Origin of the sequence: Sphingobacterium sp. CZ-UAM, assembly GCF_002000245.1 — a bacterium.
GTDB lineage: Bacteria > Bacteroidota > Bacteroidia > Sphingobacteriales > Sphingobacteriaceae > Sphingobacterium.
Window position 1 is genome coordinate 288,358 of sequence record NZ_MTCM01000005.1, and the last position, 57,671, is coordinate 346,028.

Below are 57,671 nucleotides of genomic sequence, written 5' to 3' on the forward strand. Positions count from 1 at the left end.
CCGATGGTACTGTCCCTTACGAAAGTGTCAGCCGTCTGCACGATGTCGGCTCCTGGCTGAATACCTACGGCCAAGGCATCTATGGTGGCACTGGCCTTGCGCTAAAAAACAACCATTTTGACTGGGGTTACCTGACCACAAAGACAGAACAAAACAAAACCGTTGTCTATGCGCATGTGTTCAACTGGCCTCTAGACCACAAACTTCGTATTACAGGTATAAAATCCAAACCGTCCAATATCGCGCTGATGAAGGGAAACAATTTAACGACCCTGAACTACGAACAGAAATTAAGCGCAATACATATTGACTTACCAGGAGACCAGCCTGACCATTATGTCTCGGAAGTAAAATTGACCTTCGATGGCCCCTTGGAACTGGACAAAAATACCGTCCCGGAATCGACTTTTGGTGGCTTTTCCCTAAAATCAACCAATAGTCTGAACAATGAACTGAAAATAGTACGCTACAATGGGAAAAATCCAACCCACGCCATCCTCACCGGAAATACGAAGATCGACTGGGAAGTAACGGTTACAGAGGCCGGAACTTATGCGATAGATTTCTCTGCGCACAATCCCAATAAAGAAAATATTCCCTTCGAAATTAGCGTCGCCAGCCAACAATTGAACGGAAGTTTTGAACCAACTAACAAAATGGTTGTCGAACCAAATGAAAACAACTACACCGAAGAATTTGTGGAAAAACGTATCGGAACATTAAAATTTGACAAACCAGGTAAATATATTCTAACGTACAAAAGTCAACAGCAGCTTCCACTATGGTTTAATTGGTTATGGCTGGAAAAAACAAAAAATTAACCGATTTAGTATAAACGTCCCTCATAAGAATCATCAAAAACCTTTGACCTAAAGTCAGAGGTTTTTGACTTTTCAACCTATTCAATCTAATAAATTGCTTCACAGCCTATTAAACAAAAGTTACCTATTTTAATATTTTTTTTATTATTTTGGATTAAAAGTTACCAATTTTGTAAATCGAGACAGGATCAGTCTCTTCACTTATAAATGAGTAAATTAATCCTAAAAATTGTCGGACAATGCATCTGCAACGGGACTCTTTATCTACACCTTCCGCTCAAACAGAATGTTCGGGGTTAGAAGGATTGATTACAATTTTGGAAGATGGAAGCATTCTACATCTCAACGCACGCGCATGTGAGCTTTTAGGTTTAGGCAAGACGGAGACTAAAGGCAAAAAACTACATGAATTAATCACATTCTATTCATCGGATGATACTTCTGCCCCCGTAGCAGAGCTGACTCCCTTCCAGATCCGTCCTGACGACAATCGGATCCATGAAGAAAAAATTCTGGGTATCGCAATTGAAGACAAATTTAAATGGTTTGTATTTCATATCAACCCGTTCAGGGAAGAGGATAAGACCGGCCTGCAGCTGTCTTTCTTCGATGTCTCCAAGCTGGTCAATCAAAACCAGAGCTTAAAAGACAAACAACATCAGCTGCAATTACTCGTTGCTTCGCTCAACGATCTTGTATTTGAAGTCACCGACACGGGGGTGTTTAAAAATTATTGGACCAACGACACAAAACAGCTATTTTACCCACCCGAAGAATTCCTGAATAAAAGCCTGACCGAACTTTTTCCGGCAGACCTGGCCATACCAACGATCCAACTGATCCAGAACTCACTCAAGCTTGACCGTGAGTTTAAAATGGAGTTTCAGTCTCCTTCCGAACAACATAAGGGCAAATGGTATAGTCTACAGATAAAACCTATCCACCGGACACAAAATCGGGTTGCTTTGGTCATCTCGGATATTACAAAACAGATCGAATCAACGGAAAAAATACGTTTTAACGAGCATAAATTCAATCAGGCTTTTCATTTCTCAGGGTTGGGTATTGCCTTGACGGACCTTGATGGCTACTGTATTGAATCAAACCAAACGCTGACGAAAATCCTCGGCTATTCACAGGAAGAAATGTCAACAACGAGGTTCTCCACCAATACACACCCGGACGACGTCGAACGCGAGATTGAACTCCGTAAAAAACTTATCCGGGGTGAAATTGAAAGCTTTACCATACAAAAACGCTATCGACACAAACTGGGTCATTATGTATGGTGCTCTGTCACCATCGCCGCAGTTTTTGACAATGCCGATATGCCCTTATTTCTGATTGTTCAGGTGCAGGATATTTCAGAGTCAAAGAAAAATATCGAAATATTAAAACGGCAAAAATTAGAATCTGATCTGGTTAAAATGGACCTTGAAACCAAAGTCAGACAACTGGAAGAATTTGCGCATATCCTTGCCCATAACCTAAAGGGCCCCTTGAGCAATATGCCGATGCTCATCGATGAACTGCAAGTAACGAAAGATGAAGAGGTAAAGACTGAATTCCTGAATCTTCTGAAAATCAGCACCGGGCAACTTACCGAAACCCTGCAGGAACTGGGGGATATCCTCGAATTACGTTCAAATAAATCCCTTGTATTTGAAAACTGTGATTTTCTCCAGGTATATCATAAAGTAAAACAACAATATATAGAGGAAATACAGCAAAAGAATGCAACGATTTCCGTCGAATTTAATGTGGCAAATATCCATTACCCCAAAATCTACCTCGAAAGCATTCTCAGTAACCTCATCAGCAATTCCCTTCGGTTTACAGCCAAGGATAAAGCACCTTACATCGAGATCAGGACTACGCTGGAGGAAGACGGTACCTTATTGACTGTCAGGGACAATGGACTAGGTATTAATTTACCCAAATATAAATCCCAGCTCTTCATGTTCAAGAAGGTTTTCCATCGTGGCTTTGAGAGTAAAGGAGTCGGATTATTTCTCACACGCTATCAGGTGGAGTCACTGGGCGGCAAAATAGATGTGCAAAGTGAACCCAACGAAGGCAGTGTCTTTTCCGTCAAATTTTTAGAACGAAAGCAATGAATCAGGAAAATAAAAGAAAAGTCATCCTCATAGACGACAATGCGATCTTACGTACCATTTTTGGCTACATGCTTCAGGGATTTGCGGATTACCCCATTGAATTCTTTCCCTTCAAAAATGCACTGGATGCTTTGGATTTTCTGGAGTCGCATGATATCAGCACATCGTCTGAGCCGGCCATATTGTTTGTCGATATCAGTATGCCTTTTATGACAGGTTGGGAACTGATGGACATCCTAGAGGATAGAACCGATTTTATCGAGCAGACTCAGATCTTTATTATCAGCTCCTCCACGAGCCAAAGCGACCAGGAACAATTGGCAAATTATCCTTTTATCAGCGGTTTTATTTTAAAACCTTTCGGCAAGGAACAACTGTATGAAATTTTAAGGGTACGCATTTAAAAAACTCCTTTCTACAGGGGGATTACAATGCCGGCTATCGACCTACACCCGCATACTGCCGGAATGCTGGTTTGACCTACCCATCTTGGCCGGATAAAAGAAGAAAGCGTTGAATAGCTGAAATGATGCTTTAGGGAGCTGGCTGTAAATCGCAAAAAAAGGGGCTATCCAACCTTTTGGATAGACCCTTCATTTACGTTAAATGGCCTTACATTTTTCAGCAAGCCAATTCTTTTCTTCACTTGAAAGATGCGTTGACAGTTGATCAAACACCCATTGGTTATAATTATTCAACCAGGAAACATGTCTTTCTTCCAACACGGATTTCTCCACGAGCGCTGTATCGATATAACATATTGTCAGGGTCTCAAAATCCAGAAATTCGCCAAATTCAGAGGAACCGGCCTTACGGGTCAGGACCAAATTCTCGATACGGATACCATGTTTACCGACCCGGTAGAGCCCAGGTTCAATGGAGGTAATCATACCCGGTTCAACCGCAACGTCTATCGCCGCGGCATTAAATACCTGCGGTCCTTCGTGTACATTCAGGAAAAACCCGACACCATGTCCTGTACCATGACCATAGTTACGCAATGTCTCCCACAGTGGACGGCGGGTAATGGCATCAATCTGATAACCCCGGGTACCTACAGGGAAAATAGCCTGCGAGCCCTCAATTGTGCCTTTCAGCACCAAGGTATAGTCCTCTTTTTCCTCTTGGGTAAGTCCCCCTAGCGAAACGACCCTTGTAATATCCGTAGTACCTGTTTTGTATTGGCCACCGGAGTCTACCAACAGTAATCCTTTCGGACGCAACGTATAATTGGATTTTTCGTTTGCCGAATAGTGTGGCAATGCGCCGTGATCCAGATAACCTGCAATTGTCGTAAAAGAAACATCCACAAATCCATCTTGCTCCTCCCGGAATCCACGTAACTTCGCTGCGATCGACAGCTCCGAAAGTTCTTCACTGGCCACATTTTCTTCCAACCATTTAAAAAACTTCGTAAGTGCGACACCGTCTTTTACAAAAGTATGCCTGTTATTTTCAATTTCTACTTTATTCTTAATCGCTTTTAAAGTCGTCGAAGGATTTATTTTTTCGACGATTTTAACACTTTCTGGAACGCTATCAAACATCGCAAAGCAGGTGCGTTTTGGGTCAATTAAGATCGCCTTTGCCTGCAATGTCTCTATCGACTGATAGATATTGTCGTATGCAGCGATTTCAACGCCATAGCTTCCTAATTCAGCAACGGTTTCGGCGCTCAATTTCGAGGGTTCGATGTAAAGTGTCGCCGAATCAGCAGTGATCAATACGAACCCCAAAACAACTGGGTTGCAAGGTACATCCTGACCACGGATATTCAATAGCCAAGCAAGATCATCTAAAGATGATATTAAATGTGCATCGGTCCGATTTTTCTTCATTTCAGCCCTTACAGCTTCAATCTTCGCCACGGTAGATTGTCCTGTTGTACTTTCCGGCAACAAGTAGGCCCGCGCTTTTGGCAGCTCTGGTCTACCGGCCCATAAATCAGCTAGTAAATCAACATGCCCATCCACCTTAATATCCAAGGGTTCCAAAACTCCTTTGACAGATTGAGCAACCAAGAGTGACGCCAGATTCCCGTCAAAAGCAACTTTCGCTCCTGCATTCAATTTCTCTCCTAACCAATCCGCATACTCCGCCGCTGCCTGGACTTTCAGTTTAACCAATTCAAAACCGGTTCCTTCCAATTGCTCTGCTGCCTGGACGAAATAACGGGAATCTGTCCAGAGGCCTGCAAAATCCTGTGTAATTGCCAGCGTACCTGCAGATCCGGTAAAACCTGATGCCCAAGCAATACATTTGTAACGTTCTGGTAAATATTCACTGATATGAGGATCTGATGATGGGATAATATATCCATCGATTCCTTGAATCTTCATCGCCTCACGAATAGCAGCTAATTTTTCGATATGCTTCATGTCGTCTATACAATTTTATGCAAGTTAGGATTTTTTAGGGTCGAATGCCTAACTTTAAGCCAAATAAAACAAACTGAGTCTACGCGTATGCACATAGTGAAGTAATACGCCCATCACAGCAGAAGTAAAATATCAATTACCCGGACCGAATAAAGTCCGACGAAATAACATGTTAATGAAAAAATTTGCGCTCTATTCCATTGCACTATCGACCTATGCATTTACTGGCCTCACAGGTTCGTTATTTGCACAGGATCTACGAACCAAAATCCAGTCTGCATTCAATCAGTTTCAAAGTCAGGAAAACGTAACAAACGCGATCAGTTCGCTGACCGTGTTTGATGGAAAGACCGGACAGACTATCTATGCGGCCAATGAAAATATCGGGCTAGCCACAGCTTCCACCATGAAAGTGATTACTGCAGCTACGGCATTGGATTTTCTGGGCAAGAATTATCAATTTAAAACCACCCTATACTATACAGGTACCATAGATGAAACCGGCGTGCTGAATGGCAACATCATTGTAACAGGAACTGGAGACCCTACCTTGGGCAGTAGCCGTTACCCAGAGACCAAAGCGGATGTCGTGCTGAACAAATGGATCGCAGCTATTCAAAACGCTGGGATACGAAGCATCAACGGAGCAGTTATTGCCGATGACCGTCTATATAATGGCAACCAACTACCGGGCGGTTGGATCTGGACAGACATGGGCAATTACTATGGCGCAGGCATTTCATCGCTCAACTGGCGCGAAAATGCTTTTGGTATAAATTTCAGCCCGAGCAATAAAGTGGGGGCAAAAGCCGAAATTGTCCAAGACACGACCCGGGCTCCTTACCTGAACATTATCAACGAAACCACCACTGGTAAAGCTGGCACTGGGGACAATGTGTATGCCTATGCTGCACCTTATTCGACCAAAATATTTGTCCGCGGAACCTATGGTCAGGATTTAAAGAAGACCATCGAACTCGCCTCCCCCGACCCCGCCTATGACCTTGCTTTCCAACTAAACGAAGGCCTCAGCAAACAGGGGATTATTGCAACCCACCCACCTGAAACCGGCGCTAAAATGGATTCTGTAGATGTCTCGCAGAAAAAGACGCTAGATGTGCACCTATCCCCTACCATGGATAAAATTGTCTATTGGTTTAACCAAAAAAGCATCAACCTCTATGGCGAAGCTTTATTGAAGGCAATCGCCTATACCACGGCCGGAAAGACCGGTACGGATGATGGGGCCAATTACATCCAGAAATATTGGCAAGCTAAATTAGGTATTAAGCCCAGTGAACTCAACAGTATGGACGGTTCGGGACTTTCACCACAAAATAGGGTCACCACGCTTGCTATGAACAAAATCATGCAGTATGCCCAAAAGCAAAATTGGTATCCTGTATTCTATGAAAGTCTGCCCACCTACAATGACATGAAGATGAAAAGCGGAACAATCGGTGGCGTACTGGGCTATACCGGTGTACACGCCAATAAAAATGGACAATCCTTTACCTATACACTATTGGTCAATAATTATTCCGGATCAGTGTCCAATATGCGTAGGCAAATGTTTAAATTACTGGATGTTTTGAAATAACATATTATTGTCTATTTATAATAAGATATTGGCAAATATTTCCAAATATCAAAAAGAATGATAGATTTGTAGCCTTAAATTAATAAAATCGTAATGAGTAACACTAATCGTAAACAGGCAGCGTTAACTTACCACTCAATGGGTAGACCTGGAAAAATAGCTGTTGTTCCGACAAAACCAACAAATTCGCAAAGAGACTTATCATTAGCATATTCTCCTGGCGTAGCGGAGCCATGTTTGGCTATTGCCGAGAATAAGGAAGATGCTTATAAATATACCGCAAAAGGGAACCTTGTTGCTGTTATCAGTAACGGGACAGCTGTCTTGGGCCTAGGTGATATCGGCGCTCAAGCAGGTAAACCTGTCATGGAAGGAAAAGGTTTATTGTTCAAAATTTTCGCCGACATCGATGTATTTGACATCGAAGTGGACACCAAAAATGTCGACGAGTTCGTTAAAATCGTAAAAGCATTGGAACCAACTTTCGGTGGTATCAACCTGGAAGACATCAAAGCTCCTGAATGTTTTGAAATTGAGCGTCGCCTGAAAGAGGAAATGAATATTCCGGTCATGCACGATGACCAACATGGTACAGCAATCATTTCCGGTGCGGCCCTGATCAATGCCTGTGAAATTCTCGGAAAAGATATTTCTAAAGTTAAAATCGTCGTGAATGGTGCCGGTGCGGCAGCGATGTCCTGTACAGCAATGTATATTTCTGTAGGCGCAAGCAAAGAAAACATCGTAATGCTGGACAGTAAAGGTGTTATCCGTACGGATAGAGAAAATCTGGATAGCATGAAAGCACAATATGCTACAGATCGCGATATCCATACCCTAGCAGATGCCGTAAAAGACTCCGATGTATTTATCGGATTATCAGCTGCGGATGTCATGTCAGCAGAGATGTTGCTATCAATGGCTCCTAATCCTATTGTTCTGGCAATGGCTAATCCAAACCCGGAGATTGCTTACGATTTAGCGATGGCTACCCGTAATGATATTATCATGGGTACCGGTCGTTCGGATTATCCAAATCAGGTAAACAATGTATTGGGCTTCCCTTACATCTTCCGCGGTGCGTTGGATGTGCGTGCGACAGCAATTAATGAGGAAATGAAAATTGCCGCTGTACGTGCTATTGCTGATCTGGCAAAACAACCAGTTCCAGAAGAGGTCAATCAGGCTTATAATACCAGCAATTTAAAATTCTCGGAAGAATATATCATTCCTAAACCTACCGATCCACGTTTGATCACGGAGGTTTCTATGGCTGTGGCAAAAGCAGCGATCGAATCCGGCGTAGCGAAAACAGCAATCGAAGACTGGGATAAATACCGCGATGCATTACGTAAACGCCTAGGTAAAGATGATGCGATCATGCGCAACTTAACGATGGCTGCTAAAAGAGATCCAAAACGTGTTGTTTTTGCTGAGGCAGATAATTACAAAACCTTACGTGCTGCTCAGATCGTAAAAGAGGAAGGTATCGCAATTCCGATTCTTTTAGGTAAAAAAGAGAAAATCGAACGTTTGATCCATGAATACGCTTTTGAACTGGACGGTGTAGAGATTATTGACCCTGTTGCAGAGGTTGATGGTGAAACAGAGCGTTCAAAAAAATTCATCGAACACCTTTATAACAAAAGACAACGTCGCGGAATCTCCCGCTACGACGCACGCAAACTGATGTTTGACCGTAACTATTTCGGGGCTTCATTAGTGGAGTTTGGCGAGGCAGATACCTTGATTTCCGGGATGACCAAAAATTATGCAAACACCATCCGCCCAGCATTGCACGTTATAGGTGCTAAACCCGGCAGCCGTGTAGCAGGTATGTATATGATGTTAACAAAAAAAGGTCCTATTTTCATGGGTGATACAACCGTGAATGAGGATCCTACGGCGCAAGAGCTTGTGGATATCACCTTGCTTTTGGACAAAGCTGTTAAACGCATGAATATCCAACCGCGTATTGCCTTATTGTCTTACTCTAATTTTGGTTCTAGCGAAGGAAAAACACCAACCAAAGTAAGAGCGGCAGCTCAGATCTTACACGATCAACATCCGGATATTATTGCTGACGGTGACCTGCAGGCTAACTTTGCTTTAAACAGTGATATGTTGACTGACAACTTCCCATTCAGCTGTTTAAACGGACAGTCAGCAAATACACTTGTTTTCCCTAATCTGGAATCAGGCAATATCGCCTATAAATTATTGCAGGAAGTCGGTGAAGCGGAAGCTGTAGGTCCAATTCTTTTGGGTATGAACAAACCGATCCATGTACTGCAATTGGATAGCTCAGTCCGTGAAATCGTCAACATGGTGACTATTGCCGTGGTTGATGTTCAGGCTCATCTCAAAAATTTATAGAATAGCTTAAAATCTTCCTATATTCGTAGTACTATGTACGAATATTTCAATGGAAAATTAGCATATAAAGCCCCCACTCATGTTATTATCGACGTGAGTGGGATTGGCTATTATGTCCACATCTCTCTTTATACCTTTTCCCAAATCAAGGATCAGGAAAACTGCAAATTATTTATTTCACTGCAAGTCCGGGAGGATTCTCATACGCTTTATGGCTTTGCTACCGAAGGTGAGAAAAAACTGTTCGAGAATCTGATCTCGGTTTCAGGTATCGGTCCCAATACGGGGCGGATGATCCTGTCGTCCAATACCCCGGATGAAATCCAATCGGCCATTGCCAATGGTCAGGTTGCTTTAATTCAAAAAATTAAAGGGATCGGCCCGAAAACAGCACAACGTCTGATCCTGGAGCTTCAGGATAAATTGAAAAAACAGGGTGTGGAAGCGCTTTCACCAACCATTCAGTCGCAATCCGTACCGGACGAAGCTTTGTCTGCACTGGTTATGTTGGGCTTTAATAAAGTAGCGGCAGAAAAGGTATTGAATACCATTCTAAAGACAGAAAGCAATCTTTCTGTAGAGGATATGATCAAACTTGCCCTAAAGAGACTATAGTATATGCCGACTGATCTATTGATTTGGCCACGAACATGTAGCTGAGCAACAGATCCGTTGAATAGCGCCAACATCAAATAGCTAGCTTATACTACGAAACAGAAAAGGAACCGAAGTTCCTTTTTCTATTTTCCCACCGGCAGTCTTCATTCGAATCCCGCATAGCGATATGCGATCTCAAACAGCGAATATCTAGGTAACAATTTAAGAATTGAAAGTAGACTAACAGGGACTTTATGCGGACCTTATACGGACCTCATTCGGACTTCATTCGGATAAACACGTATGAAGTCCGTCTTATTCCCGGCTATGATTAGTGCTAAAAACCTAGAAAATATGAAGAAGATTCCCACTTGTCCCCTCCCTGCCACAGATTTATTTGCCTCAATAACCGAGGGATCTGCCTGGTCGGTGTGTAACCGCGGGATGATAGCAGTTGAAATGAGTTATCGAATGACAAGTACGGCTGTGGATCTACATGAATCACCGTATGTCTTCAAGAAATAACACAAACGATTGCCCTAACAAAAACAAACACATAATCAATCACTTACAAAAACACACAAGCCCTTCCTTCACGTCGCTAAAGCCTATTTGTTACAATCTAGCGTTGCTAAAACGTATTTATTCCCTTATTTTTAGCGTTTGTATTTCAGTTATAATCTCACACATGAAAAAATTATTTTCACTTGCGCTCGCTTTCAGTTTAGGAGCAGCAGTATTTGCGCAGGAAAAGAAAGACATCACGTTGAACATTGTGCCTCTACCGCAACATGTTCAGATCAAAAACGGATCATTTAAAGTCAACGCAAACACTAAAATTGCATTTGACAGTGATGAGGATAAAAAAATTGCCACCTTATTCCAGGATTTTCTAAAAAGCAATTACAACCTCAATCTAGCATTGGTTAAGTCACCGGGGAAGAATAGTATCTATTTTTCGTCCAAAAATGCAAAATCCGCAAACACGGAAGCATACGAACTAAACATCGCTTCGGATCAAATCACGGTCAGTGGAAAAGCATCAGGTCTATTTTATGGTATGCAGTCGCTAATCCAGTTACTACCTGTCGATAAAAAAGCAGACATCGAAATTCCGCAGGCGTCCATTCAGGATGAACCTCGTTTTGCTTACCGTGGACTGCATCTTGATGTTGGCCGTCATTTCTTCCCTGTAGAATTTGTTAAGAAGTACATTGACATTTTGGCCTCTTACAAATTGAATACCTTTCACTGGCATCTGACCGATGATCAGGGATGGCGCATCGAAATTAAGTCACATCCTAAATTAACGCAGATCGGCGGTTACCGCAAGCAAACATTGCTGGGCAACTATAAAACCGACGGAGACTATGACCATACGCCTTATGGCGGTTTCTACACCCAGGAACAGATCAAAGAAGTCGTGGCTTACGCCAAATCTAAGTATGTTACCGTCATCCCTGAAATCGAGATGCCCGGTCATGCTTTGGCAGCACTTTCTGCTTACCCAGAGCTCGGTTGTGGCGATAAACCGGGACCGTATACTGCAGCACAGACCTGGGGGGTATTTGATGATGTATTCTGTGCCGGAAAAGAAGAAACATTTAAGCTATTGGAGGATGTGATCGACGAGGTGATCCCCTTATTCCCTAGCGAATATATTCATATCGGTGGCGATGAATGTCCTAAAACAAGATGGAAGACCTGTCCACATTGCCAAAAAAGAATCAAGGATAATAATCTCAAAGATGAACACGAGCTGCAGAGTTATTTTATCCAACGTATGGAAAAGTACATCAATGGCAAAGGTAAACGTATCATTGGATGGGATGAGATCTTAGAGGGCGGTTTAGCACCAAACGCGACTGTTATGAGCTGGAGAGGTGACCAAGGAGCTATCGATGCCGCAAACCAGGGTCATGATGTTATCATCACTGCAAATAGCTACGGTCTTTATTTTGACCACAAACAAGGAGCGGATCAAAATAGAGAGCCTTTGAGTATCGGCGGTCTTTCGACATTGGCTAAGGTATACTCTTCTGATCCTATGCCTAGCAAAATCTCTGAAAACAACAAGAAACATGTCTTGGGTGTTCAGGCGAATATCTGGACGGAATATATCGGTTCTTCCAACAAAGTAGAGTTTACCATCTTACCACGTGTATTGGCCCTATCTGAGATTGCCTGGACCCAGCCTGAAAAGAAAAACTGGAAGAATTTTTCCGAACAACGGGCTGCACGCCAATTGGCAAAGCTAGATCAGACAAATACATTCTATCGCGTACCTGAGGTATATGGTATCTCTGACACAACAATATATGCCTCAGAATATACCATCCGCGGATTGAAACCATCTGTGGAAGGTGCAAAAATCTATTATACCTTGGACAACTACGATCCTTCGGAATTAGATCTAGAGTATACAGGTCCGGTTAAAGTGACTGTCCCAGATAGTAAAGAACGTGTATTCAAAGCAGTCGTTGTTACTCCTTCCGGAAAAAGAAGCAATTACATCCGGATAAACATTATCAATACAAAGAAATAAAATAATATACCCCATGCGAAAGCGCTAATATTCTGTTAACTTTGAACAGGTATTAGCGCTTTTTTCTGAATTACCTTTTTTTGGGATGTTAGAAAATAAACTGCTATCGATTTCCATCGTCGTTGCAGGCTGTAAAAGCGTGAAGGATTTATGGAAAATGTGTATTTCTACAAGGATTTAAAAAAGAAATTTTATGGCTGAGGATCTGCTAATTGCCAAGGGCAGCAAAGAGGAACAATATCAAAACTTACTTCCGCAGATAGCAGGATTATTACAGGGAGAAAATAACCAGATTGCAAATCTTGCGAATATCGCGGCAGCGCTAAAAGAACAATTTAATTTTTTCTGGGTAGGATTTTATTTGGTAGACAGCGCGGAAGAGCTTGTGCTCGGTCCATTCCAAGGTCCTGTGGCCTGTACCCGTATAAAAAAAGGACGGGGTGTATGTGGCGGATCTTGGGCGCAGGAGAAAACACTTATTGTACCGGACGTAGAGCTGTTTCCCGGACATATTGCCTGTAGTTCGCTGTCACGCTCCGAAATCGTGTTGCCTATATATAGTCAGGGACAAATTATAGGCGTTCTCGATGTGGACAGCAGCGAATTGGACAGCTTCGATGAAATCGACGAAAAGTACCTGACGCAGATCTTACAGCTGTTGGATAATTAGTGCCCGGATATCGGAAGAATTATGTCTATCGTTCAGACATATAAATCAAAGGTCAGCGCTAGTCCCTGTTAAAAAAACAATGCGACAAAGTCCTAACGTCTCAGAATTGGACACTATATCCTCATGTTTTATGGGAGCTTCAGTAGATTATTCTTCGAATATTTTACTGCTGAAATTCCCATATCTTGACTAATTTATCATCACTGACGCTAAAGAAATACTGACCATTTTCAGACCATACGCCGGCATTGACAGATAAATGATGGCCATCTTGCATTTTTTCCCTGCTCATGTTCTTCAGCAGAGCGAAGTCTGCATTTGACCAGAATTTCAAGGATTTATCCCGACTTACCGTGGCGAATAATGGTTCAACTGGATGTGGATAGATCCCATAAACAGTAAAAAGATGCGGGATAAATGAAAAATTATTACTCAGTTGCCCGACTTCCGAAATCATGAGCTTCGCATCACGGCCACCGCTTAATAATTTATTTTCGAGAAAAGCCAACGAGGTTGTGGGTAGACTATGCAACTGCATACGCTCAATGACATGGAAATCCGTGCTGTCCAACAAGTATACCCAACCTTCTTTATCGCCCAATGCGATCCTGTTTGTATTTTCGTCGACGGCAATACTCCGCACTGTCGTTTGGGAGAGCTGTAGCTCATAGATACTCTTATAGGTCGCTAGGTCTATCACGTACAACATGCCCGCCTCGCCTACAGCCAAAAGCTCATTTTTTTGCTTAACATACGCCAGGGCAAAGATGGCTTTTTTACCCAATTGTAAACTCGCAACAAGTTTTTGTTCCTGTACATCCACAAAAAGTAGCTTACCCTCGCGTAAGGCAATGGCTAGGATAGCCGTCCCCGGAATCAGCTTTAACGCATAGACTGAGGAAGTCACGGCACAGAGGATCCGTTTAAAACCATTTTTTTGGATATCCCACTCGACCACGCCCTTATCATTTCCTCCGGTAAAGAATGTATTTGGATCATATCCTTTTTCTACGCAAAAAATGGGATTTTGATGTCCCGGTAATGTCGCTCTTAATTTAATATTCATAGTTATATTGTCAAGTTCTCCAGATGATATGCGGAGAGACTATTCTTGTCCTATCTTTTTTGGCTTATTGACCGGCTGTCATTTAAAACGGACCACGCAAAAAAAGAAGTGCAGTATATCCACAAATATACTGCACTTTCAAGACTATTTTGTCATATTACCTTAAAGCCTCGTCCGATCCGTCGGTTCAATGAAATTTACCTGGGCAAATGTTCAATAGACAACTTGGCTTAGCAAAAACAAGCATTATTGATGTCTGCTTTCAAGATTTTTAGCGATTGTCTCCAACGAAAACCCTTTTTCACGTAGCAATACGATCAAATGGAACAATAGATCAGAAGTCTCATTGATAAAGTCAGTCTCGGTCTCCGTTAATGCGGCGATCACTGTTTCTACGGCTTCTTCACCTACTTTTTGAGCGATCTTATTAATTCCCCTTGAGCGCAGACGGTTTACATAGGATTCGTCAGAAGGATGTTCGTAGCGATGATTTACGATACGTTCCAGCTCCAATATGAAATTTTGATTGAATTCCGTGTTGAAACAGCTCCGACTTCCGGTATGGCAGGTCGGTCCAATAGGATCCGCTTTAATTAATACGGTATCTTTATCACAATCAATATGGATACTCTTTACATTTAAAAAGTTACCACTCTCCTCTCCTTTAGTCCAGAGACGATTTTTGCTACGGGAGAAAAAAGTCACGCGCTTTTCCGTCTGTGTCTTTTGCCAAGCTTCCTCGTTCATATACCCCAGCATCAGCACTTCTAACGTTTGGGCGTCCTGCACGATCACTGGAACAAGTCCGTCACTTTTTGCGAAATCTAACATTGTTTTAGTATCTAGTATTTAGTATCTAGTATTGAGACTCTGATAGCGCAAGCCCAAGGCTAACATACTATCTATTTTCTCCTCTTTTAATTCTTTATCCTTTGAGCCATATTTTTGGATCTCTATACTCATTATCTTACGACAATACCATGTTGGCGCAAGGTCTCTTTAAGATCCGGAATCAATATTTCTCCATAATGGAATACAGAAGCTGCTAAAGCGGCATCCACATTGGCCTGTTGAAATACATCGACGAAATGCTGTTGATTTCCGGCACCACCGGATGCTATTAAAGGGATATGAATGCGATCGTTTACCGCTTTTAAAAATCCGTTATCAAAGCCATTTTTCGTACCGTCATGATCCATGGATGTCAGCAGAATTTCTCCTGCGCCACGTTCCTGGGCTTCCAATATCCAATCCAGGGTATTGATCTCGGTCTTGATACGTCCGCCGCTCAGGTGAACAAAATCCTGCCCTTCAATAGATCTGGTATCTACGGCAACCACAACAAACTGCGCTCCAAAAGCTGCAGCCATTTGATTGATCAGGTCGGGATTACGTACAGCTGCAGAGTTGATCGATATCTTATCCGCTCCCGCATTTAATAGAATGTCGGCATCTTTAATTTCGTTGATACCACCGCCGATTGTAAAAGGGATATTTACCTGACGTGCTACCGCTTTGACAAGATCTATTGTTGTCTTGCGCCCTTCATGAGTAGCTGTGATATCTAAGAAAACGAGTTCGTCCGCCCCTTGTTGGGAGTATTCGTAGGCTAATTCCACCGGATCCCCGGCATCACGAAGGTCTACAAAATTCACTCCTTTTACTGTCCGTCCATCTTTAACATCCAAGCAAGGAATTATCCGTTTTGCCAGCATCTTAAAATCTGATTAATGATTTAAGGTTCCAGTCTTTGACTTCATCAATGGAAATTCTATTCTCATAGATTGCTTTTCCTACGACAACTGATTCTACTCCCCCCAGTTCCTGAAGTTTTTGAATATCATCCATAGAACTGATACCTCCGGAAGCAATCAATTTGATGATCGGTGAATGGCTCAATAGCTTTTTGTATAATTCTACACCTGCTCCGCCGAGTTTACCATCCTTGCTAATGTCGGTACATAGAAATCTAAAGAAGCCCAAAACCAAACATTTATCAATATATTCAATCAATTTAATTGGTGAGCTCTCCAACCAGCCGGAGTATTTGATCACTTCATCCAAGACATCAATTGCAATGACAATATGGTCTGCATACTTCACTTTCCCTTCATTTAAAGTCGCTAATTCCTCTAAAAAAGAAGGATTCGTAATCGCTTGCGTACCCACGATAACACGGTATACCCCAGCATCTACCAATTCCTTTACTTTTTCAATGCTCCTTACCCCGCCGCCATATTGTATTTTCATATCTGTCTTCTGGATAATGTCGAACAGATAGGATTGGTTACTAAAATCACCTTTGGCACCATTCAGGTCTATGATATGGACCAGTTCAGTACCATTTGCACGATAGTTTTCTATCTGTGCTTCCAAACTAATATCATAAGTCGTAACGTCGTTGTAGTTACCCTCTCTTAAACGGACAACTTTTTTGTCCAAAACGTCAATTGCTGGAATGATATACATAATCGAATATTTTTAGTCTATTTGAATAGTTGAAAAATTGAGCAGCAACTGCTCACCTGCTTTTCCCGATTTCTCCGGGTGAAATTGTACACCAAAGAAATTATCCTTGGAAATGGCTGCTGAAAATGGTAATCCATAGTCGCATTTTGCGGCTGTAAACGTCGTATCATATTCAATATAATACGAATGCACAAAATAAAAATAAGTCTGATCTTCAATATTCGCAAATAAAGGATTATTTGCTTGTACCGAAACGCTATTCCAGCCCATATGAGGCACTTTGCCCGCTAGGCCGGCATCAAAATGTAACGTTTTCAGTGGGAATAATGCTAACATTTCCGCATCACCCTCCTCGGAATATTCGGTCAAAAGTTGCATACCGACACAGATCCCCAAAACAGGTTTGCGCAGTTGTTTAATATAGGGCACTAATCCCGACTCATGCAATTTGTTCATGGCAGCTCCGGCATGGCCTACGCCCGGAATAATAATACGATCATAAAGATCGATCTCCGCTGCAGTATTGATCATACCATAGGTCAGCCCTACCCGATCTAGCGCAGCAGTCAGCGAGAAGATATTCCCGGCGCCATAGTTAATAATTCCTATCATTTTTATTAGTATTGAGATTTGAGTATTGAGTATTGAGACTTTGGTTAGGCTAGCCGTCGGCTTACCTACTTCATCTTTTACTCTTTAGCCCAAACTTTTTTATCTCCTCACCCTACAAGGGCAATATCTTAGTTTTAGCGTTTATAGCCTAGTCACAAAGACAGGTATAATGTAAAACTACAAAACACCTTTTGTACTTGGCAGCTGCATATGATCCGCATCCCGTCGTACTGCTTTCTTGATCGATTTCGCAAAAGCCTTAAAAATTGCTTCGATCTTATGGTGCTCGTTATCCCCTTCGGCCTTGATATTTAGATTTGATTTGGAGGCGTCAGAAAATGATTTAAAGAAGTGGAAGAACATCTCTGTCGGCATATCGCCTATTTTCTCCCGTTTAAATTCAGCATCCCAGACAATCCAATTGCGGCCACCAAAATCCAGTGCAACCTGCGCCAGGCAATCATCCATTGGTAAGGTATAAGAGTAGCGTTCAATACCGCGCTTGTCACCCAAGGCCTTTAAGAACACTTCGCCCAAAGCAATCCCTGTATCTTCGATGGTATGATGCTCATCGATATGAAGATCACCTTTGGCTTTGATCGTTAAGTCCAATGCACCATGTCGGGCTAGCTGATCTAGCATATGGTCAAAGAAGGGCAGTCCTGTCTCAATTTCCGATTTACCGGAACCATCCAGGTTCAGTTGAATAAAAATATCGGTTTCATTCGTTTTACGATGATGTTCGGCCGTACGTGTACCCAGTTTGAGGAATTCGTATACGGTCTTCCAGTCTGTGGTCTCCAAAGCCACAGCATTCGGGTCAATGTCGACATTTTCCAATGCCCCCAATTGATCGTTTGCACGTAGCCATATAGCTTTAGCACCAAGATTTTGCGCAAGCTTGACATCATTTACACGGTCACCGATCACGAACGATTCACTCAGATTATATTTTGCTGCATCGAAATATTCCCCCAGCATACCAATACCCGGCTTACGTGTATCTGCATTTTCGTGTGGGAAAGTTTTGTCGATATGTTCTTTCGCAAATACTACACCTTCTGCCGCAAACGTATCAATCACAAAATGATGGACAGGCCAAAAGTTTTCTTCCGGATGGGAAGATGTTCCTAAACCATCTTGGTTAGAAACCAAGATCAATTCAAAATCCAGCTCCTTAGCGATACGTGGCAGGTACTGCAAAGCACCGGGATAGAATTTTAATTTTGCAAAAGAATCAATCTGCTCATCTTCTGGTTCCAAAATTAATGTTCCGTCACGGTCTATAAACAGTACACGTTTTAAGTTATCAGGCATAGTATTATTTATTGATTTGATTAAGTTTTTCTAATAATGTCCGGTTCTCCGCAGGCGTCCCAACAGTGATCCGCAAACAGCCTTCACAAAGCTCGACCTTGGAGCGATCTCTGACAATGATCCCATACTGAACCAAATAGTCGTAGATCTCCCGGGGGTTTTCCATCTTGACCAGAATAAAATTGGCATCGGAAGGTGTGATGTGATGCACATAGTCCAACTCAAGGAGCTCGCGTACCAGTTTTTCACGTTCTGCAACAGTCTCCTTGATCCAGTCGTTGACTTGATCCACATTATTCAGCGCCTCCAGCACGATATCCTGTGTCGCTTGATTAATATTATAAGGCGGTTTAATTTTATTATAAACAGCTATAATCTCTTTGCTTGCAAAGGCCATGCCTAAGCGAAGTGCTGCAAGTCCCCAGGCTTTAGATAAGGTCTGCAAAACCACCAGGTTTGGATATTCGGCCAGTTCCTGCGTAAATGATTTCACAGCAGAAAAATTGATATAAGCTTCATCGACAACGACAAGTCCCTGAAAATTATTCAATACCGTTTCAATGTCCTGGCGACGGATCGAATTCCCTGTTGGATTATTAGGTGAACAGATAAAGATCAGCTTGGTATGTGCATCTATGGCATTGGCGATACCGTCCAGATCCAATTGATAGTCTGCCGTAAGATTTACTTTCTTAAAGGCGACATCATTGATATTTGCAGACACCTCGTACATACCATAGGTCGGCGGAACTAAAATAACATTGTCTACACCGGGTGTACAAAATGCACGGTATAAAATATCAATAGCCTCATCGCTTCCATTACCCAAAAATATGTTTTCCGGAGGTACACCTTTTATGTTTGAAAGTTTTGCTTTGACTTGATGTTGGAGTGGGTCTGGGTATCGGTTGTAATCATGGTTTAGTGGGGATCCAAAAGGATTTTCATTGGCATCAATCAATATGGATGCCGCCCCTTTAAATTCATCTCTAGCGGACGAATAAGGTACGAGCTTTTTGATATTTTCCCGTAGTAGATTGTTTAAGTTGAATGGATTATCCATTATAAAAAAATTAGAGCCGTAAACTTAGAGAAATTGTTTATCAAAAGCAATATAAAAAGTATTTGGCAGTGGAAATATGGTTAAAATTCACAAAAAGCTAAACTGAAAACCATTTACCTTCAATCGAAAGTTCAGTATTTGGGAATACCGTACGGGCTTCATCCAATAAAGGATTTAGATCCCGGTAACGGGCGGAGTAGTGTCCCAGCAACAATTTCTTTGCATGGGTTTCTTTGGCGATCTCCCCGGCTTCCAGTGCGGTCGTATGGAAAGTCTCCTTTGCACGGTCTACCATATCATGCAGAAAAGTAGATTCATGATACATCAGATCGGCATGCTGGACATAAGGCAGATAGTTCGCAGTACGCACTGTATCCGAACAGTACACGTAACTTCTGGATCTAGGAGCCGGTAGGCTCAATTGATCCGCTGGGTAAACATTTCCCTTTTCGTCCACATAATCCATCCCCTTCTTTATGGCGGGATAATAGACCGTAGGAATATTTAATGCCTGAACCACATCACCAAGCAAGGTACGGGCCCTGGGACCTTCGTCAAAACGAAAGCCTGTACAGGCAATGCGATGTGTTAAAGGGAATGTACTCACTTTCATTGTTCGATTTTCAAAAATAACCCCGGGCTCGTCGGGTGAAATCGGATGAAAAATAAGATTATAGCGTAAAGCTGTCTCAGAATGCAGAAATTGTATATCCAAAATCTCCTTCAAGGCAGCAGGGCCATATAAATGAAGATCACTTTTGCGGCCGACCAGGTGCATCGAAGACAGCAGCCCGACCAGACCTAAATAGTGATCTCCATGTAAATGGCTAATAAATATATGTCCTAAGCGATTGCTTTTAATTCCATAGCGGCTGAGCTGCATTTGCGTACCCTCACCACAGTCTATTAAAAACAATTGTTCATTAAAGTTCAACACTTGGCTAGTCGGATGGCGATCAAACATCGGTGTCGCGGAACTATTCCCTAATATCAGAACTTCAAACTTCATATTAATCTTCGATTGTCCCCCGATATTCAGACTCTAATTCGTGCGCAAAGATCATATCTTCAGCAACCTTTAGTGATGGAGCAATCTTGATCGATTTATCCAGGTGCGACACACGAACCATATCCATTAATTTAGGACATAGATTGACCAAAATAAATATACCGCCAACGGACTGGCACAAACGGTGAGCCAGTATCCCCAAACGAATACCTACTTCATCCGTCTTTTGGACATGAATCATATCCAAAACAATATTGCGTTGGCCAATCGTATTTCGCAACAGGAACTCCCCCTTCAGTTTAGCTGCATTATCCGCATCTATCACTTCCACATGGGGTTCTATCACAATATAACGATCATGCTTATCAATAGTGTACTTCATAAGTCTATTTCATTAGTTTGAAGATACAATGTACTAATAATTTAGCTCTTTTAAGGCTTTTGAAACATTTCTTTCCACACGTTCCAGTACATCTTCCTGATCAGGGTAGACAAATTTTTCACCAACGATATGCTCGTACAGCTCAATATAGCGTTCGGAAATGGAAGCAATAATTTCATCAGTCATCTCCGGAACCGTCTGCCCATCTTTACCCTGAAAGCCATTTTCGATCAACCATTTGCGCACAAACTCTTTTGATAATTGCTTTTGAGCTTCACCTTTCTCCTGGCGTTCCTGGTATCCATCTGCATAGAAATAACGGGATGAATCTGGGGTATGGATCTCATCGATCAAAACGATCTTGCCATCTTTTTTACCAAATTCATATTTGGTATCCACCAGGATCAGTCCTCTTTGCGCTGCAATTTCAGTTCCGCGTTGAAACAAGGCTTTGGTATAGTTCTCCAATTGCACATAATCGGCCTCGCTGACGATACCTTTTTTCAAAATATCAGCACGGGAAATATCCTCATCGTGACCTACGGCCGCTTTGGTCGTCGGTGTAATGATCGGCTCCGGCAATTTATCATTCTCTTTCAGTCCTTCTGGAAGAGGCTCACCGCAGACCTCACGTTTACCAGCCGCATATTCGCGCCAAGCATGTCCCGACAAATAACCACGGATAACCATTTCTACTTTAAACGGTTCACACATCTGACCGATGGTCACACTCGGATCCGGCACAGATACAACCCAATTGGGGATAATATCAGCTGTCGCTTTTAAAAATTTAGCTGCAATCTGATTTAACACCTGTCCTTTGTAAGGAATCGGGCGGGGAAGTACCACATCAAATGCTGAAATACGATCGGAAGCTACCATCGCCAGGTAGGTATCGGCAATCGTATACACATCACGTACCTTACCTCTGTAAAAAGCAGTCTGATTTTCGAAATTGAAATTTGTTTCTTTTATAGCGTTCATGTTCAAAGTAAATTCAAATAATAAGTTTTTGCAAACAAGCCATTAAATATCGCCGTATGCTTCTAAAATGCGCCGCACCAATTTATGGCGGACCACATCCCCACCGCTAAGGTGGATAATATCAATCCCTTCAATATTGTCCAACAAACGGATGGATGTTGAAAGGCCGGATTGATTCTTTTTGGGGAGATCGACCTGCGTCATATCACCCGTAACAATAAATTTTGCAGTGGGCCCCATACGTGTCAAAAACATTTTCAACTGCATATCCGTTGCATTTTGCGCTTCGTCCAAAATCACAAAACAGTTGTCAAGCGTACGCCCCCGCATAAATGCGAGTGGTGCAACCTCGATCGTACGGTTTTCTAAATATCCTTTTAATTTTTCCGCCGGGATCATGTCATCAAGCGCATCATAAAGTGGTCTCAGATAAGGATCGACCTTTTCTTTCAGATCTCCGGGGAGAAAACCTAGATTTTCTCCAGCTTCCACAGCTGGTCGGGTCAGAATAATCCGCTTGATTTCCTTGTTGCGAAGTGCTCTGACTGCCAGTGCAACAGCTGTATAGGTCTTTCCTGTTCCCGCAGGACCAATGGCAAATAAGATGTCATTTTTTGAAATACTATCCACCATCCGTCGCTGGTTGGCCGTCCGTGCGCGGACAATCAACCCATTAGGTCCATAAACAATCGGTTCGGAACCAAAGGCTGCCTGCTTAGCCGCAATCTCCTTTTCCTGCTGCGCAGCTGAGCCTGCACTCGCGCCCAGCAGATTCTCAAAATCCAACAGGGTAATGTTGTTGAATTTTTCCAGATGCGCCATGACTTCCTTAAAGGATTGCTCAAATAGTTCCAATTCCTTCGCATCTCCTAGCACCTTCATTTCACTTCCACGAGCTACAATCCGCAGTTTTGGGAATTGTTTCTTCAAATAATCAAAGTGCTCATTGTCTGCTCCCCATAATATGGGTAAATTCAGACCATCTAATGCAATTAGTAACTCGTTCAAATTTTATCCTAGTTTAGAAATAATCAGATGTCCCTATTACGCTATAGCTCCAATACGTAATACTATTCAAAATTAACGTATTCTAATGAGAAAATACGCCATCCCGAAGAGATTTTTGTAAAAAGAAAAACCAAATTATTTTTTTCAGGTTTCCGCTATAAGTTTGGCTTTTAAAGCTGAACTTAGACCGTACAAATCTATTCTTTACAGGATAAACAGAAGCTATGTTTGTGTATATCAACCGAAAAAAGATATATTCAAAATAAGTTCTTCAATTAGCTTTACAAATCAGCTGATAAATAGTAATTTTGTCCTCTATTTGAATAGATTTTCAGGAACAGAATATGTAAACGGCAGGAGATCTATTTATATTCATGCAATAAAGGGAATTTGACAAATTCGGTCTACTTTAGATTATAATGGCAGTAATTACGTTAACGACAGATCTAGGACATAAAGATTTTTATCAAGCTGCGCTAAAAGGAAGCCTTTTAACGCAGTTGTCTGATGTTCATATTGTCGATATCACGCATGAAATCCCTGCATTCAACATTCCCCGTGCAGCCTTTGTACTTGGTAACGCCTATCATTATTTCCCCAAAGGAACAGTACATATCATCGGTATCAACACCCTTTTCCATGAAGAATCCAAGTATATAGGCATGAAATATAGGGATCATTATTTCGTGGGGGCGGACAATGGTATCTTCAGCCTACTGTTGAATGGAAATGAACCCCAGGAACTGTATGAGCTCAACCTGATGCAGGACCTAAGATACCTTCATTTCCCACTGGCGGATATTCTTTCAAAATCTGCCTGCCATATTGCCAAAGGCGGTAAACTGAAAGATGTTGGTACCCCCATGAATCACCTGATTGAAAAAGTTACTTTACAGCCGATCTTTGACAAGGATATGATCCGTGGCAATGTCATTTATGTTGACGCTTTCGGAAACGCCATTACCAATATCTCCAAAGACCTGTTCAACAAAGTCCAAAAGGGACGGAATTTTGTCCTGTATTTCAAACGCAATGAGACAATAACCAACCTTTCATGGCATTACAACGAAGTCGGTGAAGGCGAAAAACTATGTCTTTTTGGCATCAGTAATTACTTGGAAATTGCCATCAACAAAGGCAATGCAAGCCAGCTCTTGGGGCTTCACGATGACGATTCCAATGTCATTCGTATCGAATTTAAAGATTAATTTCATAAATTCATTCCTGCAAATAGTTTATCACTTGAATCTGATCCAAAATACTCTTGGGATTTATGATCGTTTAACACCTGATTTAGCAGACATTGTCAGCCTTTGTACCGTTGAAACATTGATGCGATTTCAGCAAAATTAATTTCAGATTGATTGTTCAAATTTAGCTATGAAATCTTTACTACACTCACTACTATCCCTTCTTCTACTATTTATCTTCGGGCATCTTCATGCACAGGAAAATGCAGATTCCAGTGCCTTTGAGGTGCAACGTAAGCGTGTCAACAGTCTACTCGAGGCACGGCAGCAGAAATTTGGCGCTTACGACACGAGCCTTACCCAAAAAACAGGTCTTTTTGGACTGTTCAAATCCAAAGGCGACATGCAAAAAAGCATCGATATCCTAAAGGACGTTGTGATTACAGACAACAACATCTTTTTAGAAACCCAGCAGCTGTTAAAAATAAAAGATTTTGAAAAGGACAAATTTCGGCAGATGGCCACTGAATATGACAAACAGATCTCTGCTTATATGGGCACAATCAATAAACTCCAAAATGAGAACGAGCGATTGCGGGCACAATTGGAAAAAACCGAAGGGCGGGGCCTGGCCGGCAACCTGTGGCTTTACTTGGCCCTGCTTGTCATTATTATTCTGGCTGTCTTATTGTACCGTGGCCGCACACAGCTTCGACCTTGAGCAGTAAACATCCGGACTAAAGCTTTCGGTTCTCCCCTGCCAATCGTTGGAATGTACCGAAAAGCAGGTCAAAATACAACTTTAACTGAGTAAAATCGTCTAAAAGGCAAAAAATTGACCAAAGTATGATAGCAAAATATTTTTAATCTCTTTACATTTGTCCTCGCAACAAAACATTGAAGTAGCGGATTATGGCAAGAGGTTTCAATAGTGGTAATAAACAAGAAGAAGATCTACCAAAACCAAAGTTAAATAAGGAGCTTTTATTACGGGCTTCGAAAATAATGACCTATTTACGGCCTTATCGGGTTAAGTTTGGAATCGGGATGTTATTTTTGGTATTATCCAGTCTTGCCATGCTATCCTTTCCGGCACTCCTGGGTGCCATGATTGATGCTGCTCAAGGCAAGCAAACCTATCCTTGGCTGACTCCTGAAGTGTATTACATTGGTGGCATCGCTTTCATTATGCTATCGTTCACCTCCGTTGTTTCATTTTTCCGTATCCGTATTTTTGTTGAGATCGCGGAGCGTGCCTTGGCAAAGATCCGCAAAGACAGCTATCACAAGCTCATCTCCCTACCCATTGAATTTTTTGCGAACCGACGTGTTGGCGAATTAAACAGCAGATTGTCGGCCGACCTGTCACAGATCCAAGATACATTGACGACTACGTTAGCGGAGATTTTGAGGCAATTGATTAGTCTCTGCTTTGGGGTATTTTTACTGGTTTGGGTATCGCCCAAACTTGCCCTTATGAACCTTTGTATTTTACCGATTATTGTTGTGGCTGCCATTATTTTTGGCAAATTCATTCGTGAACTGTCCCGACAGGCACAGGATAAAATGGCAGAGTCAAACAGCATCGTTCAGGAGACCTTATTGGGAATCAGTAATGTGAAAGCTTTTGTGAATGAATACTTTGAATTCAACCGCTACAGCAATCAGATGGATTCTGTTGTCAAATTAGCGGTCAAGGGAGCTACCTTTCGGGGAGCTTTCGCATCATTTATCATATTCTGTATCTTCGGAGCTGTTATAGCTGTCATATGGTATGGTGCAGCATTGGTATCGATCCATGAGATGTCTGTCGGTGATCTGACCACCTATATTCTGTATTCGATGTTTGTCGCAGGATCCATGGGCAGCTTCCCGGAATTATACGCAAACATTCAACGTTCCCTAGGCGCGAGCGAAAGGATTCTGGACATCCTTGACGAACAACAGGAAGATATTAGGATTGAACCGGGCTGCAAAGATGTTCGCAAAAAGATGAGCGGCGATCTCAGCTTCAATCATGTGGCATTTGCTTACCCCAGCCGACCTGATATTGAAATTCTCAAAGACATTAACTTTAGGGCCAATGCCGGGGATAAAATCGCTATCGTGGGTCCCAGTGGCACAGGAAAATCAACCATTGCATCTTTAATATTGCAATTTTACACAAGCAGTAAAGGCGAGGTACTGTATGACGGCAAGCCCGCATCAGACTTTGACCTCTGCGATATACGTAACCAGGTTGCCATCGTACCGCAGGATGTACTGCTATTTGGCGGAACGATCCGCGAGAATATCGCTTATGGTAAATTAGATGCTACCGAAACTGAAATTACTGAAGCCGCACAACGTGCCAATGCACACCAATTTATATTAAATTTTCCCGAAGGTTACGATACCATTGTTGGAGAGCGCGGGGTGAAGCTATCAGGCGGACAACGTCAGCGCATCGCCATTGCCCGGGCTTTACTCAAAGACCCAGCGATTTTAATTCTGGACGAAGCAACGTCTTCGTTGGATTCAGAATCAGAACGTCAGGTTCAAGATGCCCTAGAGGAATTGATGCGTGGCCGTACCTCTGTAATCATTGCCCACAGGCTTTCTACGATCGTCGATGCGGACAAAATCATCGTAGTGGAAAACGGGATTGTTTCAGAAAGTGGCACACATTTCGACTTATTACAGAAAGAAACCGGCCTCTATCGCCACCTGTATACCCTGCAATCCAAACAGCAAAAGGTAGATATGTAAAATTTTGTTAATTATTGATTCTTTTTAAACAAATTGTTCCGGTGATTGTTCATTTGGTATCATACTTGATTATCATTTGAATACACAATAAAATAGAAGAATTATGAAAAATAGCAAAAATGGATTAGTGGCATTTGCTTTGGTAGGATTAGCTGCGGGAGCTGCTGCATGGTATCTTTTAGGAACTGATGACGGGAAAAAACAATTAGATCGTGCAAATGATGGCATAAAAAGCTTAACTAAGTCATTGAAGGATCTTTCAAAAAAAGAAGCTAGAAAAGCACAAAAGCTGGCCAATAGAGCTTCAGCCGAACTGGACAACTTAAAATCCAAAGCACAGGCTGCTTTCAGTAAAGCTTCAGATGATGCCGATGCATTGAAAAACAAAGCAAAAGAAGCTGGTAGAGAAGCTTTGGACCACGCAAACAATGCAGCACAAAATTTAGCAAACAAAATCGACAACACTACCGATGCTGCTAAATCAAAAATTTCTAATGCATAAGTAAAAAAAACGTTTTTTTAAGAATTGATGGTTTAGCCACCTTCCGTGGTTAAAATACATTCGTATCTTTGCGGTATATGACTTTACTGCAACAGGTAAAAACTTTGATTCTTAAAGACATTATTCTGGAATGGCGATCAAAATACGCCATCAACGGAATCCTATTATATGTCGTATCTACTGTATTTGTTTGTTATCAGGCATTCAAGTCAGTAGATACTACAGTTTGGAATGCATTGTTTTGGATCATCATGTTATTTGCTTCCATCAATGCCATCAATAAGAGTTTTGTTCAGGAAAATCCCAACCGACAGCTTTATTACTATTCGCTGGTAGACCCACGGGCTATTATCCTCGCCAAGGTCATTTACAACATGCTATTGATGAGCATACTGGCCACTATCGCTTATTTCGTCTATTCAATCATATTTAAAAATCCGCTCGGAGATCCTACGCTATATTTCATTTCAGTCATTCTGGGGAGTATCAGTTTTGCCAGCGTATTTACCATGATTTCCGGCATTAGCTCAAAGGCAGGCAACAATAGTACACTCATGGCCATTTTGAGTTTTCCGGCCATTATCCCCTTATTGATCGTCTTGATCAAGCTTTCCCGTAATGCCGTAGAAGGCCTGGAAAGGGCAGCAAGTGTAAAAGAAATAATTGTATTACTCGCAATTAATGTAATCACGATCACTATTTCTTTATTGTTATTTCCGTACCTTTGGCGAGATTAAATTTTAGGATTGAAACACATTAAATTCAATTTACCATGAGAAAAAAATGGTGGAAAATATTAGCTGTTCTGATTATCTGTGCAGTGATTATCAATGGCCTTCTGGGCCCTGTTCCCCGCCTATTTATCCTTCACGAGAGTATCCGAAACGTCTATTTCCATGTCCCCATGTGGTCTGCGATGATTGTGATGTACCTGATTTCTGTCATTTATAGTATCAAATACCTCAATACGGGTAAACAGGAGTATGATTTAATGGCCATAGAAGCGGTCAATACAGGTATTACTTTTTGTTTTTTTGGCTTGGCAACAGGAATGTTGTGGGCAAATATCACCTGGGGAGAGCCTTGGCCAAATGACCCCAAATTAAATGGTTCAGCGATAGCAACGCTGATGTATCTGGCTTACCTTGTACTCCGCAATGCACTGGAAGAAGAGCAAAAAAGAGCCAAAATATCTGCCGTTTACAATATTTTTGCATTCCCGATCATTATAGTATTACTCTATATTCTGCCAAAAATGACTGATTCCCTTCATCCTGGCAGTGGCGGTAACGCGACCTTTGGGCAGCTACAAATGAGCAACGAACTCCGGCCGACCTTTTATGCTGCAATGATCGGATGGCCGATGATCGCTTTTTGGATCTGCTCGCTCCGTTATAGAGTCCGTCTGTTGGAAAGAAAAGAGCAGGAAATCTAGCCATCAGTGGAGATAACTGAAAATTACGATAAAAAAGAATTCTGATGAAACCGCAATCTAACCGGTGCCTCATCAGGCATAAAAAACAAACGGAGTGAACCGAACGATTGAGCTCGCGAATACCTTAAAGTACTAACTTAATGAGTTGACGAGCTCATTTATACCAATGGTATTAACACTTATAAATAATTTATACGGATGAAAAAAATAACATTATCAATTGCATTATTAATTTTATCAACTTTAAGCACATTTGCGCAGGATGACGTTGATATGGCAACCGGCTTACGTAGCGAGGGAAAAATCTATGTGGTTGTACTCGTGATGTTGGTCATTTTTCTCGGTCTGGCTTTCTTTCTTTTTTTGCTTGACCGCCGCATAACGAAGTTGGAAAAAAAGAATAAATAGTCAACTGTATATCGCATATCATGATTATAAGTCAGTTCAGAAATTATACGCCAATAAACATCTTATTTTTATCCCTTGTGGGGTTTGTATTATGCCTTGGCATATTCTTACACCTACCGGATAAACTTGATTCGGTAATTTTTGAACCTGCACTTGGTAATCTACTCGGAGAAAACAATTTAATCAACCTCTCTCCAGCAACAAACGTCTTTATCACACTGATTCTGACTATTTTTCAGGCAACCATACTCAATCGGATCACAAGCCATTTCAACCTACTGGGAAAACCTAGTTTTTTGGTTGCGTTGATGTATATGACACTGGCCAGTTTATTTTTACCTTTTTTGGTCCTGTCCCCCACCCTGATCTGTAACTTTATTTCGATCTGGATGCTGAGCAAATTGCTGTCTCTTTATCGTCAGACCGATGTAAAAGCGGAAATGTTCGACCTGGGGATGATTGTAGGTATCGGAAGTCTGATCTACTTTCCATTTTTGAGTATGTTCTTCCTCTTGTGGATAAGCCTACTGATTTTCAGACCATTCAATTGGCGTGAATGGGTCACCCCACTACTTGGATTGGCTACGGTCTATTTCATACTAGGAGTAATCTATTTATGGGTGGGAAAAATGGAATCATTTTATACCATCTGGCTACCGTTCACCTATAAGTTCCCAACAGCCATCCGTATTCAGTTATTTGATTACCTGGTATTGATTCCGGTCCTATTTACGCTCATACTATTCCTGTTGATCCTCAAAGACAACTTCTTCAAGAGCATCGTGCATATCCGGAAATCTTTCCAGCTATTATTTTTCATGTTATGCCTAGCTGTAGCCTCATTTTACTGGAATAAAAAATTAACGGAGGCGCACTTTCTGCTTTGCGCGCCCCCAATTGCAATTTATATGGCGTATTACTTTACCTACGCCAAAAAGAAATGGTTTTTTGAAGTCGTATATGCCATAATCGTATTAACCATAATCTACTTTCAATTTTTCTAACAAATTGTACAACAGGTGTTTAACCTTTTTTAACAAAATCAGCTTAACAAGCTCATAAAAATTGAATAGTTTTGTATGCGAATAAAAGCAAAGAACATTTAATTACAAGAGTCAAAAAACTCAAAGATTTCACAAAAACTAAATAAACATTAGTTTCTCAATTTTATAGATTGACCATGCAGAAACGCTTTATAAGCTCTCTAAGAAATAAATCACTCCAACTGTTGTTAGCAGGTGGAATTTTAGCTAGTTCTACTACCGCATTTGCCCAAAAAACGACGTCCGCTTCACCTTATTCTCAATTAGGGATAGGTCAGATGCGTGAAGATTTATTACCTCAATATAGAGCTATGGGGGGGATCAATACGGCTATCCGTACATTAGATGGTATCTATTACAATACGAACCCAGGTAATCCGGCATCTTATTCCGCTGCGCGGTATACTGTCTTTGATGCAGGGCTATATGGTAATTACACACAATTAAAATCAACTACCCAGTCTGCAAATACGGCTGATTTTGCTTTTAGTCATATCACAATGACTTTTCCAATGAAAAAGTTCGGCGGTATCAGTATGGGGATATTGCCCTTTTCGGATGTGGGCTATCGCAGTAATTCACAGGAAAGCATCAATTCAGTAACCTTTAATAAGGTTTTCACCGGCGAAGGCGGCTTGACAAAAGCGTATGCAGGTTGGGGCGTACGTGTTTATAAAGGTTTGAGTATCGGTGCCAATATGTCGTACCTCTTTGGTACATTAAATGACTATAGTCGTGCTGAATTCCCTTTTTCCAGCGGAATTTTGAATACACAACGTCAAAACAAACGCGAAATCCAAGGTATTATCTTTGACTACGGATTACAATATGAACAGGCTATAGGTAAAGAGTATGCTTTGACCTTTGGTTATTCAGGATCCTTGAATAACGATATAAAAGAGCGCACAACAATATTTGATACAAGAACGCAACCCTCAACCGATCCGGACAATCAAAATATTCCACTAGATACAACCTATATGTCTGCACGGAGCAGCAGACACCTGACGCTACCATTAAAACATAATGTGGGTGTTACTTTTGCCCGCAATGGCCGATGGTTGGTTGGAGCAGATTTTAAATATGCAGACTGGTCAAGATTTCAGGTGAGAAATGGTGAAGGTCAGCTACGCAAAAATTATGGTGTAGCAGTTGGTGGACAATTGACTCCTGATCGATCGTCGCTCAACTATCTGAACCACGTCGATTATCGTCTTGGTTTTAGATACAACAAAACACAGTATTTTCTAGCTGGTCAGGATATTAATGATATGGCTGTAACAGTTGGGGTAGGCTTGCCTTTAGCCCGAACGCAATATTCAAGAGCTTTCTCCAAGATCAATTTCTCAGCAGAGTTTGGCCAAATGGGCAAAGTCGCCAATGGACTGTTACGTGAACGTTATATCAACTTCAATATTGGCTTTACGCTAAATGACCGTTGGTTTGCAAAAAATCCACTTGACTAAGACAATGGTACGCAAGGTATCTGCACGATCCATATTACAAAATATATCGCCCCTGGTAATTCAATTTTTGCTAGGGGCGCTCTTATTGACTTCATGTGAGCCAGATCTAAAGGAAGTCGACCGGATCGCCAACCTGAAAAAAGAAGAGGCGGTGGACATATCACGCCATGTCGATGTGATCTATAGTGATTCTACCCGGGTTAAAGCAAACCTTACCGCACCCGAAATGCGGATCAAACACGATAGCACAGAAGTCTATGAGTTTCCTAAAACCATAAAGATCATCTTCTATGATGAGAAACTAAAGGAAACACAGCGCATAACCTCGGACTATGCCATCAGAAAAGAGAAGGAGAAAATAACAGTCTTCACAAAAAATGTTGTTGTCACCATGGCCGATGGCTCCATTCTAAAAACGGAAGAAATCGTTTATGATGAAGGCGCGAAAGATCCCAATAAGACTTTTTACAACAACGTGCCTGTTCAGGCTTTCTTTAAAGATCAAAGGGGAAACCTTCAAGGCTCGTCTTTTACATCGGACAAGGACTTGCAACATGCCAATATACAGAATGCTACGGGGGTAGTTATCATCAAGGACAACAGCCTATTCCCTTCCATAGGCCGATAGAAAAATCCTATTTTTATTAGGCCTTATACTATGGCTCGTTCATACCGCTCTATAATGTATGGCGGGAGGCCAACAACGCAACTCGCTATCGCACAAATAACTTACAGAAAATTATCATTGCTGGATCAATACCATGAGTTATAAAAAACAGCGCAATACAAATGGTTTTCAAATTTGTTTTATTACATTCAGTAAAATATTCCGTTTTTTTTTATAAAAATTGTATCTTGCACCGCATTTTGCTATGCTATGCATAAATTAACGAAATACAAGTATTTACACAATATAAACACAATAAGCAGACTATGGGATTAATGGGCTTTTTGCGTAACAAAGCTGGTGTCATCTTGACGGCAGCCATGGCTATCGCAATTTTAGCATTTTTACTAGGCGATGTTGTTCGGGGGGGCGCTCCTTTCTGGGCTAGACATCAAAATCGTGTAGGGGAAGTCAACGGAACTGAAATTGAATATCCTGCGTTCAGCCAACAGGTAGAACAGGCGGAAGAAATGTTCAAACAACAAATGGGTGGCGCTGTTACTCCTCAAATGAGAACGTACGCCGTACAACAGGTTTGGAATCAATTCTTATCCAGAGAAATCTTGAGAAAAGAGATTGAAAAAATCGGTTTGACAGTAGGTAGCAAGGAATTGAATGATCTAGTACAAGGTCCTAATCCTTCCGCTCAGATCGTTCAGGCATTTACCGACCCACAAACTGGACAATTTAACCGTGGTCAATTGTCAACTTTTATAAGCCAAATCAACACAGCTGGCAACCAAGCCATGGTTGATCAGTGGGAAACTCTACTTGAAGGTGTGAAAGAAGAACGTTTAAGTAGCAAATATGGTGAATTACTTTCAAACAGTGTATACGTCACTTCATTGGAGGCAAACGAAGAATACCAAGAACGTAATAAATTGGCGAACTTCAAATACATCCTTTTAGATTATGCTTCTGTAAAAGATGCTGAGGCTAAAGTGACTGATGCAGATTTCCAAGAGTACTATAATGAGCATAAAAATATGTTCAGAACACAAGAGGAAACACGCGCGATCCAATACGTTACTGTAGACGCAAAACCGCTGGCTAAAGATTCATTGGCCGTAAAAGAAACGATCAACAAGTTAAAGCAAGATCTTATCGTGGCGAAGGATGATTCCTTATTTGCATCCATTAATTCGGACAACAAATATCCATTTACCTACATGAAAAAAGGTCAATTGAGTCCTTCTTTGGATTCAGTAGTCTTCAATGTAGCTGCGGGTACTACAGTAGGTCCATTCCTAAGCAATGGCGCTTATGAAATTGCGAAAGTAGTTTCGACAGTAGTTGGTCCGGATTCAGTTAAGGCCTCTCATATCCTATTGGATGCTACAGCAGAAGGTGGTGTTGACAAAGCATTTGCAAAAGCTGATTCAATTAAAGGATTGATCCAAAAAGGAGACAACTTCGCTGCTTTGGCAGTGCAGTTCAGCAATGACCCAGGAAGTAAAGCAAATGGTGGTGAGCTAGGTACTTTTACAAGAGGCCGCATGCTTCCAGAATTTGAAAAAGCAGTATTCGAAGGTAAAACTGGAGACATTAAAGTTGTCAAGACGCAATATGGTGTCCATATCATTAAAATTGAGAAGCAGATCGGTACGGCAAAATATGCAAAAGTTGCTATCATCGACAAGGTAATCAACAGTGGTAAAGAAACCCTAAACAATGCGCATAGCAAAGCGACAGCATTCCTATCGGCTGCTACTGCACAAAACTTTGCACAAGAGGCTAAGAAATTAGGCTTAGAGGCGCGTACAGCGTCACGTGTTACGGCAATGGACAATGTGCTTGATGGCACAGAAGCGCCACGTGACTTGATCAAATGGGCTTTCGATGCTAAAAAAGGTGACATCTCAGACAAAGTATTTGAAACTGAAACTTCTTATATCTTAGCGAGCTTAGTGGATGTACAACCCAAAGGGGTACTTTCGCTTGACGCAGTGAAAAAAGACATTGAGCCTGCAGTTAAAAACAAGGTTAAAGCGAAAGTATTAAAAGAAAGATTTGCAAAAGCTTTGGCTGGAGCTTCTTCCATTGACCAAGTGGCTCAAAAAGTGGGCAAATCTGCGATCCATGTGGAGAATGTGGTATTTGCCAATCCTGTTATCCCAGGTGTAGCCTTGGAAAATGCAGTAGTGGGTACAGTATTTGGACTTCAACCAAACAAACCTTCTAAAGCAATTGAAGGAAACACAGGTGTATATGTCGTACAGGTAAATGGTTTCACAAATCCATCAGCAATCTCTGACATCAACGCACAAAAGAAACAAATGCTTGCAGCTAAAGCGCAACGTGCTTGGGGATCTATTTTCCGTGCATTACAGGACAAAGCTGAAATCATTGACAATAGAGTGAAATTCTTTTAGAAGATTTTTAAGTAAATTTGTAGCCGGACGAATTATCGTCCGGCTTTTTTTTGATAGAATAGTTATGGAAATTCAAACAAATATTGTCAATAAAGTTGCACAAAGTGGATTAATGACTGTTGATCTGGCGGATTATCATCCGACGACTGATAATGTCCTGTATGATATCAAGGATAATCTGTTCCATGGTCTGATGTTACGGGAAAAAGATTTCCGCGAGTTCATCAAAACTCATGACTGGTCACAATATACCGATAAGCATGTGGCCATCACCTGTACGGCGGATGCTATCGTTCCGACCTGGGCCTATATGCTATTGGCCAACAAGCTGGAGCCATATGCTGCAAATGTTATCTTCGGCGATTTAGAGGAGTTATTGCGCATACAATATGCTGCTGCTGTTGACCAAATCGATATGGAACAATTTCGGGATCAGAGAGTCGTAGTGAAGGGCTGTGGCGAAACGTTTATCCCAGAATCGACATTTGTCCAGTTTACGGTGAAACTCAGCAAAGTAGCAAAGAGTATTATGTACGGGGAACCCTGTTCTACGGTTCCGGTTTTTAAAAGAAGTCCTCAGGCGCCAAAAGCTACTGACAAACAAGCGTAAACGCCTGTGCGTGATGATTTCATCACTTTAAAAAGACAATTTATTCTGATGAAATTAACATTTCTTTTCAAACAATTTTCGTAAACTTACGTACATGAAACTTATATCGACATTGCTCCTATACTTATCAGTTTTTGTAAGTACAGTTTTCGCTCAGGGTCTACCCCATTTAAAGGAATCGGCATTTAAGGGTGGAGAGAAATTAAAGTATAAACTCCGCTATGGTATTATTTCCGCTGCAACGGGAACGTTGACTGTTGCCGATACGAAAGATGGATTTGGGAATCCCTCCTTTCATCTATATGCAGCAGGTAAAACAGCGGGAGCATTTGCCATCTATACCGTAAGAAACGAATACAATTCATATATCAATAGCAAGACATTCCTGCCTTACTATTATACAGAAAACATCCGTGAGGGGGGGTACAGAAGGAATGACAAAGTACGTTTCAATCAGGACACACGTACCGTGAACGGTAATAAAGGAACATTCACATCCAAGGTGGATCAGACCTTTGATTTGTTATCATCCTACTATTTCGCCCGCAATCTCGACCTAAGTTCGGTCAAGCCGGGTGAATCCTTTAAGCTGACTTATTTCCTGAATGACGAAATAGCCACCTTGGGCATACAGTATATTGGAATCGAAAAAATAAAAACCGAATTGGGTACCCTAGAGTGTCTCAAATTCAGTCCTGAAATAAAACCGGGGCGTATCTTTAAAAAAAATAGCAAGCTTTACCTTTGGGTAACCAATGACGGTAACCGTATTCCGGTGAAAGCCAACGTCGATATATTAATTGGCTCTGTGACCTTAGAATTGCTGGAAGCAAGCGGACTTAAATATAAATTGGGCCAAAAAGCAAGCTACTCAAAATAATTAGAATGATTGAAGTAGGAAATGTGTTAGTACACGAAGATCTAATCAATAATGACTTCGTGTGCAATCTATCAAAATGTAAAGGAATCTGTTGTATCGAGGGAGACTCGGGCGCACCTTTACTGGAAAGTGAAAAAGCTATTCTGGAGGAGATCTACCCAAAGGTAAAACCCTACATGACCGAGAAAGGTATTGAGGCCATCGAAGAACAGGGCAAATATGTTGTCGATGTCGATGGTGACCTAACCACAACATGCGTTGATGGGAACAAAGAATGTGCGTATGTAACCTGGGAAAATGGCATTACCAAATGTGCAATTGAGAAGGCTTATGAATTAGGTGAAGTCCACTGGCGGAAACCTGTTTCCTGTCACCTCTATCCGATCCGCACAACGCATTATCCGGAATTTGACGTACTTCATTATGACCGCTGGCATATCTGTAAAGATGCCTGTACTTTTGGGAAGGAATTACAGGTACCGGTATACAAATTTCTGAAGGATCCCCTGATCCGCACTTATGGCGAAGAATGGTACAAAAATCTTGAGCGTGCAGTCGATGAGTTGTAACAAAATTACTATCTTTAAGCTTTAACTTTTTTGGTATTTCATTCCAATTCATGTCAAAATTAACAGAGATCCAACGTCCTATTATCCACGAACTTGAAGCTTTTGAAAAGAAATTCAAAGCATCGATGAAAAGCTCCGTTCCTTTGTTGGATCGTATCACGCAATACCTGATCAAACGCAAAGGCAAACAAATGCGGCCGATGTTTGTCTTTTTCTCGGCAGGCATCTGCAATGGGATCAATGAATCGACTTATCGGGGTGCTGCTTTGGTTGAACTATTGCATACAGCGTCACTGGTACATGATGATGTTGTTGATAATTCCTATGAACGTAGGGGGTTCTTTTCCATCAACGCACTCTGGAAAAATAAGATTGCGGTACTGGTTGGTGATTTTTTGCTTTCAAGAGGATTACTGCTTTCGGTCAAACATCAGGATTATCACCTGTTAAAGATTGTTTCAGAAGCAGTGGATCAAATGAGTGAGGGGGAATTGCTCCAAATCGAAAAAGCGCGTAAACTGGATATAGAAGAGTCCATCTATTTTGAGGTCATCCGGAAAAAAACAGCATCGTTAATTGCTTCCTGTTGTGCCTGTGGTTCTGCTTCATCCAATGCTGACGAAGAGACAGTAGCAAAACTGCACCAGTTCGGAGAGAAAATTGGCATCGCATTTCAGATTAAGGATGACCTGTTTGATTTTGGATTGGATGATGTGGGCAAGCCACTTGGAAATGATATCAAAGAGAAAAAAATGACCTTGCCCTTGATCCATGCCCTAAATCAGACGAGCTCCAGTGAAAAGCGGCGAATCATCAATCTGGTTCGAAACCATAATGAAGACCCCAAAAAAGTTACTGAGGTCATCGATTTTGTACGCAACAGTGGTGGGTTAGCTTATGCAACAAACAAAATGCTGGAATACCAGCAAGATGCCTTCCGCATCCTAGATGATTTTCCGGATAGCGAATACAAACAAGGATTACTACAATTGGTAAGATATACAACAGAAAGAAAAAAATAATGAGTCACGAATTAATGTTTTTTGGAGGTTTCTTAATCTTCATTGCGCTGATGCTAGCCATCGACCTCGGCCTATTTTCCAAGGGCGATAAACCCGTTAGCTTAAAGACGGCAGCAATTATGAGTGCTGTATGGGTATTATTCTCCCTAGGCTTCTATTGGTTGCTCCGACAGTATGGATTTGAATTACATAATATCCATGATCTCAACCATCTGCAAGAGGTCATCACCAAACATCACCATGATATTAAAATTATTCCCGGCGACCTGGCCGCTAGTCTAGCCGTCTATAATAACAACCTCGGCTTGGAGTATCTGACAGGCTATGTGGTTGAATATGCACTTTCGGTGGATAATATTTTTGTGATGGTATTACTGTTTACCTCATTTGGAATTCCTGAACGTTATTATCATAAAGTCCTGGTTTGGGGGATTCTGGGAGCCATCGTAATGCGATTCCTGTTTATCTTCCTTGGTGCAACCCTGATCGCTAAATTTGGCTGGATTCTATACGTCTTTGGAGCCTTCTTGGTCTTTACAGGTGTCAAGATGTTTATCAACCGCAACCAGGAAGAAGAAGTAGATCCGCAAAACCATCCTGTGGTTAAATTTGCATCCAAATATTTCAAAGTAACTCCCAAATTGGACGCGGGTCATTTTTTCCATATAGAGAATGGCGTAAAATACATGACACCCTTATTTTTGGTCTTGTTAGTGATTGAATTTACGGATCTGATTTTCGCGGTGGACTCTATTCCAGCAATCTTCTCGGTAACCAAAGATCCTTATATCGTGTTCTTTTCGAATATTTTCGCTATCCTAGGGCTACGCTCCATGTTCTTCCTATTGGTCAATATTATCCATAAATTCCAATATTTAAAGGTTGGATTGGCTTTTCTATTGGTCTTTATTGGTCTGAAGATGTTATTGCATCACTGGTTAGCAGAGGTTGGATTTACAACTACCCACTCCTTGATTGTGATTATCAGCATACTTGCCTTAAGTATTATCGCTTCGCTGCTCTTTCCGAAACAGAAGGAAATTGCCGAATAACATAGCAGCAAAGGGTCGTTAAATTGACGACCCTTTGCTTTTCAACACTTTAACTTTTTTTTATCTCCCATCTTCGCCGACAAAAGAGCCGAGATTATGCCCCTTTTTTAAGAACAATTATTTTACAGAGGAATTTACCTTACTAAATTTAATTTATTTAATTTAGCATCACTTTAAATTAACAAAATACTAACAAATGAATTGGAATAAATCGATTGTACTAGCTGCGTCTCTGTTTGCAGCTTCATTCCAAGTACAAGCACAGGACAATTTGATCAATGCCTTAAAAGCAAATCAAAATGACAATAGCAAATCTGGGTTTACATTTACAGAAGTTATCAATTTAGGTAATACCTCGATCAAGGATCAAGGTTCTTCAGGTACATGTTGGTCTTATTCAGGAAATTCTTTTCTGGAGTCCGAGATGATCCGTATGGGTAAAAAACCGGTGGAGATCTCCCAGATTTATACAGCGCGTAATACGTACTTAGATAAAGCACGTACCTATGTACGTCTTCACGGCGGCTTGTCATTGGGTGAGGGTGGTCAATTCCACGACGTGTTGAATTCATTCCGCAAATATGGTGCTATGCCACAGTCGGCTTATACGGGGCTGCACTATGGTAGCACACGCAATAATTTTGGTGAAATGACATCCATGCTTGATGCGATGTTAGGTTCCATTGTAAAAGGTAAATCCCTGACACCAAACTGGGAAAAGGCTTATACTGCAGCCATGGACTCTTACTTAGGTGAAGTGCCTGAAAAATTCGATTACAACGGTAAATCCTATACCCCACGTACATTCGCAGATCAGGTCATTGGTATCAACCCGGATGATTATGTTGGTATTGCTTCGGTTACCGACCATCCTTATTATAGCCAGTTCGTACTGTTAATTCCGGACAACTGGTCATTCGACCGTTTTTATAATGTACAAACCAATGATTTAACAGATATCATTGATAATGCTTTGCAAAAAGGATACACTGTTGCCTGGGCGACCGACGTATCAGAAAAAGGATTCTCCTGGAAAAATGGTATCGCTTATGTTCCTGAAAAACCATTCGAACAAATGAGCGAGCAAGAGAAATCTAGCATGTTCGTTGGCCCTAAACCAGAAATGAAAATTACACCTGAAGAGCGTCAAAAAGCATTCGACAATTGGCAAACTACAGACGATCATGGTATGCATATCGTCGGTCTAGTGAAAGATCAAAACGGTAAAGAGTACTATATCGTCAAAAACTCATGGGGAACATCCAATGACTACAAAGGATATTTATACGCGACAAAGGAATTTGTACGCTATAAAACAACCTCTTTACTGTTACATAAAGATGGTCTCACAAAAGATTTAAAATCCAAGATAAATATCAAATAAGCAATTTATCCACCGTTGAAAACACCTCTGAAATTAATCTTTCAGAGGTGTTTTTGTTTTCAGATTAATTTGATAACTTAAACCTAATTATAAATCTAGTTGTTCAGTGAGTATGAGAAGTATAATCGCATTATGCCTTGCAATTTTAGTTGGGAATCTAGCATATTCCCAGACCAAAGGGGTTAAATTTGTAGAAGGATTAAGTTGGAAAGAGGTCAAAGAAAAAGCGAAGGCAGAGAATAAGTTTATCTTCGTTGAACTTTTTGCGACCTGGTGTGGCCCCTGCCAATACATGAGTAATGAAATTTTTCCCTTGGAGCAGGTGGGTACCCCTATAAACCAGAATTTTATCAGTATCCGTGTACAAATGGACTCCACAGAATCAGACAATGCCACTGTCAAAAAATGGCATGCTGATGCCCGTGCCATTTCCAGCGAGTACAACATCCAGTCTTTTCCAACCTTCTTGATTTTTAGTCCAGACGGAGAAGCGGTACACCGAATTGTTGGCGCAAGTGATGCACCAGAATTTGTTGACCATGTCACAGATGGATTGGCTCCCGAAACCCAGTATTATACACTATTGAAAAAATTCGAGAAAAGACCGCAGGATATCTATACAGCCAAACAGATGTTAAAAGCAGCCAATATCGCATATGACGAAAGCACTGCACGTAAAGCCGAAAACACCTTGGCCAATTCTTTAGGCACTGACGAGCTTTTTAAGAAGGAAAATGTACATATCCTCCTAGCTGCCGCCAAGTTCACAAATTCAAAGGCTTTTAACCTGATCCGTAACAATAAGGAAAAAATAGATATCCTTTTAGAATCACCCGGGATTGCCAATCGTACATTAGCTAATGTGGTCGTCAATGAACTCTTCCAAATTAAGATAGATGCCAAGCACGAACCTAACTGGGATATTTATCAAAGTGAATTGGCTGCTAAATATCCGGACATAGATTTTGTCCCGATGTTCAAAAAGATCAAAGCACACTATTATCTTCAGGTCAAGAATTATGTGGCCATGAAAAACACGATTAACGATTACCTATCATCAGAGGATTTTACAGCACATCAATTGAACACTTTTGCCTGGACGATCTTTAATAACAGCAATGATCCTGAATGTATTGATGCAGCGATCAGTTGGAGCAAGAAGTCGATTATCGAAGACCCCAGTTCTGCTTTTCTGGATACCTACGCCAACCTGCTTTATAAAAAAGGGGAAACCGAAAAAGCGATCAAGTGGCAAAATAAAGCCATCGAAATGGCCAGCGAAGATGACCGTCCTATCTATCAGGAAACACTCGACAAAATGACCAAAGGGATAAAGACCTGGGACAATTAGACGTTGTCAAGCAAAAGGGTTCTTTCGATTTCTGTACAGGTTTATTCTTATGGAATAAATCTTAACGATATTTTACCATTTGTGTAGTCTGGTTTTTAGAACTTCTCACGGAGCTTTAAAGCATATATGAGTATGGAGCATAGTCCGTCAGCAGATCGGCTATTAACATCCGGGCGTTAGCCCTATTTATTGATTTGGATTTCACCTTGAATAATTACAAATGATTTATTCAAAATAGTAAACCACCTGATTAATTTTTTTTATAATTTTTTCTTGATCGTCATTTTATTCAGTAAATTAACAACTAAATATCAACGGATTATGAAAAAATTAATTTTAATGCTATTCTTGGTTCCCACCCTGTTATTCGCTCAGGGCGAAGGTGTAAAATTTGAGCATGGCCTCAATTGGAATCAAATCAAGGAAAAAGCGGCCAAGGAAAACAAATTTATCTTTGTCGATTGTTTCACTACCTGGTGTGGACCTTGTAAGTATATGGCAAACACAATCTTCCCTCAGGCGAAGGTAGGTGATTTCTTCAATGCCAAATTTATCAATGCCAAAATCCAGATGGATAAAACCAAAGAGGATAATGAAGAAGTAAAATCCTGGTACAGCGAAGCAGACCGTTTTGCCAAAGAATACAAAGTTGTGGCCTACCCAACTTTCTTGATCTTTGATTCAAAAGGAAATCTTGTACACCGTATTGTGGGTGGCGGGGATGCAGATGGTTTTATTGCCAAAGCACAAAAAGCATTGGATCCGAACACCCAATATGAAACCTTATTGGCAAAATTCAATGCGGATCCCCAAAATCCTACAATTGCAAAAGCCATGGCTGCGGCAGCAAAAGATGCCTATGACAAGGAAACACAGGCAAAAGCAGAAGGTATCGTGCTATCCACGCTATCCACAGATCAAATCTTTACTAAAGACAATGTAGAGTTATTGCTTTCTTCGGCAAGCATTAAGGATTCAAAGGCATTTAACTTAATTAAAGATAACCCAGCCAAATTTGATGCGATCAGTGAGAAAGTGAAAGCAAACGATTTCTTGGCTAAATTATTAATCGGCGAAGCAGTCAATACTAAGATAAAGGCTAAAGAAGCTGTAGATTTTGCTGCCCTCGAAAAAGAGCTGGCTCAAAAATACCCAACTATCAATACTGAAAAAGCGAGTTTGGAAATGCAGCCCCGTTATTTTTCTTATACCAAAAACTATCCCGGTTTGAGAGACAGTTTTAACAAGTATATTTCAAAATACGGTTCGACAATCACTGCCATGGAACTCAACAACATGGCTTGGTCCATCTTTGAAAACTGTGATGATCCCGCTTGTTTAAAAGCAGCTTCGGAATGGAGCAAATTATCGCTTGAAAAGGAAAAAGATACACCAATGTATTTAGATACCTTTGCCAACCTGCTCTATCGTCTAGGGAACAAAGATGAAGCCATCAAAACCCAGGAGAAAGCAATCTCACTGTTGACTGCAAACGATAAAAAAGAGGATTATGTAGCAACGCTACAAAAGATGAAAAAAGGCGAAAAAACCTGGGAATAATCCCGCTACTGACATAGGAAACAAAAGGCCCAGATCAAGCAGTTGATCTGGGCCTTTTTATTGTATTCGGATAAGTTAGCTACAAAAAACAGGCTGTAGCTAGATCCTTCCCTACTATTTTTATTTCAACGCTTTGATCCCCATGTTCCAGAGTGCAAAAGCATACTTGTCAACTGTACTATTGATCAAGACTTCCGTAGAGCGGCCAGCGCCATGTCCCGCCTTAGTTTCAATACGGATCAAAACCGGATTATCACAAGCCTGCTTAGCCTGCAGTTCGGAGGCAAACTTATAGGAGTGTGCCGGAACAACACGGTCGTCATGATCACCTGTCAATACCATGGTTGCAGGATAGCAGACCCCTTCTTTTACATTGTGCACTGGTGAATAAGCTTTCAAATAATCAAACATCTCCTTGCTGTCAGCGACAGTACCATAATCATATGACCAGCCTGCACCAGCCGTAAAAGTATGGTAACGCAACATATCCAATACACCGACCTCTGGCAATGCTACCTTAGCCACTTTAGGGTCAATAGTCATTGTCGCACCCACAAGCAAACCACCATTCGAACCACCCGACAACGCGGTGTACTCAGGCGAGGTATAACCGTTCTCCTGCAGATAATGAGCCGCAGCGATAAAATCGCTGAATACATTCAACTTATTGAACTGTCGGCCCCCATCATGCCATTTTTTACCATATTCACCGCCACCCCGTAGATTGGGAACAGCATATACGCCCCCATTGGCCAACCATACTGCAGTTGAAGTACTGAAAGCCGGGGTCAGGCTAATATTAAAACCACCATAACCGTATACAATCGTCGGGTTTTTGCCGTTCAAAGTTATGCCTTTCTTATAGGTAATGATCATAGGCACCTTTGTTCCATCTTTAGAGGTATAAAATACCTGTTTTGATTCGTATTGATCGCTATCAAACTTGACATTCGGTTTGATATAAAGCGTGGATTTTCCCGAGTTGACATCAAACTTATAGCTCGATGAAGGTGTGATGTAATTCGAGAAACCAAAATAGATTTCCTTTTCTTTTTTCTTGCCCGAAAAACCACTTGCGGTCCCTACCCCAGGCAATTCAATCTGTCTGATTTTTTTACCTGTATAATCGTATTGAATTACCACGGAAACAGCATCTTTCAAATAGTTCGCAAATAGGTAACCTCCACCGGTACTGATCGAAAGTACATTTTCGGTTTCCGGAATGATATCCTTCCAATTTTCTTTGGCTGGATTTTTCAAGTCAACTTTTACCAAACGGTTATTGGCCGCCTTATAATTTGTCTCCAATAAGAACGTATCTCCGATATTATCGACCACGCCTGTATTTGCATCAAAATGGTCTTGCAGACAAATGATCTTACTATTTGGCTTGCTCAGATCCTGGTAATAAAGCTCATTTCCTGTAGTTGTATTAGCCGCAGAGATAATCAGATAGCGTTGGTCATCTGTCAACGAAGCGCCTACATAACGTCTCGGAGTTGCCGAACCGCCAAAAATCAGTTGATCTGTAGATTGTGCGGTATTGAGCTTGTGGTAATATAATTTATGCTGATCTGTTTTCTCGGATAATTCTGATCCTTTTGGTTTATCATAACTTGAATAATAAAATCCATCATTTCCTTTCCAGGCGATGCCCGAGAACTTTACGTCCACAAGTGTCTCCCCTACTGGCGCTTTATCCTTTGCATTCAATACAATCACTTTTCTCCAATCTGAGCCACCTTCGGAGATCGAATACGCAACCAGACTTCCGTCTTTTGAAAAAGAAACGTCGGCCAAAGAAGTCGATCCATCTTTCGAAAAGGTATTCGGATCAAGGAAAACCTCTTCAGCACCATTCTCGCCCTGTTTGCGGTAAAGTACAGAATGTTGCTGAAGCCCATTGTTTTTAAAGAAATAGGTATATGCTCCCTCTTTGAAAGGTGTTCCTATCTTTTCGTAATTCCAAATTTCGGTCAGTTGTTCTTTCAATTTTGTCCGGAAAGGAATGGTATTTAGATAATCAAAAGTGACTTTATTTTCAGCCTGAACCCAGCTTTTCGTCTCTGCCGAGCGGTCATCCTCCAGCCAACGGTAAGGATCGGATACTTTCTGCCCCCAGAATTCGTCTACGACTGTGCCTTTATTTGTCGTTGGATATTTCAGCTGCTGTCCACAAACAGTGCTCGCTGTACCTGCCATACCGATCATCATCAGGATAAGGCCAATTTTTTTGTTTATCATAAAAAACTTTATACTTGTTTCATCCAAAAATAACAAATATAATTTCAGAATTCATCCTACTAATCGAAGTAAATGTCATTCTTTTCCATTCAGAAACAATAATTCAAGCATTCCAGTGAACAGACCAAATAGCGCCTCATGGATTGACAGGGGCGGGCTGATCGGTCAATTGTGGAAGCGAATTTTGTATTCGCTTCCATTTTCTTTAGATTTGGGCACATGTCAACAAGAAATAAAATCTATTTTGCCTCAGACTTCCACCTGGGATCCTATCCACTGGAACATTCACGCGAAAGAGAGCGGGCTATTATTCAGTGGCTCGACGAAATCAAAGTCGATGCCGCACACCTATATCTTGTTGGCGACGTTTTTGATTTTTGGTTTGAATATGCAACCGTAGTCCCCAAAGGGTACATCCGCTTTTTGGGTAAGCTCGCAGAGCTTGCCGACTTGGGCATTCCGATCACGTTATTTAAGGGCAACCATGATATGTGGATGTTTGATTACCTCAAAAAGGAATTAAATGTACAGATCATCGACAATGAACTGGAACTGAAACTTGACAATAAACTTTTCTACATTCATCATGGTGATGGCCTCGGTAATGGCGATTATAAGTACAAATTGCTCAAGAAAGTATTTCGGAGCCGTTTCTGCCAATGGCTTTTTGCCCGATTGCATCCTAATTTGGGAATAGGAATTGCTACCCGCTGGTCCAAGCATAGCCGACTCGCCAACAATGAAGATGAAAAATTCCTGGGTGAAGACAATGAATGGCTGATTGGTTATGCGAAGGAAATCGAACGTCAACAACATCATGACTTCTATCTGTTTGGCCATAGACATCTACCGTATGACATCAGGCTTAATGCAGATAGCCGTATTGTCAACCTGGGCGAATGGATCAATTACTATACCTATGCGGTATGGGACGGAGACACTTTACGTTTGGAAAAATGGGAGAAAAAATCGTAATTTCTTTGGCAGATTGCCTGTTGGGTTATCATTTTTTACAGGCAGAAAGCATCCATAAACTGGAACAAATCAGTGAAAAACTTACTTGCAAACGCAATAACTTACTGATCAAACAAGATAAGATACAAAAAGACATTTATTTTTTGGCTTCTGGATTGGCCCGAGTTTATTACGAAACCAAAGATCGGCAGATCACCTTGGACTTTGTCTCTCCCGGCGGTACTTTAATCTCGATGAACAGCTATGTACATGACACACCGGGCTACGAAAACATCGACCTGCTCGAAGACAGCATCGTTTACAAAATTGACCAAAAACAGCTGTTCGCCCTCTACGAGACGGATATTGCGATTGCCAATTGGGGTAGAAAAATGGCTGAACTGGAATTTATTAAAGCGGAGCAGCGCACCATGTCCAAACTCTTTAATACGGCTCAGGATCGCTATGCCGAACTGTTGCAGAAATATCCACAATATATACAACGGATCAAACTTGGTTACATAGCCTCCTACCTTGGAGTTAGCCAAGTGACCCTCAGCCGCATCCGCGCAAATATCCTTTCAAATTTTTAACATTTGTTAAAATTATTCTGCTGGAAAACGTAGACCTTTGTCCCTGAAACAAAAAACAGAGATATGAACTGGGTATTTTTAATTCTTGGCGGGTTATGTGAAATTGGTTTTACAACATGTCTTGGAAAAGCCAAGGATGCAGAAGGTAGTGAGCAATGGCTTTGGTATGGCGCCTTTGTTGTCTTCCTATTCGCAAGTATGGGCTTGTTGATCAAGGCAACACAGACGCTTCCACTCGGCACAGCCTATGCCGTATGGACCGGTATCGGTGCTGTCGGGACAGTTTTAATGGGTATTATCTTCTTTAAGGAACCTGCAGATTTCTGGCGCATATTCTTTATTTTCACGTTGATTGCTTCCATTGTTGGGCTAAAAGCAGTTTCCTCTCATTAATAGCTGGCTAGGTAGTTCAAAAGCAACAAAATTTCCTTACTTTTGTACTCTCAATAGTAATCTAGGTCATAAATTCCTAGAAGAAGCATTTTTGATATATGTTAGATAAATTACAAGCGATCAAAGAAAGATGGGAAGAAGTGGAAGCCGAATTGAGCAACCCCGACACCATGCAAGATATGAAGCGTTTTGCCAAATTGAATAAAGAATACAAAGATTTGGGCAAAATCGTGGATCAATACCATATTTATAGAAATATGGTCAGTAATATTGACACCAATAAAGACATCATCATGAACGAGAAGGATCAGGAACTTCGTGAGATGGCCAAGGAAGAACTTGATATTTTATTGGTTGAAAAAGAGGAAAAAGAAGAAGAAATCCGTTTGATGCTGATCCCTAAAGATCCCGAAGATGCCAAAAATGCCATTATCGAGATCCGTGGTGGAACTGGAGGTGACGAAGCGGCTTTATTTGCCGGAGATCTATACCGTATGTACACTCGTTATTTTGAAACGAAGGGCTGGCGCAATGAGGTGATGGACGTTACCGAAGGTACTTCAGGCGGTTATAAAGAGGTTATCCTTAAAGTAATCGGTGAAGATGCTTATGGTCAATTGAAATATGAGTCTGGTGTACACCGGGTACAACGTGTTCCTGATACGGAGACACAAGGACGTGTGCATACATCGGCTGCTTCGGTTGCTGTATTGCCAGAAGCGGAAGATGTCGACGTGGAAATCAATCCGGGTGATATCGAATTGCAGACATCCCGTTCGGGTGGTGCCGGTGGCCAGAACGTCAATAAAGTAGAAACAAAAGTACAGTTGACCCATAAGCCAACTGGTATCGTTGTTATCTGTCAGGTAGAACGTTCGCAATTAGCCAACCGTGAGCTAGCGATGGAGATGCTTCGTAACAAACTTTATGAGCTTGAACTGAACAAAAAGAACGGCGATATTGCTGCAAAGAGAAAAACTTTGGTATCTACCGGAGACCGTTCGGCAAAAATCCGTACTTATAACTATCCGCAAGGTCGCGTAACTGAACATCGTATCGGTATGACGATGTACAACCTACCAGCAATTATGGACGGTGATATTCAAGGAATTATCGATGCATTGCAGTTTGCAGAGAATGCGGAGAAGATGAAAGAGGGTCAAGTAGACTAGATTTTTTTCAAAAAATCTTTGCAGATACGTAAACAAACGCTATATTTGCACACCTTCTGAGGAGAAGGGTTGAGGTCTGGTAGTTCAGCTGGTTAGAATACATGCCTGTCACGCATGGGGTCGCGGGTTCGAGTCCCGTCCAGACCGCTTCAAAAAAGAGAGTAATCTCGGTAAGTTCTTTAACAAAACAAGTTTTTAAGATTTTTAGGTCTGGTAGTTCAGCTGGTTAGAATACATGCCTGTCACGCATGGGGTCGCGGGTTCGAGTCCCGTCCAGACCGCCAAAAATTATTAAAAACAATCCTTAAGATTTTAGGTCTGGTAGTTCAGCTGGTTAGAATACATGCCTGTCACGCATGGGGTCGCGGGTTCGAGTCCCGTCCAGACCGCTAAAATTTTAAAAAACATCTTGTTGGTCTGGTAGTTCAGCTGGTTAGAATACATGCCTGTCACGCATGGGGTCGCGGGTTCGAGTCCCGTCCAGACCGCCAACAAAAAAAAGCATCATTTGAATAAAATGATGCTTTTTTTTGTTACACAAATCTCTACGCCTATTTTTTCAACTCATACTGCAGTGCTCCCGAAGGACAGCGTTTAATCTGGTCGATCAGCTCGGCTGTACTTGCGTTTTGAGCCGTAATCCAGGGCCTATCTTTCGGATGATATACCTGTGGCAAACTTTTAACACAGACCGCAGCATGTTCACATCGTTCGGGAATCCAAAGGACGTCGATCTCCCCATTGGGATGGGCATATTTAACAATTTTTTCTTCCATAATAAAAATCTCTCCTGAACTACTAATACCAATAAGAACTATTTTGTTTTAAGAAATCGGACGTCTTTGTTTAATCAGCCTGCTGACGCGATAGATCATAAAAATACTCACAACAGAGAGCAGAACAACAATAATACCCAAGGTCGGATAATGCTCCAATGGACTTTCTTTTGTCGGCTGTACAATGATCACACCCGCAAGGGACGCGGCCACTCCCCCAGCAAGCTGCTGTAGGGACGAACTAATGCTCATAAATGCGCCCCTATCCTTCATCTGAGGAACTGCACTGATCAGCGCCGAGGAAGGGGTCATGCGGCTTAGTATACCAGCCATCATCAGAATATTCAAAACGACAACAAGATAAAACGGGGATACTCCCAGATTGGTATAGATCAACACCACGACCATCAGCCATAGCGAAGCAAATGCGAAGATTTTAAATTTATCGTAACGGTCACTCAATTTACCAACGATGGGCATAATAATCAAGGAGGCTACACCTGAAATCATAAATAATAGAGGAAGTTGCTCATGGCTAACATGCAGGTTATTGACGGCAAAAGCGCTTCCAAATGGCATCATCATATATCCTCCGATGGAGAGTAGTGCAGTCGCTAGAAAACCAATACGGTATTCCTTTTGAGAGAATGTCGCCCAAAGGTGTTTCAGCGCCGATTGATGCTTCTGCAAACCAATATGCGCAGTAATAGGAATCAATTTAACTGCAATAATGATGACAACAATCAAAGCCATGACCGCGATCCAAAGAAAAGCACTGTGCCAGCCCCAGTTGTTTGCGATATACAGGCCTATTGGAATTCCCAGCACCTGACTTGCGCCGAAGCCCATCTGTACAAAGCCCATAACACGCCCCCTTTGCTGCAAGGTGAATATATCCGTAATAATAGCCATGGAAATCGAACCAATGACACCACCAAACAGACCGGTCACCACGCGGGCAGCAACCAAAGTCCAATAACCATTGGCAAATCCACAGAAAAAAGTTCCGACAATAAAACCGGAGTAAAAGAACAGCAAGAGCTTCTTCCGGTCAAAACGATCGGCAAAACCCGCTGTCAGTAAACCCGATGCACCGGCACTAAATGCATAGGCTGAAACCGCAACACCAAATTGAGCCGGCTTAAGGTCGATGGCTTTCATCAAAATATCACCCATCGGCGACATGACCATAAAATCAAGTACAACGGTAAACTGTGTAATCGCCAGCAAAAACACCACGAGTTTCTGGTACGCCGTAAAGGGTGCATTCGCCTGTTGATCTATTTCCATACGATAATAGTGATTTTGGTTTAAACTGGTTTAAAAATACATAAGCGCTGGAACATTCTGCGCAATAAGTTTATAAAAATTATTCAATACGCCTTTTAACACCTTTAGGTCCAACTTTTTACAAAATCCGCCACTAGGATATCGTGAGCCCTCGACATGTTTCAGTTCCTTAGCGGCACATACTCCTAAAATAAAAAAGCCAGCACTCCTGTGTACAGGGTGCTGGCTCTGATCGCTTTTAGCCTGTTTTTTACTCGGCAATAACAGCAAATTCTGCTCCCGAAGCGAAATCATCGCCACGCTGCGAGCTCAATGCCGTAAAGCGGATATAACGTCCCTTGACAGGTTTCTCAAAGCGAACGGTTTTGAGTTTCTTGTTTCGCTCGAATGTACCCGACATCACCTCTTCCCAGTTTTTACCGTCTTTACTTATCTGAATTTTATAATCTTTGATATCGCCATTTGCGCCATCCGCTCTCGGCAAAAATGTAAAACCTTTGATCGTCTTGACACTCGCGGCATCAAAATCAACCCAATGCGGATATTGAGCGACAGTAACTGAATACATCGTATGCCAGATTGAGGTAGGATCGCCATCCAACAGGTTCTTGGCATCACCTTCTCCGGTCTCCTGGCTGGAAGCAAAGACGACGTCCATCGGAACCGTCTCGATCTTGCTGTACTGCTGTGTCACTTTTAGTTTTTCATTCCCCTGGTACCAGGCCGTTATTGTTCCCCCTTGACGCAGATCAAAAGGGTTCTTGTAGGTATTTGCCTTTCCATTGTTCACCGTGTACAGTACAGTCTCTGCTTTATTTCCGGAAAGCACAGCTACCTCACCTGTGGAACTTCTGGCGAATGAAATGGGTGCATCACCAGCTGTAGCCACCCCTGCTTTAGCCAGATAATCATTTTGCTGTACAGGGCGGATAATAAATCCTATTGACGTTGGTGCGGCTTTCACACGATCTTTTTCCAATGGGGGTCCCTGTCCACAACTGTTGCCCCCGAGTCCGGTGACCGCAGCGTCAAGATGCACATGCACGCCGGAGCTCTTTGGCAATTGATACGGGTGCGGTGCAAAGGTCAATTCCAGCTCACTGTATTCCAGCGCAGATGTCGCAAGATGTTCCTTCGCAATAAAGATTACCCCCTGTCCCTCCTTATTCGTCAGGGATGTCCAGCGGACATCCTCGTTATTACTCATATTCTGCGGATTGGGCCAAGCTACGAATTGATCTCTTACAGTGCTTTTATGCAGTTCTATAAATTGCGCCGTCTTACGATCTGCATAATTATTGATCGGACCACGTCCATAATACGTATAGTTGCCAAACTCACCTGGCAATTGCAAGGAATACCCCAACCTGGCCAGTACAACAGATGCGTTGTTGGAAGTAATGCTGGATGATAATTCAATCGAGCCATCTTGGTAAATCGTCCAGATCTGATTGCTGGTAAATTTGAAATCATCCTTGCCAAATGGTTTATCCTTATGCTCTTTGAGTGTATAGGTTCCTGATGTTCCTCCTAACAAGGAAGCACCGTAGGGAGCCTGTGACTCAATTGTAAATGCCAAAACGACAGTCCCGTCTTTCTTGGTATAGCTATTGGACGACAGTACTTTGTGCTTTAAGTTGTGTAAGCCCTTTTCAAACCATTGCTGGTAAGCCCAGTTATCGTTATCGACGGGCGCACGCAATGCATCCAGTTTAGGCCCTTCCCCATCGCGTATAATTTGCTTACCTGCATATGTTAAGCTGTAGATTGATCCGGTATTATTATCAAATTTCGCGAGAAACTGATCTCCTTTAACGATCTGCAGCTCACCTTCTTTGAATAAAACTGGATTTTTCCCTTTGGCAACAGCCGAAATCAACGGTTTATTTTCTGCTGCTTTAACAAACAGTTGCTCTTCCATCTGAACAAAGCCCTTATTCGCCCATGGCTTATCTGTCTTAAGCAAAAACTGAACTTTTACAAAATATTCCGATCCTGCATCCAATTTACCATATTCAATAGGCAGGACAACTTGTTTTCTCTTTCGGGCATCGGGAAGATCAGCAGCAGCTATTGTACCACCGCTTCCGGAAACAACAACCCCATCTTTGAACAGTGACCATTGAACCTGATAATCACTCAGATCTTTAAAATAGTTTTTATTGAATAGCTCAATTTTTCCCTGCGTCATATCGATGGCCTTAACGGCTACATTTTGATAGACTTTTTTAACCTCATAGTATTGAGGTTTGGGTTTCATATCGGCGAAGATCAATCCATTGTTGACAAATGTACCGTCATTGGGCTTGTCTCCAAAATCACCGCCATAAGCTAAAAACCGTTCGCCGGTTTTCTTATCATAATAATACATAGCCTGGTCAATCCAATCCCAGATTGCGCCCCCCATAAAGAAATTCGTCGACTCTATGGCTTCCCAATAATCAATTAAATTACCGACGGCATTACCCATGGAGTGTGAGTATTCAGAGATATGAAAAGGATATTTTAATTTATAGGTTCCCTTGACCGCCCCTCTGACCCAGTCAATCGAAGGATATTGATTTGAGCCCATATCCACGATCGCATTATTGCGTTCGTATTGCACAGGCCTGGAGGTATCAATTTTTTTGATCGCATCATAAGCTGCCACAAAATTATCTCCGGGACCGGCCTCATTCCCAAGTGACCAGATCACAATAGAAGGGTGGTTGATGGTGGCATGCACCATTTCGATATTCCGCGCTACATGGGCATTTTTCCATTCCGGAACATGAGAGAGTGATTCCTTTCCATAATAGTATTGATGACTCTCAATATTAGCCTCGTCCTCAAGGTAGATGCCGTATTTGTCACAGAGGTAATACCAGTACGGTGGCTCTGGATAGTGTGAGTTGCGGACGTGATTGATGTTGGCGCTTTTCATCAGTTTTACTTCAGCTTCCATCTGCTCCCGCGTAACCACCTTTCCGTGTTGAGGATTTGTCTCATGACGGTTCACTCCTTTCAGCTTCACTGTTTTACCGTTGACGTAGTAATAACGTCCAGCAAGACCAAATTCATCCTCAGAGGCTTTGGTATCTTTAATTTCAACCTTTCGAAATCCGACATAGGTAGAGACTGTTTCAACAGTTTTATTTTTCTTATCCTTTAATTCCGCCACCAGGGTGTACCGATAAGGAAGTTCAGCCGACCATTTGTCTGGATTCTTGACCGTTAATAAGGCTTCCGTGCTATTGGATCCCTTTACCTCCAATTCAGGAACAAGGGCTGACACCTCAGCCTGATCAACCAGCGTATTTTCATCGCTATACAGTTTGTTCTTATATAACGAATAAACAAGCTTATACCCATTGGCTTTCTTATTGCTTAAATTGCGGACAGTACCAGTAATTTTCAATGCGCCATCTTCATAACGCTCATCCAATGTTGGAATTGCTGCAAGGTCACGAATTTGGACTTTGGGCGTTGATGTCAGGGAGACATCGCGAAATATTCCCGGCAGGCGAAACATATCCTGGGCTTCCAGGAATGAAGCGTCCGAGCTGCGGTAGACTTCTACGGCCAAAACGTTCTCCCCGTCTTTTTTTAAGAAAGCGGAGATATTAAATGAAGCGAGGTTTCTTGAATTTTTTGAAAAACCGACATATTTCCCATTCACCCAAAGGTAGAAAAATGAATCTACTCCGTCAAAATTGAGAAATACCTCACGTCCATCCCAATCTTTGGGGACCGTAAAATTACGACGGTATGATCCGACTTCATTGCGGTATACATAAGTCGTCCAATCTTGTGGAGGTGTGCGCATCACCCCACCGCGCCAGTCATCAACCTTCACCTGATGCTGAAAAATCACGCGCTGATTGGTATAGATAGGCACACCATATTTTAAACTGCCATCCTTCTGAATACCGAAGATATTCCAGCTCATTGGAACGGGCACAGTCTCCCAAGTCGTGACATCATAGTTGGGCTCGTAAAATTCTTTTGGCCGTTCTTCGGGCGTTTTTACCCAATGGAACTTCCAGGAACCGTTGAGTGAGCGCCAAAAGTTACTATGCTCGGGAAGTACTTTTCTCGCAGTTTCAACGTTTGAAAAGGAGAAGAACGAAGCATGTGGCAATTCCTTATTCAGTGAGAGCAATTGCGGTGATTCCCATTCGTTTCCTTTTGGCGATAACATATCTCCATACTGAAATCCTGCAATAGGAGCCGTGGAAGTCTGCCCTATGATTGAGGTCGAATGCAGGGACAGCAACGAGGCCAGTAAGGTTGAAAAAATAACGGATTTTCTTAACATCATGTATTTAAGCATTTTAGTTCAGGAAACCAAATGTAACTTCATTTTAGAGGAATAACAAGCAGATTATTAAAGCACTCGATTGCGAAACTTTTTCGATACATGGAAAAACAATTGTGGATTCTAAGCGTATCCGAATGTAGGCGCAAAAACAAATGCTTTCGGTTTCAGGGAATAAGCAGTATTTTTGGGCTTAGATTTCGCATTAAACAAATAAAAGTTTACGTTTGAAAATATTTTGAAGATTTTCATTTTTCAAAGGGTTACAATTTAGGCATTAAGGTATTAATAGGTGAGTAAATTCAGTAAATCAGTCCTGCTAGAAAATGATGAGCAGATCATTGAAGGCCTTAAAAAAGGCAATAGCTTGGCGATAGACAGTATCTATAAACGATACTATCCATCCATAAGTCATATGATACTGCAAAACAATGGAAGTGAGGATGAAGCAAAGGATATCTTTCAAGAGGCTGTGATTGTGCTCTATGATAAAGTTGCCAAAGGCGACTTTGAACTCAGCAGCAAACTCAAAACATATCTTTACTCGATTTGCCGAAGGCTTTGGCTAAAACAACTCAATCGTACTGGTTTTAACAATAGTGACATTAGCGGTTATGAGGACTCCTTATTCGAGGAAGAAGACTTACAACAGCATCAAGAGCTTGAGAAGAAGTTTGATCAAATGGAACTTGCGCTAGAGAAAATGGGGGAACCTTGTAAGACAATCTTACATGACTTCTATATCTTGAACCACTCGATGCAGGACATCTGTGAGAAATTTGGTTATACCAATACAGATAACGCCAAGACTCAAAAATATAAATGCCTGCAAAGGCTGAAAAAAATATTTTTTTCAACAGATTAACATTTGAGTAACACCATGGGAACAATGAATCAAAAAGAATTTTTCGAATTGGCTGACCAATATCTGCGCGGAGAGTTATCTGCAGCAGAAAAAGCAGCGTTCGAAGCTTTTTGTGCTGAAAACCCGTCTTATGCTGCCCAATTACAACAACACAGCGACTTTGTTGCCAATATGAAGGAAACTAGCCAAAGGCTTGACTTCAAAAAAGTATTGGCCAACTCAGCCAAGGAATATCATAAATCCCAAGGTACAGCCACTAAAGTGGTTCCGATAAAACAATCCACCGTTATATCACTTTGGGAACGGATCAAAGCCAGCTCATTGGTAGCTGCAGTTGTGGCAGTATTTGCGGTATTTGGCACCTTATGGCTGAGTGGTTATTATAGCAACCTAGAGAAGGCCTCATCGGATTACAGTGCCTTGCGTCGCGACATGAACAATGTCAAAAAGAACGTCAACGCACATAACGCCGCCATAAAAGATATCAACGATAAAAAATCGGTTAAAAGTAGCGAAAGCCAATTTGGTGCAACCGGCTTTATGTTGACAACGGATGGTTATGTGGTGACCAATTATCACGTGGTCAGTGGTGCTGACTCCATTTACCTGCAAAACAGCAAAGGAGAATCTTACAAAGCACAGGTCGTTCACAGCGATGCCAGCAAAGATTTAGCAATTCTATATATCGCCGATAAAAACTTTAAAAAGGCTAAAAGCTTGCCTTATACCTTCAAAACCTCTACTTCGGATTTAGGAGAAGATATCTACACTATCGGCTTCCCGCGTGATGAAGCAGTATATGGCCAAGGATACTTAAGCTCGTCGACAGGTTATGCCGGTGACACCATTGCCTATCAGATATCTGTTCCGGTCAATCCCGGCAACAGCGGTGGTCCTGTATTGGATAGCAGAGGTAATGTGATCGGTATTATCTCCGGTAAACAGCGAGGAATAGATGGTGCTGCTTTTGCCATCAAAACCAAGTCAATCATGAATGCGCTTGCAGATATCCCTAGTGATTCGTTAACCGCAGGTGTAAAAATTAACCGGAAGAATACATTGGCAGGTTTACCGAGAACCGAACAGATCAAAAAATTACAAGACTATATTTATATGGTTAAAGTCTACTAAGACTTCGATCTTTAATGTTTATAGAAAAGGCGGTACTTAAGTATCGCCTTTTCTTTTTTTGCCAGGGCAATATTCACCTCCAGCCCAGTGATTTCGATGCAAATAATGACTTGTTCCCCTAGCTCCAATTTAAGGTTCACAGTTCCTATGACATAGGATCTAATAAAAGAAACTATCCAATAACAAAAGAAACTATCCAAAGAAGGAGATTCCCTGCGATGGGCACTCGAAAGAGCTGCTGGAGGACCTGGACAAAATCAAAGAGGGAGCATCCTTTCTTACAGGACGCTCCCTCTTTTTATAAGAATTTCACCTAATTGATTATAAATTAGGCTGTGGAGTTGTTCTTAAATAAGGCTTGATTTCCTTAAATCCTTTCGGAAATTTTGCTGGGATATCTTCCGTTTTGATTGCAGGGACAACAATGACGTCTTCACCATGTTTCCAGTCAGCTGGTGTTGCGACCTGATAATCAGCGGTGAGCTGCAGTGAATCGATTACACGTAAGATTTCATCAAAATTACGTCCTGTAGATGCAGGATATGTCAATGTCAACTTTATCTTTTTATCCGGGCCGATAATGAACACCGAACGTACAGTTGCCGTCAGCGAAGCATTTGGATGAATCATATCATAAAGCTCGGAAATATGGCGATCTTCATCGGCTATAACCGGAAAATTCA

General features: G+C 41.6%; 51 protein-coding genes and 4 tRNA genes (2 of these 55 only partly in view). 38 read left to right on the forward strand and 17 right to left on the reverse strand.

The window, feature by feature from the left end:
• From BWD42_RS18855 to BWD42_RS18865, 3 genes are all read left to right on the forward strand, one after another.
• Nucleotides 1–821, forward strand: partial view of an alpha-L-fucosidase gene (locus tag BWD42_RS18855; RefSeq protein ID WP_077437964.1) — the final stretch only. 973 nt of this gene lie to the left of the window's left edge; only the last 821 of its 1,794 coding nucleotides appear in the window; its start codon lies beyond the left edge, outside the window; it ends in the stop codon at nt 819–821.
• A gap of 239 nt (nt 822–1,060) precedes the next feature.
• A complete protein-coding gene (locus tag BWD42_RS18860; RefSeq protein ID WP_077437965.1) occupies nt 1,061–2,938 on the forward strand; it encodes a PAS domain S-box protein in 1,878 nt (625 codons plus the stop codon).
• Nucleotides 2,935–3,342 (forward strand): response regulator, encoded by a 408-nt coding sequence (locus tag BWD42_RS18865; RefSeq protein ID WP_077437966.1) that lies wholly within the window; start codon nt 2,935–2,937, stop codon nt 3,340–3,342. Before BWD42_RS18860 ends, BWD42_RS18865 begins: the two co-directional genes overlap by 4 nt.
• 198 nt (nt 3,343–3,540) lie before the next feature.
• On the opposite strand, the gene BWD42_RS18870 is transcribed toward BWD42_RS18865, so the two are convergent.
• Nucleotides 3,541–5,316 (reverse strand): aminopeptidase P family protein, encoded by a 1,776-nt coding sequence (locus BWD42_RS18870; RefSeq protein ID WP_077437967.1) that lies wholly within the window; start codon nt 5,314–5,316, stop codon nt 3,541–3,543.
• Between the two features lie 175 nt (nt 5,317–5,491).
• Between BWD42_RS18870 and dacB the strand changes: the two genes are divergently transcribed.
• From dacB to BWD42_RS18895, 6 genes are all read left to right on the forward strand, one after another.
• Entirely contained in the window at nt 5,492–6,916 is a 1,425-nt protein-coding gene (gene dacB / locus BWD42_RS18875; RefSeq protein WP_077437968.1) for a D-alanyl-D-alanine carboxypeptidase/D-alanyl-D-alanine-endopeptidase, read from the forward strand.
• A 93-nt stretch (nt 6,917–7,009) separates the two neighbouring features.
• Entirely contained in the window at nt 7,010–9,292 is a 2,283-nt protein-coding gene (locus BWD42_RS18880) for an NADP-dependent malic enzyme (RefSeq protein ID WP_077437969.1), read from the forward strand.
• 33 nt (nt 9,293–9,325) lie between these two features.
• Complete coding sequence (ruvA, locus tag BWD42_RS18885) at nt 9,326–9,907, forward strand: Holliday junction branch migration protein RuvA (RefSeq protein ID WP_077437970.1); 582 nt, start codon at nt 9,326–9,328, stop codon at nt 9,905–9,907.
• Nucleotides 9,908–10,243: 336 nt separating this feature from the next.
• Nucleotides 10,244–10,414, forward strand: coding sequence for a hypothetical protein (locus BWD42_RS24805; RefSeq protein ID WP_175992093.1), 171 nt, complete (start codon nt 10,244–10,246; stop codon nt 10,412–10,414).
• Nucleotides 10,415–10,577: 163 nt separating this feature from the next.
• Nucleotides 10,578–12,434: a beta-N-acetylhexosaminidase gene (locus BWD42_RS18890; RefSeq protein WP_077437971.1), complete on the forward strand. Its 1,857-nt coding sequence runs from the start codon at nt 10,578–10,580 to the stop codon at nt 12,432–12,434.
• A 193-nt stretch (nt 12,435–12,627) separates the two neighbouring features.
• Nucleotides 12,628–13,104, forward strand: a complete 477-nt coding sequence (locus BWD42_RS18895; RefSeq protein ID WP_077437972.1) for a GAF domain-containing protein — start codon at nt 12,628–12,630, stop codon at nt 13,102–13,104.
• A 163-nt stretch (nt 13,105–13,267) separates the two neighbouring features.
• Here BWD42_RS18895 and BWD42_RS18900 read toward each other — a convergent pair whose 3' ends face one another.
• The 11 genes from BWD42_RS18900 to BWD42_RS18950 form a co-directional block, all read right to left on the reverse strand.
• Complete coding sequence (locus BWD42_RS18900) at nt 13,268–14,170, reverse strand: WD40 repeat domain-containing protein (RefSeq protein ID WP_077437973.1); 903 nt, start codon at nt 14,168–14,170, stop codon at nt 13,268–13,270.
• A gap of 246 nt (nt 14,171–14,416) precedes the next feature.
• Entirely contained in the window at nt 14,417–15,001 is a 585-nt protein-coding gene (gene hisIE, locus BWD42_RS18905) for a bifunctional phosphoribosyl-AMP cyclohydrolase/phosphoribosyl-ATP diphosphatase HisIE (protein WP_077437974.1), read from the reverse strand.
• Nucleotides 15,002–15,132: 131 nt separating this feature from the next.
• Nucleotides 15,133–15,885: an imidazole glycerol phosphate synthase subunit HisF gene (gene hisF, locus BWD42_RS18910; protein ID WP_077437975.1), complete on the reverse strand. Its 753-nt coding sequence runs from the start codon at nt 15,883–15,885 to the stop codon at nt 15,133–15,135.
• Nucleotide 15,886: 1 nt separating this feature from the next.
• The gene (locus BWD42_RS18915) at nt 15,887–16,639 is read right to left on the reverse strand and encodes a HisA/HisF-related TIM barrel protein (RefSeq protein ID WP_077437976.1); all 753 of its coding nucleotides are present in this window, start codon (nt 16,637–16,639) and stop codon (nt 15,887–15,889) included.
• Between the two features lie 12 nt (nt 16,640–16,651).
• On the reverse strand, nt 16,652–17,251 hold the full coding sequence (gene hisH, locus BWD42_RS18920) for an imidazole glycerol phosphate synthase subunit HisH (protein ID WP_077437977.1): 600 nt from the start codon (nt 17,249–17,251) through the stop codon (nt 16,652–16,654).
• A gap of 177 nt (nt 17,252–17,428) precedes the next feature.
• Nucleotides 17,429–18,568, reverse strand: a complete 1,140-nt coding sequence (hisB, locus tag BWD42_RS18925) for a bifunctional histidinol-phosphatase/imidazoleglycerol-phosphate dehydratase HisB (protein WP_077437978.1) — start codon at nt 18,566–18,568, stop codon at nt 17,429–17,431.
• A gap of 4 nt (nt 18,569–18,572) precedes the next feature.
• Nucleotides 18,573–19,631 (reverse strand): histidinol-phosphate transaminase, encoded by a 1,059-nt coding sequence (gene hisC, locus BWD42_RS18930; RefSeq protein ID WP_077437979.1) that lies wholly within the window; start codon nt 19,629–19,631, stop codon nt 18,573–18,575.
• A 97-nt stretch (nt 19,632–19,728) separates the two neighbouring features.
• Nucleotides 19,729–20,640, reverse strand: coding sequence for a ribonuclease Z (locus tag BWD42_RS18935; RefSeq protein ID WP_077437980.1), 912 nt, complete (start codon nt 20,638–20,640; stop codon nt 19,729–19,731).
• A gap of 1 nt (nt 20,641) precedes the next feature.
• The gene (locus tag BWD42_RS18940) at nt 20,642–21,022 is read right to left on the reverse strand and encodes an STAS domain-containing protein (protein WP_077437981.1); all 381 of its coding nucleotides are present in this window, start codon (nt 21,020–21,022) and stop codon (nt 20,642–20,644) included.
• A gap of 33 nt (nt 21,023–21,055) precedes the next feature.
• Nucleotides 21,056–22,006: a phosphoribosylaminoimidazolesuccinocarboxamide synthase gene (locus BWD42_RS18945; protein WP_077437982.1), complete on the reverse strand. Its 951-nt coding sequence runs from the start codon at nt 22,004–22,006 to the stop codon at nt 21,056–21,058.
• A gap of 42 nt (nt 22,007–22,048) precedes the next feature.
• Nucleotides 22,049–23,014, reverse strand: a complete 966-nt coding sequence (locus BWD42_RS18950; RefSeq protein WP_077437983.1) for a PhoH family protein — start codon at nt 23,012–23,014, stop codon at nt 22,049–22,051.
• Nucleotides 23,015–23,433: 419 nt separating this feature from the next.
• Between BWD42_RS18950 and BWD42_RS18955 the strand changes: the two genes are divergently transcribed.
• The 19 genes from BWD42_RS18955 (at nt 23,434) to BWD42_RS19045 (ending at nt 43,273) form a co-directional block, all read left to right on the forward strand.
• Nucleotides 23,434–24,222, forward strand: coding sequence for an S-adenosyl-l-methionine hydroxide adenosyltransferase family protein (locus BWD42_RS18955; protein WP_077437984.1), 789 nt, complete (start codon nt 23,434–23,436; stop codon nt 24,220–24,222).
• Between the two features lie 172 nt (nt 24,223–24,394).
• A complete protein-coding gene (locus BWD42_RS18960) occupies nt 24,395–24,925 on the forward strand; it encodes a hypothetical protein (protein WP_077437985.1) in 531 nt (176 codons plus the stop codon).
• Nucleotides 24,926–25,116: 191 nt separating this feature from the next.
• A complete protein-coding gene (locus BWD42_RS18965; RefSeq protein ID WP_077437986.1) occupies nt 25,117–26,952 on the forward strand; it encodes an ABC transporter ATP-binding protein in 1,836 nt (611 codons plus the stop codon).
• Nucleotides 26,953–27,055: 103 nt separating this feature from the next.
• Nucleotides 27,056–27,454, forward strand: coding sequence for a hypothetical protein (locus BWD42_RS18970; RefSeq protein WP_077437987.1), 399 nt, complete (start codon nt 27,056–27,058; stop codon nt 27,452–27,454).
• A gap of 77 nt (nt 27,455–27,531) precedes the next feature.
• Entirely contained in the window at nt 27,532–28,191 is a 660-nt protein-coding gene (locus tag BWD42_RS18975) for a heme exporter protein CcmB (RefSeq protein WP_077437988.1), read from the forward strand.
• A gap of 35 nt (nt 28,192–28,226) precedes the next feature.
• The gene (gene ccsA / locus BWD42_RS18980; protein ID WP_077437989.1) at nt 28,227–28,889 is read left to right on the forward strand and encodes a cytochrome c biogenesis protein; all 663 of its coding nucleotides are present in this window, start codon (nt 28,227–28,229) and stop codon (nt 28,887–28,889) included.
• Between the two features lie 198 nt (nt 28,890–29,087).
• Nucleotides 29,088–29,297, forward strand: coding sequence for a CcmD family protein (locus BWD42_RS18985; RefSeq protein ID WP_077437990.1), 210 nt, complete (start codon nt 29,088–29,090; stop codon nt 29,295–29,297).
• 20 nt (nt 29,298–29,317) lie between these two features.
• Entirely contained in the window at nt 29,318–30,301 is a 984-nt protein-coding gene (locus BWD42_RS18990; protein WP_077437991.1) for a DUF6427 family protein, read from the forward strand.
• A gap of 176 nt (nt 30,302–30,477) precedes the next feature.
• A complete protein-coding gene (locus BWD42_RS18995) occupies nt 30,478–31,806 on the forward strand; it encodes a hypothetical protein (RefSeq protein ID WP_077437992.1) in 1,329 nt (442 codons plus the stop codon).
• A 4-nt stretch (nt 31,807–31,810) separates the two neighbouring features.
• Nucleotides 31,811–32,434 carry an LPS export ABC transporter periplasmic protein LptC gene (gene lptC, locus BWD42_RS19000; RefSeq protein ID WP_077437993.1) on the forward strand — a complete coding sequence of 208 codons (624 nt, stop codon included), beginning with the start codon at nt 31,811–31,813 and terminating at the stop codon, nt 32,432–32,434.
• A gap of 305 nt (nt 32,435–32,739) precedes the next feature.
• A complete protein-coding gene (locus BWD42_RS19005; protein WP_077437994.1) occupies nt 32,740–34,845 on the forward strand; it encodes a SurA N-terminal domain-containing protein in 2,106 nt (701 codons plus the stop codon).
• 64 nt (nt 34,846–34,909) lie between these two features.
• A complete protein-coding gene (locus BWD42_RS19010; protein ID WP_175992094.1) occupies nt 34,910–35,455 on the forward strand; it encodes a DUF2480 family protein in 546 nt (181 codons plus the stop codon).
• Nucleotides 35,456–35,549: 94 nt separating this feature from the next.
• Nucleotides 35,550–36,335 (forward strand): DUF3108 domain-containing protein, encoded by a 786-nt coding sequence (locus BWD42_RS19015; RefSeq protein ID WP_077437996.1) that lies wholly within the window; start codon nt 35,550–35,552, stop codon nt 36,333–36,335.
• 5 nt (nt 36,336–36,340) lie between these two features.
• The gene (locus BWD42_RS19020) at nt 36,341–36,904 is read left to right on the forward strand and encodes a DUF3109 family protein (protein WP_077437997.1); all 564 of its coding nucleotides are present in this window, start codon (nt 36,341–36,343) and stop codon (nt 36,902–36,904) included.
• A gap of 50 nt (nt 36,905–36,954) precedes the next feature.
• Nucleotides 36,955–37,926, forward strand: coding sequence for a polyprenyl synthetase family protein (locus BWD42_RS19025; protein WP_077437998.1), 972 nt, complete (start codon nt 36,955–36,957; stop codon nt 37,924–37,926).
• Nucleotides 37,926–38,978 carry a TerC/Alx family metal homeostasis membrane protein gene (locus tag BWD42_RS19030; RefSeq protein ID WP_077437999.1) on the forward strand — a complete coding sequence of 351 codons (1,053 nt, stop codon included), beginning with the start codon at nt 37,926–37,928 and terminating at the stop codon, nt 38,976–38,978. The genes BWD42_RS19025 and BWD42_RS19030 overlap by 1 nt, the downstream gene beginning before the upstream one ends.
• 196 nt (nt 38,979–39,174) lie before the next feature.
• The gene (locus tag BWD42_RS19035; protein ID WP_077438000.1) at nt 39,175–40,362 is read left to right on the forward strand and encodes an aminopeptidase C; all 1,188 of its coding nucleotides are present in this window, start codon (nt 39,175–39,177) and stop codon (nt 40,360–40,362) included.
• A gap of 112 nt (nt 40,363–40,474) precedes the next feature.
• Nucleotides 40,475–41,713 (forward strand): thioredoxin family protein, encoded by a 1,239-nt coding sequence (locus tag BWD42_RS19040; RefSeq protein ID WP_077438001.1) that lies wholly within the window; start codon nt 40,475–40,477, stop codon nt 41,711–41,713.
• Between the two features lie 321 nt (nt 41,714–42,034).
• Entirely contained in the window at nt 42,035–43,273 is a 1,239-nt protein-coding gene (locus BWD42_RS19045) for a thioredoxin family protein (RefSeq protein WP_077438002.1), read from the forward strand.
• Nucleotides 43,274–43,393: 120 nt separating this feature from the next.
• Here the strand turns inward: BWD42_RS19045 and BWD42_RS19050 are convergent, their stop codons facing one another.
• Nucleotides 43,394–45,517, reverse strand: a complete 2,124-nt coding sequence (locus BWD42_RS19050) for a prolyl oligopeptidase family serine peptidase (RefSeq protein WP_077438003.1) — start codon at nt 45,515–45,517, stop codon at nt 43,394–43,396.
• A 219-nt stretch (nt 45,518–45,736) separates the two neighbouring features.
• Between BWD42_RS19050 and BWD42_RS19055 the strand changes: the two genes are divergently transcribed.
• The 8 genes from BWD42_RS19055 (at nt 45,737) to BWD42_RS19090 (ending at nt 49,120) form a co-directional block, all read left to right on the forward strand.
• Nucleotides 45,737–46,492, forward strand: coding sequence for a UDP-2,3-diacylglucosamine diphosphatase (locus BWD42_RS19055; protein WP_077438004.1), 756 nt, complete (start codon nt 45,737–45,739; stop codon nt 46,490–46,492).
• Entirely contained in the window at nt 46,474–47,064 is a 591-nt protein-coding gene (locus tag BWD42_RS19060; RefSeq protein WP_175992095.1) for a Crp/Fnr family transcriptional regulator, read from the forward strand. The genes BWD42_RS19055 and BWD42_RS19060 overlap by 19 nt, the downstream gene beginning before the upstream one ends.
• Before the next feature lie 63 nt (nt 47,065–47,127).
• Nucleotides 47,128–47,457 carry a DMT family transporter gene (locus BWD42_RS19065; RefSeq protein ID WP_077438006.1) on the forward strand — a complete coding sequence of 110 codons (330 nt, stop codon included), beginning with the start codon at nt 47,128–47,130 and terminating at the stop codon, nt 47,455–47,457.
• 98 nt (nt 47,458–47,555) lie between these two features.
• Nucleotides 47,556–48,629: a peptide chain release factor 1 gene (gene prfA, locus BWD42_RS19070; protein ID WP_077438007.1), complete on the forward strand. Its 1,074-nt coding sequence runs from the start codon at nt 47,556–47,558 to the stop codon at nt 48,627–48,629.
• Between the two features lie 73 nt (nt 48,630–48,702).
• Nucleotides 48,703–48,776, forward strand: a tRNA-Asp gene (locus BWD42_RS19075).
• Nucleotides 48,777–48,836: 60 nt separating this feature from the next.
• A tRNA-Asp gene (locus BWD42_RS19080) sits at nt 48,837–48,913 on the forward strand.
• Nucleotides 48,914–48,944: 31 nt separating this feature from the next.
• Nucleotides 48,945–49,018: transfer RNA gene (locus BWD42_RS19085), tRNA-Asp, on the forward strand.
• 25 nt (nt 49,019–49,043) lie between these two features.
• Nucleotides 49,044–49,120 (forward strand) — tRNA-Asp (locus BWD42_RS19090).
• 60 nt (nt 49,121–49,180) lie between these two features.
• Here BWD42_RS19090 and BWD42_RS19095 read toward each other — a convergent pair.
• From BWD42_RS19095 to BWD42_RS19110, 3 genes are all read right to left on the reverse strand, one after another.
• Nucleotides 49,181–49,405, reverse strand: a complete 225-nt coding sequence (locus BWD42_RS19095) for a (4Fe-4S)-binding protein (RefSeq protein ID WP_077438008.1) — start codon at nt 49,403–49,405, stop codon at nt 49,181–49,183.
• Between the two features lie 48 nt (nt 49,406–49,453).
• Complete coding sequence (locus BWD42_RS19100; protein ID WP_139351215.1) at nt 49,454–50,695, reverse strand: MFS transporter; 1,242 nt, start codon at nt 50,693–50,695, stop codon at nt 49,454–49,456.
• A 250-nt stretch (nt 50,696–50,945) separates the two neighbouring features.
• On the reverse strand, nt 50,946–54,995 hold the full coding sequence (locus BWD42_RS19110; protein ID WP_217700103.1) for a glycoside hydrolase family 2 TIM barrel-domain containing protein: 4,050 nt from the start codon (nt 54,993–54,995) through the stop codon (nt 50,946–50,948).
• A gap of 289 nt (nt 54,996–55,284) precedes the next feature.
• Here BWD42_RS19110 and BWD42_RS19115 point away from each other — a divergent pair, with 289 nt between their 5' ends.
• Complete coding sequence (locus BWD42_RS19115; protein WP_077438011.1) at nt 55,285–55,857, forward strand: RNA polymerase sigma factor; 573 nt, start codon at nt 55,285–55,287, stop codon at nt 55,855–55,857.
• Between the two features lie 24 nt (nt 55,858–55,881).
• Complete coding sequence (locus tag BWD42_RS19120) at nt 55,882–56,988, forward strand: S1C family serine protease (protein WP_254846277.1); 1,107 nt, start codon at nt 55,882–55,884, stop codon at nt 56,986–56,988.
• Between the two features lie 321 nt (nt 56,989–57,309).
• On the opposite strand, the gene BWD42_RS19125 is transcribed toward BWD42_RS19120, so the two are convergent.
• Nucleotides 57,310–57,671: the 3' portion of a peroxiredoxin gene (locus BWD42_RS19125; RefSeq protein ID WP_077438013.1), read on the reverse strand. Its footprint extends 274 nt past the window's final position; the window shows 362 of its 636 coding nt (coding positions 275–636); the start codon falls outside the window, past its right edge — the gene reads right to left on this strand; its stop codon occupies nt 57,310–57,312.

Excerpts from the sequence above, each read along its gene's own strand:
- BWD42_RS18860 (WP_077437965.1), top strand. The coding sequence starts at position 1,061 with ATGCATCTGCAACGGGACTCTTTATCTACACCTTCCGCTCAAACAGAA.
- BWD42_RS18865 (WP_077437966.1), top strand. The coding sequence starts at position 2,935 with ATGAATCAGGAAAATAAAAGAAAAGTCATCCTCATAGACGACAATGCG.
- BWD42_RS18870 (WP_077437967.1), bottom strand. The coding sequence starts at position 5,316 with ATGAAGCATATCGAAAAATTAGCTGCTATTCGTGAGGCGATGAAGATT.
- dacB (WP_077437968.1), top strand. The coding sequence starts at position 5,492 with ATGAAAAAATTTGCGCTCTATTCCATTGCACTATCGACCTATGCATTT.
- BWD42_RS18880 (WP_077437969.1), top strand. The coding sequence starts at position 7,010 with ATGAGTAACACTAATCGTAAACAGGCAGCGTTAACTTACCACTCAATG.
- ruvA (WP_077437970.1), top strand. The coding sequence starts at position 9,326 with ATGTACGAATATTTCAATGGAAAATTAGCATATAAAGCCCCCACTCAT.
- BWD42_RS24805 (WP_175992093.1), top strand. The coding sequence starts at position 10,244 with ATGAAGAAGATTCCCACTTGTCCCCTCCCTGCCACAGATTTATTTGCC.
- BWD42_RS18890 (WP_077437971.1), top strand. The coding sequence starts at position 10,578 with ATGAAAAAATTATTTTCACTTGCGCTCGCTTTCAGTTTAGGAGCAGCA.
- BWD42_RS18895 (WP_077437972.1), top strand. The coding sequence starts at position 12,628 with ATGGCTGAGGATCTGCTAATTGCCAAGGGCAGCAAAGAGGAACAATAT.
- BWD42_RS18900 (WP_077437973.1), bottom strand. The coding sequence starts at position 14,170 with ATGAATATTAAATTAAGAGCGACATTACCGGGACATCAAAATCCCATT.
- hisIE (WP_077437974.1), bottom strand. The coding sequence starts at position 15,001 with ATGTTAGATTTCGCAAAAAGTGACGGACTTGTTCCAGTGATCGTGCAG.
- hisF (WP_077437975.1), bottom strand. The coding sequence starts at position 15,885 with ATGCTGGCAAAACGGATAATTCCTTGCTTGGATGTTAAAGATGGACGG.
- BWD42_RS18915 (WP_077437976.1), bottom strand. The coding sequence starts at position 16,639 with ATGTATATCATTCCAGCAATTGACGTTTTGGACAAAAAAGTTGTCCGT.
- hisH (WP_077437977.1), bottom strand. The coding sequence starts at position 17,251 with ATGATAGGAATTATTAACTATGGCGCCGGGAATATCTTCTCGCTGACT.
- hisB (WP_077437978.1), bottom strand. The coding sequence starts at position 18,568 with ATGCCTGATAACTTAAAACGTGTACTGTTTATAGACCGTGACGGAACA.
- hisC (WP_077437979.1), bottom strand. The coding sequence starts at position 19,631 with ATGGATAATCCATTCAACTTAAACAATCTACTACGGGAAAATATCAAA.
- BWD42_RS18935 (WP_077437980.1), bottom strand. The coding sequence starts at position 20,640 with ATGAAGTTTGAAGTTCTGATATTAGGGAATAGTTCCGCGACACCGATG.
- BWD42_RS18940 (WP_077437981.1), bottom strand. The coding sequence starts at position 21,022 with ATGAAGTACACTATTGATAAGCATGATCGTTATATTGTGATAGAACCC.
- BWD42_RS18945 (WP_077437982.1), bottom strand. The coding sequence starts at position 22,006 with ATGAACGCTATAAAAGAAACAAATTTCAATTTCGAAAATCAGACTGCT.
- BWD42_RS18955 (WP_077437984.1), top strand. The coding sequence starts at position 23,434 with ATGGCAGTAATTACGTTAACGACAGATCTAGGACATAAAGATTTTTAT.
- BWD42_RS18960 (WP_077437985.1), top strand. The coding sequence starts at position 24,395 with ATGAAATCTTTACTACACTCACTACTATCCCTTCTTCTACTATTTATC.
- BWD42_RS18965 (WP_077437986.1), top strand. The coding sequence starts at position 25,117 with ATGGCAAGAGGTTTCAATAGTGGTAATAAACAAGAAGAAGATCTACCA.
- BWD42_RS18970 (WP_077437987.1), top strand. The coding sequence starts at position 27,056 with ATGAAAAATAGCAAAAATGGATTAGTGGCATTTGCTTTGGTAGGATTA.
- BWD42_RS18975 (WP_077437988.1), top strand. The coding sequence starts at position 27,532 with ATGACTTTACTGCAACAGGTAAAAACTTTGATTCTTAAAGACATTATT.
- ccsA (WP_077437989.1), top strand. The coding sequence starts at position 28,227 with ATGAGAAAAAAATGGTGGAAAATATTAGCTGTTCTGATTATCTGTGCA.
- BWD42_RS18985 (WP_077437990.1), top strand. The coding sequence starts at position 29,088 with ATGAAAAAAATAACATTATCAATTGCATTATTAATTTTATCAACTTTA.
- BWD42_RS18990 (WP_077437991.1), top strand. The coding sequence starts at position 29,318 with ATGATTATAAGTCAGTTCAGAAATTATACGCCAATAAACATCTTATTT.
- BWD42_RS18995 (WP_077437992.1), top strand. The coding sequence starts at position 30,478 with ATGCAGAAACGCTTTATAAGCTCTCTAAGAAATAAATCACTCCAACTG.
- lptC (WP_077437993.1), top strand. The coding sequence starts at position 31,811 with ATGGTACGCAAGGTATCTGCACGATCCATATTACAAAATATATCGCCC.
- BWD42_RS19005 (WP_077437994.1), top strand. The coding sequence starts at position 32,740 with ATGGGATTAATGGGCTTTTTGCGTAACAAAGCTGGTGTCATCTTGACG.
- BWD42_RS19010 (WP_175992094.1), top strand. The coding sequence starts at position 34,910 with ATGGAAATTCAAACAAATATTGTCAATAAAGTTGCACAAAGTGGATTA.
- BWD42_RS19015 (WP_077437996.1), top strand. The coding sequence starts at position 35,550 with ATGAAACTTATATCGACATTGCTCCTATACTTATCAGTTTTTGTAAGT.
- BWD42_RS19020 (WP_077437997.1), top strand. The coding sequence starts at position 36,341 with ATGATTGAAGTAGGAAATGTGTTAGTACACGAAGATCTAATCAATAAT.
- BWD42_RS19025 (WP_077437998.1), top strand. The coding sequence starts at position 36,955 with ATGTCAAAATTAACAGAGATCCAACGTCCTATTATCCACGAACTTGAA.
- BWD42_RS19030 (WP_077437999.1), top strand. The coding sequence starts at position 37,926 with ATGAGTCACGAATTAATGTTTTTTGGAGGTTTCTTAATCTTCATTGCG.
- BWD42_RS19035 (WP_077438000.1), top strand. The coding sequence starts at position 39,175 with ATGAATTGGAATAAATCGATTGTACTAGCTGCGTCTCTGTTTGCAGCT.
- BWD42_RS19040 (WP_077438001.1), top strand. The coding sequence starts at position 40,475 with ATGAGAAGTATAATCGCATTATGCCTTGCAATTTTAGTTGGGAATCTA.
- BWD42_RS19045 (WP_077438002.1), top strand. The coding sequence starts at position 42,035 with ATGAAAAAATTAATTTTAATGCTATTCTTGGTTCCCACCCTGTTATTC.
- BWD42_RS19050 (WP_077438003.1), bottom strand. The coding sequence starts at position 45,517 with ATGATAAACAAAAAAATTGGCCTTATCCTGATGATGATCGGTATGGCA.
- BWD42_RS19055 (WP_077438004.1), top strand. The coding sequence starts at position 45,737 with ATGTCAACAAGAAATAAAATCTATTTTGCCTCAGACTTCCACCTGGGA.
- BWD42_RS19060 (WP_175992095.1), top strand. The coding sequence starts at position 46,474 with ATGGGAGAAAAAATCGTAATTTCTTTGGCAGATTGCCTGTTGGGTTAT.
- BWD42_RS19065 (WP_077438006.1), top strand. The coding sequence starts at position 47,128 with ATGAACTGGGTATTTTTAATTCTTGGCGGGTTATGTGAAATTGGTTTT.
- prfA (WP_077438007.1), top strand. The coding sequence starts at position 47,556 with ATGTTAGATAAATTACAAGCGATCAAAGAAAGATGGGAAGAAGTGGAA.
- BWD42_RS19095 (WP_077438008.1), bottom strand. The coding sequence starts at position 49,405 with ATGGAAGAAAAAATTGTTAAATATGCCCATCCCAATGGGGAGATCGAC.
- BWD42_RS19100 (WP_139351215.1), bottom strand. The coding sequence starts at position 50,695 with ATGGAAATAGATCAACAGGCGAATGCACCCTTTACGGCGTACCAGAAA.
- BWD42_RS19110 (WP_217700103.1), bottom strand. The coding sequence starts at position 54,995 with ATGATGTTAAGAAAATCCGTTATTTTTTCAACCTTACTGGCCTCGTTG.
- BWD42_RS19120 (WP_254846277.1), top strand. The coding sequence starts at position 55,882 with ATGAATCAAAAAGAATTTTTCGAATTGGCTGACCAATATCTGCGCGGA.